General features: G+C 64.5%; 49 protein-coding genes and 1 tRNA gene (1 of these 50 running past the window's edge). 23 read left to right on the forward strand and 27 right to left on the reverse strand.

Translation table 11 applies throughout. The features are described 5' to 3' along the window. Positions 1–397: 397 nt before the first annotated feature. Complete coding sequence (locus C41B8_RS09570) at positions 398–2689, forward strand: mechanosensitive ion channel family protein (RefSeq protein WP_051883345.1); 2292 nt, start codon at positions 398–400, stop codon at positions 2687–2689. 671 nt (positions 2690–3360) lie between these two features. Here the strand turns inward: C41B8_RS09570 and C41B8_RS09575 are convergent. From C41B8_RS09575 to C41B8_RS09590, 4 genes are all read right to left on the reverse strand, one after another. Beyond that, positions 3361–3437, reverse strand: a tRNA-Arg gene (locus C41B8_RS09575). 121 nt (positions 3438–3558) lie between these two features. Continuing rightward, positions 3559–5571: a UvrD-helicase domain-containing protein gene (locus C41B8_RS09580; RefSeq protein ID WP_037337143.1), complete on the reverse strand. Its 2013-nt coding sequence runs from the start codon at positions 5569–5571 to the stop codon at positions 3559–3561. Between the two features lie 62 nt (positions 5572–5633). Continuing rightward, the gene (locus tag C41B8_RS09585; protein ID WP_037337145.1) at positions 5634–7139 is read right to left on the reverse strand and encodes a YifB family Mg chelatase-like AAA ATPase; all 1506 of its coding nucleotides are present in this window, start codon (positions 7137–7139) and stop codon (positions 5634–5636) included. 49 nt (positions 7140–7188) lie between these two features. Continuing rightward, a complete protein-coding gene (locus C41B8_RS09590) occupies positions 7189–7431 on the reverse strand; it encodes an accessory factor UbiK family protein (RefSeq protein WP_037337147.1) in 243 nt (80 codons plus the stop codon). Positions 7432–7635: 204 nt separating this feature from the next. On the opposite strand from C41B8_RS09590, the gene glnK reads away from it, so the two are divergent. The 4 genes from glnK to C41B8_RS09610 all read left to right on the forward strand — a co-directional run bounded on the left by glnK (position 7636) and on the right by C41B8_RS09610 (position 11479). Beyond that, positions 7636–7974 carry a P-II family nitrogen regulator gene (glnK, locus tag C41B8_RS09595; protein ID WP_037337149.1) on the forward strand — a complete coding sequence of 113 codons (339 nt, stop codon included), beginning with the start codon at positions 7636–7638 and terminating at the stop codon, positions 7972–7974. A 347-nt stretch (positions 7975–8321) separates the two neighbouring features. Further along, on the forward strand, positions 8322–9629 hold the full coding sequence (locus C41B8_RS09600) for an ammonium transporter (RefSeq protein WP_037337151.1): 1308 nt from the start codon (positions 8322–8324) through the stop codon (positions 9627–9629). Positions 9630–9745: 116 nt separating this feature from the next. After that, positions 9746–11080 carry an ammonium transporter gene (locus C41B8_RS09605; RefSeq protein WP_037337153.1) on the forward strand — a complete coding sequence of 445 codons (1335 nt, stop codon included), beginning with the start codon at positions 9746–9748 and terminating at the stop codon, positions 11078–11080. Between the two features lie 60 nt (positions 11081–11140). Continuing rightward, complete coding sequence (locus tag C41B8_RS09610; protein WP_037337156.1) at positions 11141–11479, forward strand: P-II family nitrogen regulator; 339 nt, start codon at positions 11141–11143, stop codon at positions 11477–11479. A gap of 23 nt (positions 11480–11502) precedes the next feature. On the opposite strand, the gene C41B8_RS09615 is transcribed toward C41B8_RS09610, so the two are convergent. From C41B8_RS09615 to ppk1, 5 genes are all read right to left on the reverse strand, one after another. Beyond that, positions 11503–12684 carry a phospholipase D-like domain-containing protein gene (locus tag C41B8_RS09615; protein ID WP_037337313.1) on the reverse strand — a complete coding sequence of 394 codons (1182 nt, stop codon included), beginning with the start codon at positions 12682–12684 and terminating at the stop codon, positions 11503–11505. A gap of 208 nt (positions 12685–12892) precedes the next feature. Then, positions 12893–13909, reverse strand: a complete 1017-nt coding sequence (locus tag C41B8_RS09620) for a hydrolase (RefSeq protein WP_051883346.1) — start codon at positions 13907–13909, stop codon at positions 12893–12895. Between the two features lie 123 nt (positions 13910–14032). Then, positions 14033–14740 carry a monofunctional biosynthetic peptidoglycan transglycosylase gene (gene mtgA / locus C41B8_RS09625; RefSeq protein WP_051883347.1) on the reverse strand — a complete coding sequence of 236 codons (708 nt, stop codon included), beginning with the start codon at positions 14738–14740 and terminating at the stop codon, positions 14033–14035. A 6-nt stretch (positions 14741–14746) separates the two neighbouring features. Continuing rightward, on the reverse strand, positions 14747–15742 hold the full coding sequence (locus C41B8_RS20665; protein ID WP_198025137.1) for a lipid-binding SYLF domain-containing protein: 996 nt from the start codon (positions 15740–15742) through the stop codon (positions 14747–14749). 143 nt (positions 15743–15885) lie between these two features. Continuing rightward, on the reverse strand, positions 15886–17985 hold the full coding sequence (gene ppk1 / locus C41B8_RS09635) for a polyphosphate kinase 1 (protein ID WP_051883349.1): 2100 nt from the start codon (positions 17983–17985) through the stop codon (positions 15886–15888). 67 nt (positions 17986–18052) lie between these two features. On the opposite strand from ppk1, the gene C41B8_RS09640 reads away from it, so the two are divergent. The 3 genes from C41B8_RS09640 (at position 18053) to C41B8_RS09650 (ending at position 20858) form a co-directional block, all read left to right on the forward strand. Further along, complete coding sequence (locus tag C41B8_RS09640) at positions 18053–18889, forward strand: PhzF family phenazine biosynthesis protein (RefSeq protein WP_037337160.1); 837 nt, start codon at positions 18053–18055, stop codon at positions 18887–18889. Further along, positions 18886–19263 (forward strand): DUF423 domain-containing protein, encoded by a 378-nt coding sequence (locus C41B8_RS09645; protein ID WP_037337163.1) that lies wholly within the window; start codon positions 18886–18888, stop codon positions 19261–19263. The genes C41B8_RS09640 and C41B8_RS09645 overlap by 4 nt, the downstream gene beginning before the upstream one ends. Positions 19264–19481: 218 nt before the next feature. Further along, positions 19482–20858 (forward strand): purine-cytosine permease family protein, encoded by a 1377-nt coding sequence (locus C41B8_RS09650; RefSeq protein ID WP_037337166.1) that lies wholly within the window; start codon positions 19482–19484, stop codon positions 20856–20858. 22 nt (positions 20859–20880) lie between these two features. Here the strand turns inward: C41B8_RS09650 and C41B8_RS09655 are convergent, their stop codons facing one another. Next, positions 20881–21447: a TetR/AcrR family transcriptional regulator gene (locus C41B8_RS09655; protein ID WP_232226037.1), complete on the reverse strand. Its 567-nt coding sequence runs from the start codon at positions 21445–21447 to the stop codon at positions 20881–20883. 275 nt (positions 21448–21722) lie between these two features. Here C41B8_RS09655 and C41B8_RS09660 point away from each other — a divergent pair, with 275 nt between their 5' ends. From C41B8_RS09660 to C41B8_RS09675, 4 genes are all read left to right on the forward strand, one after another. After that, positions 21723–22220 carry a (2Fe-2S)-binding protein gene (locus C41B8_RS09660; protein ID WP_037337172.1) on the forward strand — a complete coding sequence of 166 codons (498 nt, stop codon included), beginning with the start codon at positions 21723–21725 and terminating at the stop codon, positions 22218–22220. Beyond that, positions 22217–23278 (forward strand): FAD binding domain-containing protein, encoded by a 1062-nt coding sequence (locus tag C41B8_RS09665; RefSeq protein ID WP_037337174.1) that lies wholly within the window; start codon positions 22217–22219, stop codon positions 23276–23278. The genes C41B8_RS09660 and C41B8_RS09665 overlap by 4 nt, the downstream gene beginning before the upstream one ends. Next, positions 23271–25544, forward strand: a complete 2274-nt coding sequence (locus C41B8_RS09670; RefSeq protein WP_037337177.1) for a xanthine dehydrogenase family protein molybdopterin-binding subunit — start codon at positions 23271–23273, stop codon at positions 25542–25544. Before C41B8_RS09665 ends, C41B8_RS09670 begins: the two co-directional genes overlap by 8 nt. A 184-nt stretch (positions 25545–25728) precedes the next feature. Then, positions 25729–26907, forward strand: a complete 1179-nt coding sequence (locus C41B8_RS09675; RefSeq protein WP_037337179.1) for an acyl-CoA dehydrogenase — start codon at positions 25729–25731, stop codon at positions 26905–26907. 84 nt (positions 26908–26991) lie between these two features. Here the strand turns inward: C41B8_RS09675 and C41B8_RS09680 are convergent, their stop codons facing one another. Next, positions 26992–28884 (reverse strand): methyl-accepting chemotaxis protein, encoded by a 1893-nt coding sequence (locus tag C41B8_RS09680; RefSeq protein WP_051883350.1) that lies wholly within the window; start codon positions 28882–28884, stop codon positions 26992–26994. A 180-nt stretch (positions 28885–29064) separates the two neighbouring features. Between C41B8_RS09680 and C41B8_RS09685 the strand changes: the two genes are divergently transcribed. Continuing rightward, positions 29065–29895 carry a DUF72 domain-containing protein gene (locus C41B8_RS09685; RefSeq protein WP_037337182.1) on the forward strand — a complete coding sequence of 277 codons (831 nt, stop codon included), beginning with the start codon at positions 29065–29067 and terminating at the stop codon, positions 29893–29895. Between the two features lie 21 nt (positions 29896–29916). On the opposite strand, the gene C41B8_RS09690 is transcribed toward C41B8_RS09685, so the two are convergent. After that, a complete protein-coding gene (locus C41B8_RS09690) occupies positions 29917–30864 on the reverse strand; it encodes a DUF2235 domain-containing protein (RefSeq protein WP_198025138.1) in 948 nt (315 codons plus the stop codon). Between the two features lie 163 nt (positions 30865–31027). On the opposite strand from C41B8_RS09690, the gene C41B8_RS09695 reads away from it, so the two are divergent. Further along, a complete protein-coding gene (locus C41B8_RS09695) occupies positions 31028–31468 on the forward strand; it encodes an RlpA-like double-psi beta-barrel domain-containing protein (RefSeq protein WP_156962495.1) in 441 nt (146 codons plus the stop codon). Between the two features lie 18 nt (positions 31469–31486). Here the strand turns inward: C41B8_RS09695 and C41B8_RS09700 are convergent, their stop codons facing one another. From C41B8_RS09700 to C41B8_RS09730, 7 genes are all read right to left on the reverse strand, one after another. Beyond that, complete coding sequence (locus tag C41B8_RS09700; RefSeq protein ID WP_037337184.1) at positions 31487–32104, reverse strand: LysE family translocator; 618 nt, start codon at positions 32102–32104, stop codon at positions 31487–31489. Between the two features lie 76 nt (positions 32105–32180). Further along, a complete protein-coding gene (locus tag C41B8_RS09705; RefSeq protein WP_037337186.1) occupies positions 32181–33245 on the reverse strand; it encodes an aldo/keto reductase in 1065 nt (354 codons plus the stop codon). Between the two features lie 129 nt (positions 33246–33374). Next, positions 33375–34550 carry an N-acetylglucosamine-6-phosphate deacetylase gene (nagA, locus tag C41B8_RS09710; RefSeq protein ID WP_037337189.1) on the reverse strand — a complete coding sequence of 392 codons (1176 nt, stop codon included), beginning with the start codon at positions 34548–34550 and terminating at the stop codon, positions 33375–33377. Next, complete coding sequence (locus tag C41B8_RS09715; RefSeq protein ID WP_037337192.1) at positions 34550–35599, reverse strand: SIS domain-containing protein; 1050 nt, start codon at positions 35597–35599, stop codon at positions 34550–34552. Before C41B8_RS09715 ends, nagA begins: the two co-directional genes overlap by 1 nt. After that, entirely contained in the window at positions 35596–36489 is an 894-nt protein-coding gene (locus C41B8_RS09720) for a glucosamine kinase nucleotide-binding domain-containing protein (protein WP_037337194.1), read from the reverse strand. Before C41B8_RS09720 ends, C41B8_RS09715 begins: the two co-directional genes overlap by 4 nt. After that, entirely contained in the window at positions 36482–37864 is a 1383-nt protein-coding gene (locus tag C41B8_RS09725) for a sugar porter family MFS transporter (RefSeq protein ID WP_084188783.1), read from the reverse strand. Before C41B8_RS09725 ends, C41B8_RS09720 begins: the two co-directional genes overlap by 8 nt. Before the next feature lie 141 nt (positions 37865–38005). After that, entirely contained in the window at positions 38006–38746 is a 741-nt protein-coding gene (locus C41B8_RS09730) for a GntR family transcriptional regulator (RefSeq protein ID WP_037337201.1), read from the reverse strand. Between the two features lie 234 nt (positions 38747–38980). Here C41B8_RS09730 and C41B8_RS09735 point away from each other — a divergent pair, with 234 nt between their 5' ends. The 5 genes from C41B8_RS09735 to astB all read left to right on the forward strand — a co-directional run bounded on the left by C41B8_RS09735 (position 38981) and on the right by astB (position 45922). After that, positions 38981–40195, forward strand: coding sequence for an acetylornithine/succinyldiaminopimelate transaminase (locus C41B8_RS09735; RefSeq protein WP_037337203.1), 1215 nt, complete (start codon positions 38981–38983; stop codon positions 40193–40195). A 5-nt stretch (positions 40196–40200) separates the two neighbouring features. Next, positions 40201–41259 (forward strand): arginine N-succinyltransferase, encoded by a 1059-nt coding sequence (locus C41B8_RS09740; protein ID WP_037337206.1) that lies wholly within the window; start codon positions 40201–40203, stop codon positions 41257–41259. Beyond that, a complete protein-coding gene (locus C41B8_RS09745; protein WP_037337209.1) occupies positions 41253–42308 on the forward strand; it encodes an arginine N-succinyltransferase in 1056 nt (351 codons plus the stop codon). The genes C41B8_RS09740 and C41B8_RS09745 overlap by 7 nt, the downstream gene beginning before the upstream one ends. 741 nt (positions 42309–43049) lie before the next feature. Next, on the forward strand, positions 43050–44546 hold the full coding sequence (astD, locus tag C41B8_RS09750; RefSeq protein WP_037337211.1) for a succinylglutamate-semialdehyde dehydrogenase: 1497 nt from the start codon (positions 43050–43052) through the stop codon (positions 44544–44546). Beyond that, complete coding sequence (gene astB, locus C41B8_RS09755) at positions 44543–45922, forward strand: N-succinylarginine dihydrolase (protein WP_037337215.1); 1380 nt, start codon at positions 44543–44545, stop codon at positions 45920–45922. Before astD ends, astB begins: the two co-directional genes overlap by 4 nt. A gap of 67 nt (positions 45923–45989) precedes the next feature. On the opposite strand, the gene C41B8_RS09760 is transcribed toward astB, so the two are convergent. From C41B8_RS09760 to C41B8_RS20095, 4 genes are all read right to left on the reverse strand, one after another. Continuing rightward, entirely contained in the window at positions 45990–46868 is an 879-nt protein-coding gene (locus C41B8_RS09760) for an alpha/beta fold hydrolase (protein ID WP_037337218.1), read from the reverse strand. A 150-nt stretch (positions 46869–47018) separates the two neighbouring features. Further along, positions 47019–47963, reverse strand: coding sequence for a ketopantoate reductase family protein (locus C41B8_RS09765; RefSeq protein WP_037337220.1), 945 nt, complete (start codon positions 47961–47963; stop codon positions 47019–47021). 146 nt (positions 47964–48109) lie between these two features. Next, the gene (locus C41B8_RS09770) at positions 48110–49231 is read right to left on the reverse strand and encodes a mandelate racemase/muconate lactonizing enzyme family protein (RefSeq protein ID WP_037337222.1); all 1122 of its coding nucleotides are present in this window, start codon (positions 49229–49231) and stop codon (positions 48110–48112) included. A 54-nt stretch (positions 49232–49285) separates the two neighbouring features. Next, positions 49286–49606, reverse strand: coding sequence for an ArsR/SmtB family transcription factor (locus C41B8_RS20095; protein ID WP_084188784.1), 321 nt, complete (start codon positions 49604–49606; stop codon positions 49286–49288). Positions 49607–49924: 318 nt separating this feature from the next. On the opposite strand from C41B8_RS20095, the gene C41B8_RS09775 reads away from it, so the two are divergent. The 4 genes from C41B8_RS09775 to hglS all read left to right on the forward strand — a co-directional run bounded on the left by C41B8_RS09775 (position 49925) and on the right by hglS (position 54484). Continuing rightward, the gene (locus tag C41B8_RS09775) at positions 49925–51211 is read left to right on the forward strand and encodes an SLC13 family permease (protein ID WP_084188785.1); all 1287 of its coding nucleotides are present in this window, start codon (positions 49925–49927) and stop codon (positions 51209–51211) included. 127 nt (positions 51212–51338) lie between these two features. After that, entirely contained in the window at positions 51339–52571 is a 1233-nt protein-coding gene (locus C41B8_RS09780) for an AGE family epimerase/isomerase (protein ID WP_037337335.1), read from the forward strand. Between the two features lie 97 nt (positions 52572–52668). Next, positions 52669–53013: a hypothetical protein gene (locus C41B8_RS09785; protein ID WP_037337226.1), complete on the forward strand. Its 345-nt coding sequence runs from the start codon at positions 52669–52671 to the stop codon at positions 53011–53013. Between the two features lie 85 nt (positions 53014–53098). Beyond that, on the forward strand, positions 53099–54484 hold the full coding sequence (gene hglS, locus C41B8_RS09790) for a 2-oxoadipate dioxygenase/decarboxylase HglS (protein ID WP_037337229.1): 1386 nt from the start codon (positions 53099–53101) through the stop codon (positions 54482–54484). A gap of 352 nt (positions 54485–54836) precedes the next feature. Here the strand turns inward: hglS and C41B8_RS09795 are convergent, their stop codons facing one another. From C41B8_RS09795 to C41B8_RS09810, 4 genes are all read right to left on the reverse strand, one after another. Continuing rightward, entirely contained in the window at positions 54837–55637 is an 801-nt protein-coding gene (locus C41B8_RS09795; protein ID WP_037337231.1) for a transporter substrate-binding domain-containing protein, read from the reverse strand. A gap of 130 nt (positions 55638–55767) precedes the next feature. Further along, a complete protein-coding gene (locus C41B8_RS09800) occupies positions 55768–56493 on the reverse strand; it encodes an ABC transporter permease (RefSeq protein WP_037337235.1) in 726 nt (241 codons plus the stop codon). Next, the gene (locus C41B8_RS09805; protein WP_037337237.1) at positions 56493–57206 is read right to left on the reverse strand and encodes an ABC transporter permease; all 714 of its coding nucleotides are present in this window, start codon (positions 57204–57206) and stop codon (positions 56493–56495) included. The genes C41B8_RS09800 and C41B8_RS09805 overlap by 1 nt, the downstream gene beginning before the upstream one ends. A 10-nt stretch (positions 57207–57216) precedes the next feature. Further along, positions 57217–57671: the 3' portion of an ABC transporter ATP-binding protein gene (locus tag C41B8_RS09810; protein ID WP_037337241.1), read on the reverse strand. Its footprint extends 316 nt past the window's final position; 455 of the gene's 771 nt are visible here — the last part of the coding sequence; the start codon falls outside the window, past its right edge; it ends in the stop codon at positions 57217–57219.

The following is a 57671-nucleotide window of genomic DNA, read 5'->3' on the forward strand; positions in this document are numbered from 1 at the left end:
GCCGCACAATGTATTGGCTGCTGCGCGTGGACATGCGTATCAACACTCAACGATGACATAGCCCTCGGGAGCGAACTGGCTGTTCAGTCCGCGTTTAGGCGGTAAAAAATACATCCGCCCGCAGCCGCGGTCAATCTTCAACTAAAGTAGCATTCGCCGTCAGCAAAGGGGGTTCGAGTCCGCTACATCGAATACCGCAAACCTTTAGAAACATATGCTTTTCGCACTCAGGCGGGGTAAGCTGCCAAGCGTGGCCCGACGCGTCGTCGACACAAAATCGATCATTCGATCAAGATACGCTGCCCTTGGCCCACTCGGTTTCGTCCGCCTCGGCCCGCATCGTCGCGCCGGCATCGCCAGGCCGCGTCGGCTCGCCGTTTCCAGAAGAGTCTGCCTGATGTCGTTCGATGTGCTGCCCACCCGCTGCTTTGTGTCGCTGCTGCTGGTCGCACTCGTTTGCGTTGCCACGCCGGCGACGGCTCAAAGCCTGGGAGGTCTCGGACTGGGCCACGACCATCAGTCCAAGGCAGCCGATAAACCCGACCCGAAGCAGCTGAAATCCTCGCTCGACGACGTCATCGGCACGCTGGAGAACGACAAGAAGCGCGCCGCACTGCTCAAACAACTCAAACAGTTGCGCGCGTCTACCCAGGCCGAAGAAACCCACGAGAACCCGATCACCGGCGCGAACGGCGGATTGCTCGGCGCCCTGTCGGATTCGATCAGCAATCTCAGCAAACAAGCCAGGCAAGGCGAATCGCCCTGGGATATATGGCGACGCAATGCACGCAAGGCCGCAACGAACATGCGCCAGCTCTTCGTCGGCACGCAGCAACAGGCGTTGATCAGCAATGTCGCCGAAATCGCGTTCGGCCTCGCCATGCTGACCAGCGCACTGGTGGTCATGACCCTGGCCGGACGCAGCCTGTTCGCGCGGCGAGGCTGGCCGGTCAAACTACCGCCGGAACCTCGCCCGTGGATGCTCCTGGCCCATTTCTGTCGCCGCGTGACCCCCTGGGTCGTGACGTTCGCCGCGCTGCTGGCGGCGATTCACCTCATCCAGCCTGCCGCGCCGGCCAGCGCCACACTCCTGGTTCTGGTCTATGTAGGCCTGTGCGGACGACTGCTGTCGACCGTGTTCGATGTCGTGATCGCCCTGTTCACGCGCGGGCATCGTCGTGTCGCGGTTTCGATTCTGCATGACAAGGCCCTCGGGCCGCTGTTTTTCATCGGCGCGCTGGTTGCCTTCGGCGATGCGGTCAACAGCGCACGTCTGTCCGACCTGCTCGGCACCAACCTGGCGGACTGGTTGTCGGTGGTGGCCAACATGCTTGCCGGACTGGCGAGCGGCGCACTCATCCTGCGCATACGACGCCCCGTCGAGCACCTGATCCGCAACCGATCGCTGGCCAATCGCCGCGACCGGGGCGGTTTTCGTGAACTGGTGTCGATCAGCGCCCAGCTCTGGCATGTGCCGGCGCTACTGCTGGTCACCGCCTCGCTGGCCGCCATCTTCATTACCGGCGGCCAGGCACACGCCGCGTTCGCGCGCTCCATGATCTGCACGGTGCTGCTGGTTCTCACCTTCGTCATCACCGGCATCATCCGACGCCAGCACGAACGCGCCGCCCGCCGCCCGCGCAAGAGCCCGTACGCCGGACGATTCCGCAATCTCGGCTATACCCTCGCGCACGGCGTCGCCTGGCTGGCCTTCGCCGAGCTCTCGGTCCAGGTCTGGGGTTTTTCGTTGTTCGGCATCGGCGGCCGGGGCGCCGTCAGCGGCGAAATCGGGCGCGCGCTTCTGGGGGTCGGACTGACCATCGTACTGGCCTGGCTGGTCTGGATCGTGGTCGATACGGCCATTCACCGCGCGCTGCATGGGCGTGGTGCCCACGGCCGGCGACGCAACACCAACCGTGCCCAGACCATCACGCCGATGATCCGCAACATGGCGCTGTTCGTGATCATCGTCGTGGCCGGCATCGCGGGCCTGGCCAATCTCGGGGTGAACGTCACGCCGCTGCTGGCCGGCGCCGGCGTCATCGGCATCGCGCTGGGCTTCGGCGCCCAGAGCCTCGTGGCGGATCTGATCACCGGTATCTTCATTCTGATCGAGGACTCGCTGGCGGTCGGTGATTTCGTCGAGATCAACGGCTTCATGGGTACCGTCGAGGGGCTGAATCTGCGTGCTGTCCGCCTGCGCGATCTCGACGGCGTCGTGCATATCACGACGTTCTCGCATATCGACGCGATCCATAACATGTCGCGCCAGTTCGGGATTGCGCTGATCAAGATCCGCATTCCGCACGATCTGCGTATCGACGATGCCATCGAGCTGATGCGGCGCACCGCCTCGGATCTGCATCGCGATCCGTTCATGCGCGGCTTGATTCGCTCGCATCTGGAAATGCAGGGCATCCATGAATTCGATAACGGCTGCCCGATTCTGCGCATGCGCCTGCGCACCGCGCCCGAATACCAGTGGGACGTCTCCCGGGCCTTCAACCTCGCACTCAAGCGACGGATGGAAAGCGAATACATCAACCTCGGCGCGCCGCGTATGAGTGTTTCCATGGAAGCCGGCGGTGGTGCGCGCTACGACAAACGAGGCAAGACCAGCGAAGATAGCGACACAACGGCTACCGTCGACTGGCCGACCGACAACCAGCCCTCGCCCGATCCGGGCTGATATTGAATCGGCCCGGACACGCCAACGCGCAGCCGTCGAACCGGGATTGTCATCTGTCGCAGATTCGAATGGGCTTCGCTCAGGCCCAAAAAAACCCGCACGTATGGCGGGTTTTCAATATTTGGTGCGCCCGGCAGGATTATTCGCCGGCTACGCCGGCTCACCCTTCGGGCCCGTGCCGCTGCGCGGCCCGGTTCGGACTCGCGCCGCGAGTCCGTCGAACCTGGCTTGTTGTCTGTCGCAGGTGCGAATGGGCTTCGTTCAGGCCCCAAAAAAAACCGCACGTATGGCGGGTTTTCGATATTTGGTGCGCCCGGCAGGATTATTCGCCGGCTACGCCGGCTCACCCTTCGGGCCCGTGCCGCTGCGCGGCCCGGTTCGGACTCGCGCCGCGAGTCCGTCGAACCTGGCTTGTTGTCTGTCGCAGGTTCGAATGGGCTTCGTTCAGGCCCCAAAAAAAACCGCACGTATGGCGGGTTTTCGATATTTGGTGCGCCCGGCAGGATTATTCGCCGGCTACGCCGGCTCACCCTTCGGGCCCGTGCCGCTGCGCGGCCCGGTTCGGGCTCGCGCCGCGAGTCCGTCGAACCTGGCTTGTTGTCTGTCGCAGGTTCGAATGGGCTTCGTTCAGGCCCCAAAAAAAACCGCACGTATGGCGGGTTTTCGATATTTGGTGCGCCCGGCAGGATTCGAACCTGCGACCTTCGGCTTCGGAGGCCGACACTCTATCCAGCTGAGCTACGGGCGCTTGCGAGGTGCAAAGGATACGCGGTGCGGCGGCCATCGTCCATCGGCGCACGCAACGAATTCATGCCGGGCCGGATTGTCCGCGAAAAGACCACTCTTTCTCCGAACCCGACCGCCGAACATCAACTATCGGCCGAAGCCCCGAGCATGGCCCGGAGCGCAGCCACCTGATCGCGCCCCTGTTCCGCATTGGCCGCCTTGCTTCGCGTGCCGGTCGCACTCGGCCAGTCGAGCTCGTCGGCAGGCAGTTCCTCGAGGAAACGGCTCGGCACGCTGTCGCTTTCCTCGCCACCCCGGCGCCGTTTTCTGGCATAGGTCAGCGCCAGGGTCTTGCGCGCGCGCGTGATGCCGACGTAGAGCAGGCGCCGCTCTTCCTCGATCTTGTCGTCTTCCAGGCAGGCGTGGTGCGGCAGCATGCCTTCTTCCAGACCGGCCAGAAAGACGTGGTCGAATTCCAAGCCCTTGGCCGCATGCAGCGTGAGCAGATGCACCTGGTTCTCGACGTCTTTTTCCGACTGGTTGGCGAAATCCATCAACGACAGCCGGCGGACGACGTCTTCCAGCGTGACCGGCTTGCCGTCTTCGGCGTTGTCCAGCCGATCGAGCCAACCAATGAAATCGTCGAGGTTCTCGATACGCTTGCGTGCCGCCTTGGTGTTGGCCGAGGTATCGCGCAGCCAGTTGCGGTAGTCGATATCGACGATCAGCTGGCTGACGAGTTCACGCGGTGTCATGCCCTCGCTGTCCTGGGTCAGGTTGCGCAGCCAGTCGACGAAATCGGCCAGCCGCCGCCCGGAGCGCTCGCCCACACCGCCGGCGAGGCCGATGCCGCGCGCGGCATCGAACAGGCTGATATGGCGCGAGCCGGCATAACGGCCGAGTGCTTCCAGCGTGGCCGGCCCGATCTCGCGCCGCGGCAGATTGACGATACGCAGGAACGCCGCATCGTCGTCCGGATTGACCATCAGCTTGAGATAGGTCACCAGATCGCGGATCTCGCTGCGTTCGAAGAACGAGCGCCCGCCGGACACGCGATACGGGATATCCCGTTCACGCAAGGCTTTTTCGAAGGCGCGCGACTGGAAGTTGCCGCGATAAAGTATCGCGTAATCGCCATACGCCGTGCCCAGCCGCAGCTTGTGCGAGGAAATCTCGCTGGCAATACGCTCGGCCTCCCCTGCTTCGTCGGGCGCCGCGATCACGCGCACGCGATCGCCCGGGCCCATCGCGCTCCACAGGGTCTTTTCGTAGGCGCGCTGGTTCGAGGCGCCGATCAGCTGGTTGGCCGCCGACAACACGTTGCCGACGGAGCGATAGTTCTGCTCGAGCTTGATGACCTTGAGATGCGGAAAATCACGCGACAGATCGGCGATATTGCCGGGGCGCGCCCCGCGCCAGGCATAGATCGACTGGTCGTCGTCGCCGACCACGGTGAACGCCGCACGCGCGCCGGCCAGCAGCCGCATCATTTCATACTGGGCCGCGTTGGTGTCCTGGTATTCGTCGACCAGCAGATAGCGGAACCGGCTTTGCCAGCGCTCGCGGGCTTCGTGATCGGTGGACAGCAGATGCACCGGCAGCGCGAGCAGATCGTCGAAATCGACCGCGTTGTAAGCCTTGAGCCGGCGCTGATACTCGCCGTAGGCCCGCGCCAGCGGTATATCGCTGCCGGTGGCCTGGGCCGTTGCGGTCTCCGGATCGATCAGCGCCGATTTCCAGTTGCTGATGGCAGCCTTGGTGGCCTTGCGATGGTCGCCGTCGCGGCCGACGAGGTCGGCCAGGACCTTGTCGGCATCTTCCGAATCGAAGATAGAGAACCGCGGCTTGTAGCCGAGCGCTGCGTGCTCTTCGCGGATCATCTGCAGGCCGAGGCTATGGAACGTGCTGACCGTCAGCCCGCGCGCATCGTCGGCCGAGATGAGCTTGGACGCGCGCTGTTTCATCTCGCGCGCGGCCTTATTGGTGAAGGTCACCGCCACCACGCGGCGGGCATCGTAGCCGCGCGCGATCAGATGCGCGATCTTGCGGGTGATGACACCCGTCTTGCCCGAACCGGCGCCCGCCAGCACGAGCAACGGGCCGTCGAGATACCGCATCGCGGCATCCTGCTGAGGATTGAGCTTGGGTAGCGCCATGATGGCGCGATTCTACCAGTCGGGACCGGCCGATCGTACGCGATCGCACCGGCTCGATGGCGCTAACTGCGATCGAGCTGGCGATACCCGATGGCTTCGGCGATATCCGGCGCCTCGATGCGCTCGTGGCCAGCCAGATCGGCGATCGTGCGCGCCACGCGCAGAATACGATGATAACCACGCGCCGAGAGCCCCAGGCGATCGATGGCCTGATCGATCAATCGGGCGCCGTCCGCGGCCGGCGCGCAGTAATGATCGATTTGCGCGGGTGCGAGCGCGGCGTTCGGGCCGCCGTTACGCGCCTCGGCAGTGCGCCGCGCACCACAGACGCGCTTCTGCACCGTTTTGGAGCATTCTTCGTCCGATGCAGGCGCGGTCAGCACTTTTTTGGTGATCGGCGCTACATTCAGATGCATGTCGATGCGGTCCAGCAGCGGACCAGAGATACGCGCCCGATACCGCTCGATACGTTCGGGCGTGCAATGGCAACGTCCCGAGGCATCGCCTTGATAACCACAGGGACAGGGATTCATGGCGGCCACCAACTGGAACGCCGCCGGAAACTCGGACTGGCGCGCCGCACGCGAAATCACGATATGGCCGGATTCCAGCGGCTCGCGCAGAACTTCCAGCACCCGGCGATCGAATTCCGGCAATTCGTCCAGAAACAGAACGCCGCGATGCGCGAGCGTGATCTCGCCCGGCCGGGGCGTCGATCCGCCGCCCACGAGCGCCACGCCCGACGCCGTGTGATGCGGTGCACGAAATGGGCGACGTCCCCACAGCGACGGATCGAAACCGCCGCCCGAGATCGACGCAATCGCCGCCACTTCCAGCGCTTCGTCACGCGTCAGCGGCGGTAACAGGCCCACCAGACGTGACGCCAGCATGGTCTTGCCCGCCCCGGGCGGGCCGATCATGAGTAGCGAATGACCGCCGGCCGCGGCGATTTCCAGCGCGCGCTTGGCCTGCGCCTGGCCGCGGACCTCGGCCAGATCCGGCGCGGGCGTCTGTGTCGTGTCCGGGGTCTCGGCCACCGGCGTGGCCCAGTGGGTCTCGCCGCCGGCCAGCGTCGTGGCCACATCGGCCAGATGGGTCGCGGTCCGGGCCGCGTCCTCGCCGGCCAGTGCCGCCTCGCCGCCGTTGTCGGCCGGCAGGATCAAGCGCCGCTCGACGCTGGCAGCGGCCAGCGTGGCCGGCAGCGCCCCGCGGACACCGCGCAACGCGCCGGATAGCGACAGTTCGCCCAGAAATTCGTGCCCCAACAGCGCATTGACCGGGATCTGTCCGGACGCCGCCAATATCCCCAGCGCGATCGCCAGATCGAAGCGGCCGCCTTCTTTCGGCAGATCCGCCGGGGCGAGATTCACGGTGATACGCCGCGTCGGGAACTGGTAGCCGCTATTACTGATGGCCGCCCGTACCCGGTCCTTGCTTTCCTTGACCTCGGTTTCGGGTAGGCCAACGATCGCCAGCGCCGGCAGCCCGCCGGCCAGATCGACCTCCACGGCCACCGGCGGCGCATGCAATCCGGTCTGGGCCCGGCTATGGACCGTTGCCAGCGCCACGATTCAGCTTTCCGGCCGCGGCCGGCTGCTCGCCATCACCATGAGCGCGTCAGCTTTCGTTATCGCGCGATTCCAGCTCGGCGACCCGGTTCTCGAGTTCGCCCAGGCGCGCGCGTGCATGCGCGAGCATTTCCCGCGTGGCTTCGAATTCTTCGCGCGGCACCAGATCCAGCTCGGCGAGCTGGCTCTGCAGCACGGCCCGGAAATTGGCCTTCAATTCCTCGCGCAGCGGCGCGACCTGGGGCGGCAGCGCATTGGCAAGACGGGCGGCCATGTCTTCGATGGAGCGCATATCGGGTGTCGTTGGGGATGCGTGACGCAAGCATGCATTGATGCGTCGATACGCGCAAAGCGATCGCGATGATCGTCACGGGCACCGGCCTCCACCAGCGCTTGGCACGGTGAGTGCTAGACATATCCGGCAATCGTCCGCGGCGGCGCCGAAACAGCGCGCGCCGCCACCGGATTGCGTATTCATGCGTGACAGGAGCCAGTTATGAAATTGATCACCGCCATCATCAAGCCATTCAAGCTCGACGAGGTCCGTGAAGCGCTGTCCGAAGTGGGCGTACAGGGCATCACGGTCACCGAGGTCAAGGGCTTCGGCCGACAGAAAGGGCATACCGAGCTATATCGCGGCGCCGAGTACGTTGTCGACTTCCTGCCCAAGGTAAAGATCGAAGTCGCGATCGAGGAGCCCAGCCTGGATTCCGCCGTCGAGGCCATCTCCAAGGCCGCCCACACCGGCAAGATCGGCGACGGCAAGATTTTCGTTTCCGATCTGAATCAGGCGATTCGAATCCGGACCGGGGAAACCGGAAAGGACGCGCTCTAGGCGCTCATTTTCCAACGATATCCAAGGGGCGGCGGGCCCGGAAACGGTGCTGTGCAGCCCGGGCGTTGCAAACGAGGGGAACAAGGCATGAATCGCAGCCAAGGCAGCGGGCGTCTCGATCGCAACCATCAAATTTTTTCAAGAAAAACTTCCGGTTAAGGGATCTTTTCATACATCAAAACGCGCGGGCAGGCACGAATCGACACGCCAACTGGCACAAACCGTGCTTGAACCAAATTCGTGCAACGGTCATCGCCGGGCCGACGGCCACAGGGGACGCGATCGGATGACGAACCGTTTCGCGTCGTCGTTCATTGCCCATGCGCAGACGTCAAAAAGGTAGCCTCATGTCAAAACGTCGCATATTGAATTCTGCTGGTTTCGGTCTGGCCGCGCTCGCGGCACCGGGACTGGCTCTGGCCCAGGCCAGTACGCCCACGCTCAGCGCCGGCAATACGGCCTGGATGCTGACGGCCACGGCCCTGGTTCTGTTCATGACCATCCCGGGGCTGGCCCTGTTCTACGGCGGCATGGTACGCGCCAAGAACTCGCTGTCGGTGCTCATGCAGTGCTTCGCCATTTGCTGCCTGGTCACGCTGATCTGGGCGCTATGGGGTTATAGCGTGGCCTTCGGCGGCAGCGGCACGATCTGGGGCGGCCTGTCCAAGGCGTTCATGGCCGGCGTGGGCGTCGACAGCCTGTCGGGCACGATTCCCGAGACGGTGTTCTCCACCTTCCAGCTCACCTTCGCCATCATCACCCCGGCGCTGATCGTCGGCGCCTTCGTCGAGCGCATGAAGTTCTCGGCGATGCTCTGGTTCATCGGCCTGTGGGTGACCCTGGTCTACACCCCGATCGCACACTGGGTCTGGGGCGGCGGTTTCCTGGGCGGCCTCGGTGTTCAGGACTTCGCCGGCGGCACCGTGGTGCATATCAATGCGGGCGTAGCCGGTCTGGTCGCGGCCCTCATGCTGGGCAAGCGCAGCGGCTATCCGAAGACGATGATGCGCCCGCACAACCTCGGCTACACGCTAATGGGCGCGTCGATGCTATGGGTCGGCTGGTTCGGCTTCAACGCCGGTAGTGAGCTGGCCGCCGACGGCACCGCGGGCATGGCGATGTTCGTGACCCAGCTGGCCACCGCCGTCGCGGCGCTGACTTGGATGTTCCTGGAGTGGGGCAGCCACGGCAAGCCGAGCGTGCTGGGCATCTGCTCGGGCGCGGTGGCCGGTCTGGTCGCGATCACCCCCGCGTCCGGTTTCGTTGGCCCCATGGGCTCGATCGCGGTCGGCGTGGGCGGCGGTTTCTTCGCCTTCTATGCGGTCACCCTACTCAAGGGCAAGCTCGGCTACGACGATTCGCTCGATGCCTTCGGCGTACACGGTGTGGCCGGCATCGTCGGCGCGCTGCTGACCGGTATCTTCTCGGCCAAGAGCCTGGGCGGTGCCGGCCTGTCGGCCAACGCCGGCGGCAGCATCGTGACTCAGTTCGGCATCCAGGCCGCGGGCGTGGCGGTGACCATCGTCTATTGCGCCATCGTCACCGCGATCATCCTGGGCGTGCTCAAGGCAGTCCTGGGACTTCGCGTCGACGCCGAATCCGAGGAAGCCGGTCTCGACCTGTCGCTGCACGACGAACGAGCATACGACCTGTAATTCAAACCGTATCGGTCGAAAAGGGCGCCTTCGGGCGCCCTTTTTTATGGCGGCGATTGGAGACGGGCGGAAGCCGGCGGCTATACTTCGGTGCACCGCCTGCAACCGCACCGAAAATGAGCCTCATTTCGATACGTCGTCGTGCCTCGGCCCTGTTCTTGTGCATCGGCCTCGGGGTCAGCCCCACCGTTTGGGCCGCCCCGGCCACTGCCACGTTCGACAAGGCCGATACCGCCTGGATGATGATGGCCACGGCGCTGGTGCTGTTCATGACGCTGCCGGGCCTGGCCCTGTTCTATGGCGGGCTGGTGCGCGTACGCAACGTGCTGTCGGTGCTCATGCAGTGCTTTGCGATCTGTGCCCTGTCGTCGCTGCTGTGGTTTTTCATCGGCTACAGCCTGGCGTTTTCCGGCCACGGCTGGTTCATCGGCAATCTGGATCGGATCGGTCTGGCCGGTATCACCCCGAACGACGTGACCGGCACGATCCCGAGCTTTTTGTTCGTGCTCTACCAGATGACGTTCGCGGTGATCACCCCGGCGCTGATCATCGGCGGTTTCGCCGAGCGGTTGCGCTTTTCCGCCCTGCTCTGGTTCTCGGCGCTGTGGCTGCTGATCGTCTACATCCCGGTGGTGCACTGGATCTGGGGCGGCGGCTGGCTGGGCCAGCTCGGCATGCTCGACTTCGCCGGCGGTACCGTGGTGCATATCACCGCCGGCGTCGCAGCGCTGGTGGCCGCGATCGTGCTCGGGCCGCGCAACGGCTTCCAGAAGCGACCCATGGCGCCGCACAACCTGACCATGACGGTCTCCGGCGCCGGCATGCTCTGGGTCGGGTGGTTCGGCTTCAATGGCGGCAGCGCTCTGGCCGTGGACGGTCAGGCCGTGAGCGCGATGCTGGTCACCCATCTCGCGGCCGCGGCGGGCTGTATCGCCTGGATCTCGGCGGAATGGATCCGCTTCGGCAAGCCCAGTGTGCTCGGCATCGTGACCGGCATGGTGGCCGGCCTGGGCACGATCACGCCGGCCGCCGGCTACGTCGGTCCGGCGGCGGCTATTCTGATCGGGCTGGCCGGCGGTATCGTCTGCTTCGCCGCCACGATGTTCGTCGAACGCGTGCTGCATATCGACGATTCGCTGGACGTATTCCCGGTGCACGGTGTCGGCGGCATGCTGGGCACGCTCGCAGCCGGCATTTTCGCCGCGACCGGCCTCGGCCCGTTGTCGGGCTACGGGCTGGCGCCCGGCATGTCGGGTATCGGTGCCCAGTTCGGCGTTCAGCTGCTCGGGGTGGTGACGGTGCTGGTCTATACCGCCGTACTGACCTGGGGGCTGCTCAAGCTCGTCGACAAGCTGGTCGGCCTGCGTATCGGTCCGGACGATGAAGATATCGGCCTGGATATCACCGAACACGAAGAACGCGGCTATGATCTGCAAAGCACCGGCATGTAGACTCACCGAGCGCTATCCGAAGCTTTTATTGCAGGCATTCGCGCCAGAGGAGAACACGAGATGAAAATGGTCACCGCGGTCATCAAGCCGTTTCGCATGGACGACGTACGTGAAGCACTTGCGGAAGTGGGGGTTCACGGCACGACCATGAGCGAAGTACGCGGCTTCGGCCGACAGAAAGGCCATACCGAGCTGTATCGCGGCGCCGAGTACGCGGTCGATTTCCTGCCCAAGGTCAAACTCGAGGTTGCGGTCGACGAAGACCGGCTCGACGCGGTCGTCGACGCCATCATCGGCGCGGCCAAAACCGGCCAGATCGGCGACGGCAAGATCTTCGTACACGATCTGGAACAGGTGGTACGCATCCGTACCGGCGAGACCGACAGCGACGCGCTGTAAAACGAGGATCGTCGGGCGGGCGCTCAGGCCTGCGGGCTGAGTACCCGTCCGACGAGTTCGCGCAGCCGCTGCCACGGCCCGCGCCTGGACCAGGCCTGCGCGTCGACGCGTTCGGCCCGCGTCAGGTCGTGATCGTAGTTGTCCGACAGTTCATGGACCAGCGCATCGTCGACCACGGCCACCGCGATCTCGTCATCCTTGCCCATGGAACGATGATTGAAGTTGGCCGAGCCGACCACCACCAGTACATCGTCCAGCAGCACGATCTTGGTATGCAGCATCGTGGGTTGGAACCGATACAGCCGTACACCGGCCGCCAATAGCGTCGCGAACGTATCCTCGCCGGCCATGGTCGCCACGCGCGAATCCGTGTGCGGCCCCGGCATGAGCACTTCCACCACCACACCGCGCTCGGCCGCCGCGCACATCAGCGCGATGGTATCGGCATCCGGCACGAAATAGCCGGTAGCGATGCGTACGCGGGAACGGGCGATCGTCAGAACCAAGCGGAACAACGTGGCGATGTCGCTGTAGTTCACGGCGGCCGAAGTCCGGATGACCTGGGTCGCGGCATCGCCGGCTTCTGGCTGCGGCGCATAGGATCGGTGCTGCTCGAATCCCCGCTGACCGGCCTCGATCCAGTTCGAGAGGAACGCGCCACGCAGGCCGTCGAGCACAGGGCCGGTCATGCGGAAATGGGTTTCGCGCCATTCATTCGGATCACGCGCATCGCCGTCCCACTCCGAGGCAATGCCAACGCCGCCGGTGAAACCCACCCGATCGTCGACGATCAGGATCTTGCGGTGCGTGCGGTTATCGATCTGCCAGATACGCCAGCGTGCCTTCGGGCGAAACCAGGCGATCTCGGCACCCGATTGGGCCAATTGATCCAATACGGATTGCGGCATGCTGTGCGCCCCGAACGCATCGAGCAGCACGCGCACGGCAACCCCGGCGCGGGCCCGCGCGGCCAGCGCCGCGCCAAAGCGCTCGGCGATATCCCCCTGCCAGTAGATAAAGGTCAGGAAATCGATCGATGTCTCGGCCGCCTCGATGGCCTCGATCATCGCCGGGAAGATACGACAGCCGTTGACCAGCGACTGAATTCGATTGCCCTGGGTGAACGGCACGCCGAGCGCGGCCTCAAAGCAACGACGATAATCCTCGGCGGTATGCGGCGCGGGGGACGCCGGACGGTCGGTCATCGCGTTCAGTCGATCGTGGCAGATCGCGCCAGCATACGGCATGCGCTATCGTCCGGACGAGCGTATGGATACGGAGTTACAACGCAATCTGGCCCAATACGGGCCTATCCGAGCGGCCTATGCTCGATTCGGTCTCACCCCGATGCAGTCTCGTCGAGCGTGTATAGCCCGGCTGCGACGGCCGATACACACCTTGGCCGAAGCCTTGTCATCCGGCCTCGCCGACTGGGCTGTCCTCGGCAACCGGTTCGAAGCCGGGCAGCCGGCCCCGGAAGTAGCTCGGGATACGCTCCTCCAGCCAATAAACCGGCGCACCAAAACGGCCGGCGGACACGAAACCAACGTGGCCGCCGTGCTCCGACAGCTCGAAGCGGATCGTATCCGATAGTTCGTCGGCGCTCGGTACCACCTCGGGCGCCATGAACGGATCGTCGCGCGCATGCAGAACCAGCGTCGGCGTGCGAATGCGCTTGAGAAAAGACCGGCTACTCGAACGGGCGTAATAGTCCATGGCATTGGCGAAGCCATTGAGCGGCGCGGTGATTGCATTGTCGAAGCTCGGAAAATCGCGCAGGCCGCGCAAATCCGGCAACGGTCGCTCGATGATGCCGTCACGCACCTTGGCCTCGACGATCTCGCGCATCCCGTTGATCAGATGCGTCTGATACAGGCGAGAAAACCCTTTCTGCACTGCATATGCACAGGTCTCCAGGTCGTACGGCACGGACACGGCGACCGCACACGACAATGGCGAATCACTGCCCTGCTCGCCGAGATATTTCAGCAGGACATTACCGCCCAGCGAATAACCGGCGGCACCGATCGGCGCGCGCGGATAACGGGCGCGCAGGCGCTCCAACACGAGCCCGACGTCACCGGTCTCGCCCGAGTGATACGAACGGGACAAACGATTAGGACCCGCCGCGCCACGGAAATGCATCAGCACCCCGCGGGCGCCGTGGGCGGCGACCTGACGCAGCAGGCCACGGGCATACTTGGATTCCAGCGATCCATTGAGCCCGTGTAGTACCAGCACCAGCGGCGCGTCTTCAGCCAGATCGGCCTCCGGCAGCCAGGAGAGGTCGATGAAGTCGCCGTCGTCGAGTTCGAGCCGCTCGGGCTCGACCGCCAGCGGCGGCAAAGCCCGCACCTGAGACGCGAATAACGTCTGCGCGTGCGGGTTACGCAACCAGAACGCCGGTTTGAAATCGCTCGTTGTCAGCATGGGCAATGAGCCGGTCGGCGCCGGCCGGTATGGAAACGAAACTCGAAACCGCCCGGTTCCACGACCCGTGCGGCGATAGCCATCGCGGGACGGGCCCGAAGCGCTACCTGCATTCTACATCTATTAATTGTCCAGCGCGTCGTCGAGATAATGCGGCCCCAGATGCCGCATCTGACGCAGGATCCATGCCTGCCGGCCAGAGACATACCGACCGGGGTGCGCGGCATCATACTCGTCGGGGGCCGGGAGCACCGCCGCGAGCGCCGCGCATTCGCCGCGAGACAATTGGGATGCATTGCGGTGAAACAGTTGTTTGGCGGCGGCCTGAACGCCGAAGGCCGTATCGCTGAACTGGGCGATATTGAGATAGACCTCGATCACCCGACGCTTGGACCACAACAGATCCATCCACACCGTGATATAGGCCTCGATGCCCTTGCGGATATAGCTCTTAGCCGGGATCAGAAACAGGTTCTTGGCCGTCTGCTGGGTGATGGTGCTCGCCCCGTGGACGGCGCCCCCGTCGGCATTGTGTTTAAGGGCACGTTCGATTGAGGACCAGACGAATCCGTGATTGGACGGAAAGGTCTGATCCTCGCCGGCGACGGCAGCCAGCGGCATGCAGTCAGCAATCCGGTCGAGATCGACCCATTGATGAACAATCTCGCGCGCGGGATGCTGATTGTGAAGTTTGGCAGCCGTGAGCGTCATGAATGCGCTCGCCGGCGGGTTGATGACGCGGAAGATCAACAACACCGCCGCCGGCGCCAGGGCGACGACGACGGCGATGATCGCAATTTCGCGAAACGGACGTTTGATCAGGAACCGCAATAGACGCTACTGCCCCGTGCTGCCGTTCTGCTGGTTTTTATAGCTGCCGCTACCGTAATTGCCGCTGTAGTCCGAGGTCCCGTCGGCGTTGGTGCCGCCGTTACCGGTACTGCCGCCGTTCTGCTGTACGGTCACGCCGCTACCCGAGCCGCCGTTGTAGGGCCGGGTCTGGCCATATCCCTGCTGATTCGACGCGTTATCGGCATTGCTACCGGCGCCCGTATAACCGCTATCGTTGCTGGCGCCGTTACCGCTATTGCCGTTGGACCCCTGCGTGTTCGAATCGTAATGAAAGTGGTCGTTCGACGCCGGCATGTACTGGTTGAGCGTATATACGAATCGCTTGCCCGACGGCGGCAGGTCGTTGCTGTCACGCATGAGCAGCGTATGGGCGCTGATACCGGGCTTGTTGTAATACAACCAGTTCCAGTCTTTCTTGATGGCGATATGCGCACCGCTGAGCGACACGCCACCGAACAGGCCGCGCGAACGCGAGTAGGAATACACCTCGGCATCGAAGTCGCCGTTGGTCGAAGCACTCACCTTGCGACCGATCGGCCCGGCGGCTACAGACGCATCCGCGCCGAGGCTAAACTGGCCGTTGGCGATACGATCGATGCTGCGCTGCGTCTTGAATACCAGGATGATGTCGGTCGAGGACACGCCCGCCTGGAAGCCGATTGATCCGCCAGCGAGGCTGATGAAGGTCGGGTCCGACCACTTGCCGTCCGCGGTGCGCACCGACAGCACGCCGTCGCCATGCTCACCGGCGCCGATGAACCCGATTTTGAGTACGTTCGGAATGACGGCGATGCCGTAGGCCTGGCGCAGCAGCGCCGAGGGGATCTTGTTTTCCGGGATGTTGACGAACTGCTGGAGCACGCTGGTTGCGTCATCCAGCTTCTGTGCCTGATCACTGCCGGCGATCGCGGCGCTACTGGTGCCCAGGCCACCGGCGATGACGAGCATCATCCCGGCCAGTGCGGTCATCCATCGTTTCATGCTGGTCATTCCCTTCTTGAGAATCGAACCGCCGCGCGGTTCGTTGGATCGGGTGGCCGGCCGTGCCGAGCCACGAGTGTTAGGCCCTTATGCCTCAGACCACAAACGCCGATCTGGGTTCATAACCAGTCGTGATCGTGGTCCTATCCCGGTCCCTCCATGAGACGCTTCTGCACCGAAACAACGGGCTCATCCGCCGCTGGCAGTGCCCGTGTGTAACGTCCATCCTCGCCGAGCAGCCAAGCGCCGCTATTATCGGCCAGGTAGAGTCCCAGCTCGCGCTGGACACGATCATATACCGCCGGCGAGGTCACGGGAAAGCAGATCTCCACACGCCGGAAGAAGTTGCGGTCCATCCAGTCGGCACTGGACAGATACAGTTCGGGCTCGCCGCCGCCGGCAAAATGAAAGACCCGCGTGTGCTCGAGAAACCGCCCCACGATCGAACGCACGCGGATGTTGTCGGACACACCCGCGATGCCCGGGCGCAGACAACAGATCCCGCGCACGATCAGATCGATCTGTACGCCGGCCACCGACGCCGCATACAGCGCCCGGATCACGCCCGGCTCGACCAGCGAATTCATCTTGGCGACGATCCAGGCTGGCCGTCCCGCCGCTGCGGCGTCCGCTTCGCGCGCAATCTTGGCGATGATCGCATCGTGCAATCGGAACGGCGCATCGACGATGCGCTCCAGCCCGCTGACCTTGCCCAGGCTGGTGAGCTGCAGAAAGATTTCGTGCACATCGTTGCCGAGCGCCGGATCACAGGACATCAGCCCGTAGTCGGTGTACAGGCGCGCGGTCTTGGGATGATAGTTGCCGGTGCCGACATGCACGTAGTTATGCAGCCCGTCGGCCTCACGCCGCACGATGAGCGTCATCTTGGCGTGCGTCTTGTAGCCGACCACGCCGTAGACGACGTGGGCACCGGCAGCCTGCAGGCGGTTGGCGAGCTCGATGTTGTCGGCCTCGTCGAAACGCGCCCGCAGCTCGACCACCACGGTCACTTCCTTGCCCGCGCGCGCGGCCTCGACCAGGGCATCGACCACGGCCGATTTCGGCCCGGTGCGATACAGCGTCTGCTTGATCGCCAACACCTTGGGATCCGATCCCGCCCGGCGCACGAAATCGATCACCGGCAGGAAGGAATCGAACGGATGATGCAACAACACATCGCCGGCCCGGATTTCCGCGAACAAATCGCCCGATGGGGCCAACGCATTCGGCAGACGCGGGGTGAACGCCGGGTATTTCAGATCGGGCCGGTCCACCGTGCTCTGCAACGACATGAGCCGGTTGACGTTGACCGGCCCGTTGACCTGATACAAATCCTCACGGGTGAGCAGGAAGCGCGCGAGCAGATAGTCCGACAGCTCGACCGGGCAGTTGTGGGCCACCTCCAGGCGAACACAATCGCCATAGCGCCGACCTGGCAGTTCGCCTTCGACCGCCCGTAGCAGATCGTCGACTTCTTCCTCGTCCACGTACAGATCGGAATTGCGCGTCACACGGAACTGGTAGCAGCCCTGTGCCCGCATGCTGGGGAACAGATCTTCCACATGCGCGTGGATGATCGACGACAGAAACACGAAATCGTGCGACCCGCTGTCGGTTTCAGCCTGGGGCAACTGGATGATGCGCGGCAGGGCGCGCGGCGCCTGCACTACGGCATGCCGGATCTTGCGCCCAAACGCATCAGTCCCGTCGAGCGAGACGATGAAGTTCAGCGATTTGTTGAGAATGCGCGGAAACGGATGGGCCGGATCGAGCCCGATCGGGCTGATCACGGGCAGCAGTTCTTCCTCGAAATATTCGGCCAGCCAGGCGCGTTGTTTCGGGTTCCATTCGGCACGCCGCAGAAAACGAATGCCCTCGGCCTCCAGCGCCGGGATGATCTCGTTGTTGAGCGTGGCGTACTGGTTGTCCACCAGCGTATGCGCGCGTTCGCTGATCGCGCGCAGCACATCGCTGGGCGTGCGATTGTCCGCCTCCCCGGGCGTATCCAGCAGTTCGGCTTTCTGCTTCAGCCCGGCCACGCGGACTTCGAAGAACTCATCCAGATTGGTCGAGGAAATACATAGAAACTTCAACCGCTCGAGCAGCGGCACCGATTCATCCTGGGCCTGCGCCAGGACGCGATCGTTGAATTCGAGCAGCGACAACTCCCGGTTGATGAATAATTCCGGCGCGTCGAATTCATCCGGCGTGGGCACAGCCGGCACATCGGCGGTTTCGGTCATGAGAAACTCTCCTCGTGCGATTACGGTAGCCGCAGCCACCTGACAAACCACATTACATGACACCTTTATGACAATCGGACGACAGCCGCTGACGTTTCACCAGGTCGACGCCTTCACCGACCAGGTCTTCGCCGGCAATCCGGCCGCGGTCTACGTGCTCGATGCGTGGCCCGACGATCAAACGCTGGCGGCGATCGCGGCCGAGCACAATCTCTCGGAGACCGCGTTCGTCGTGCCGGGCGCGGGCGGCCGCCACGAGCTACGCTGGTTCACGCCCGCGGTAGAAGTGGAACTCTGTGGTCATGCCACGTTGGCCAGTGCACACGTGCTGCTCAACGAAATGGACCGCTACGAGGCCCCACTCACCTTCGTGACCCGCTTCGCTGGCGAGCTCGGCATGAGCGCAAGCGATGACCGGCTCTGGCTGGACCTGCCGGCCCGGGTAGCCCAGCCCGTTGATCACGATATCGCCGATGTGGCGGCCGCGCTCGGCGGCGAGGCCACAGCCTGGTATGCCGCCACGAACTATCTGGCGGTCTTCGACAGCGCCGCCGACGTCGCCGCACTCGAGCCCGACATGCGCGCCCTGGCGCGGTACTCGGCACAGACCAATCTCGGCTTCATCGCCACCGCGCCGGCCGATGATGGCCAACACGATTTCGTCTCGCGCTATTTCGCGCCCGGCCATGGTGTGGATGAGGACCCCGTTACCGGTTCGGCCCACTGCACGCTCGCCCCCTACTGGGCCGAGCGCCTGGGCAAGCGCGAACTCGCGGCCCGACAGATATCGGCGCGTGGCGGCGAGCTGCTCTGCCGCGTCGACGGCGATCGCGTGCATATCGGCGGGCAGGCTGTGACCTTTGCCACCGGCACGACATTTCTCGACCCGGGAACCCGAACATGATCCGGATCACGCTGATCTTTGCCGCGCTCTACGGCGGCCTTGCCGTCTGTCTCGGCGCGTTCGGGGCGCATGCCCTGTCCTCGCATCTATCGAAAAAAATGCAGGACGTTTGGCATACCGCCGAGCAGTATCAGTTCTATCACGCCCTGGCGTTGCTCGCGCTCGGGGTGTTGATGCGCACAGGCTTTACCGGCGCGGCCATGTCCACAGCCGCCTGGTGCTTCATTGCCGGCACCTTCATTTTTTCCGGCAGCCTCTATCTGCTGGCCGGCTCGGGGGTAAGGATTCTTGGCGCAATCACGCCGATCGGCGGTGTTCTGCTCATCGTCGGCTGGGTCGCGCTGTTGATTGGCGTCTGGCGGGCCAGCAGCTGAGTACGGCCCCGACCGGCCCAGATGAGGCGTCCTCACGCATGCCCCGAACCCCCGTTTTCGATGCCTGGCGACCGCGACCGCACCTCGGTATCCCCAGGCCGCGGACCGGCGTTCATGGCTCGGAATTTGCTTTTGTAGAGGCGCCGCCGGCGTGAACGCGGACCGCGATATAACCGTTTAATTCTTCAGCCAAGATCACAGCCCTGGGGAGACAGCGAGTGGCAAACACGGCACCGAGTAGCGACGAGCCGGTACGCCCCGGCCTCTATGGCGATCGCGTGGTCGCCGTGGAACCGGGCGGCATCGAGTTCATCCCGGCCAGCGAACGCCACGGTCGCCCGTCGCAAATGCTCTGGACGTGGATCGCACCGAATCTGGAGTTCGCTACCGTCTTCATCGGCGTGCTCGCCGTCGGCGTCTTCGGCCTGCCGTTCTGGCAAGCGGTCGTCGCGCTCACCATCGGCACCGCGCTCGGGGCCATCGCACACGGGCTGCTCTCAGCACGCGGCCCACGCTACGGCGTACCGCAGATGGTGCTGGGGCGCGCTGCTTTCGGTTACTGGGGCAATCTGTTGCCTTCCGGGCTCATGGCCATCACGGCGGGCATTGGCTGGTTCGCCGTCAACAGCGTCAGCGGCGCATTTGCCCTGAGCGCGTTGAGCGGGCTGCCCGCGCTGGCGAGCCTGGTGATCATTGTCGTCATCCAGATCGCGATCGCCTTTTTCGGTCACAACCTGGTGCACGCCTTCGAGCGCTACGCCCTGATTTTTCTAGGCGTCGTTTTTGCCATGTCGTCGTTCGTATTGCTCGGCAAAACACAGCCCGCCGCGGCAACCCATCCACTGCCCGGCAGTTTTCTGCTCACGGTCGGCACCGCGTTCGGCTATGCGGCCGGCTGGAACCCCTACGCCGCGGACTACACGCGTTATCTGCCCGAAAGCGCCAGCCCGCGCGCCGTCGGCGTGTCCGCCGGCTTCGGCCTGTTCATCGCCTGCATGGTGCTGGAAATCGCCGGCGCCGCCTCGGTGACCGCCGGCGGCACGAGCGCTACGAACCCGGTCAGCGCTTTCACCGGCCAGTTGCCAACCGTGCTCGCTCACCTGACGCTGCTGGCCGTGGCGCTGGGCGCTATCGCGGCCAACGTATTGAACACGTATTCCGGCGCCATGGCCTTTCTCACCATGGGCATCAAGCTGCCGCTGAAACTGCGCCGTGCCGTGGTGGCCCTGCTCTTCGGTGCGATCGGCTTCCTGCTCGCCTGGTCGGCGCTGGCCGACGCCGGTACCGAATACACGAATTTTCTTCTGATCATCGCCTACTGGATCGGGCCCTGGCTGGGTGTGTTCTTCGCCGACCAGCTCATGCGCCGCGGCCAGCGCGTGGACGCGCACCTCTACGACGCGCATTACCGCAACCGCGCAGGCCCCGTCGCCATGCTGATCGGGATGGTCGTTTCGATCCTGCTGTTTTCCAACCAGGAGCTATTCGTCGGCTTCATTGCCCGGCAGGTGCCTGAAATCGGCGATATCACGTTTTTGGTGGGGTTCGTCCTGGCGGCAGGCCTGTATGTGCTGCTGCGCAGAGGGCCCGACTAGATACCATCTAGAACGTGTTCCATTACGCCTTGGGCGCGCCCTGCCCGTCGACGCACAAGCCATCGACCAACAGATCGGTGAGCCGACGTACGCTGGCTTGCCAGCCGGGCTGATCCTGAAGCAGGCACATGCCGACCACCGCATGCAGCAATTCTTCCGCGCCGACATCGCTGCGAATCCGGCCGGCCGTCGCCGCGCGATCGAGCAAGCGTGCCAGGGCTTCGGTCAGCCGGACCGTCAGATGCGAGGAGATCGCCTTGGTCCGGTCCGCGGTGAGCGCTAACGCACCGGCCATGCCTTTCTTGGTTGCCACCAACGATACGAACGCCGCCAACCATTCGCGTAGGGCCGTAGTCGGCGCATCGCGTTGCGCGAGTGTGTCGGCCAGCTCCACGAGCTGCAGGACCGCGCGTTCGTAGACCGCTTCGTACAACGCCTCGCGGGTCGGGAAGTGTCGATACAGGGTACCGATGCCGACGCCGGCTTCCCGGGCCACGGCTTCGCGGCTGGCCGTGGCGCCGCCTTCGGCAAACACGGTCGCCGCGGCTTCGAGCAGCCGTTCACGATTGCGCCGCGCATCCGCTCGCATTCGACGTTGGTTTGTCGCCGGTGGCTTGTTCATTGCATGCCTGATCGAGCCTGTTGCAAAACGGAGGACGTCCTCCGTATATTCCAATAACCCACAACCAATCCACGCCGGAGCCGTGCATACTGCCTCTGCCGGCTGGATTCGGCTTTACCGGGCGTTGCTGAGGTTTCGTACGATCCTGCGCCAAGCCCGACGGGCTTAGGCTGCCAATCGCGACGCGGCCGCAAAACGCCCCGGAGGCCATTGTCCTCAATCTCACCGATCGGAGCCAATACATGAGCCTGCCCCTGACGCTGACGATCAACGGGCATCGCCGGGCCATCGAGCTCGACGACCCGCGCGTCACTCTGCTCGATTTGCTGCGCGAGCGGCTACAACTCACCGGCACCAAGAAAGGCTGCGATCGCGGCCAGTGCGGCGCCTGTACCGTCCTCGTGGACGGTCGGCGCGTCAATTCCTGTCTCACGCTTGCGGCGAGCCTTGACGGCGCCACGGTCGAAACCATCGAGGGCGTGGCCGACGGCGCCGATCTGCATCCGGTGCAGGCCGCCTTCATCGAACACGACGGCTTTCAGTGCGGCTACTGCACGCCGGGACAGATCATGAGCGCGATCGGCCTGATCCGCGAAGGCCGGGCCGGCACCGACCCCGAACGCGTACGCGAAAACATGAGCGGCAACCTGTGTCGCTGCGGTGCTTATGTCGGCATCACCCAGGCCGTGCTGGATGCCACCGCGCGCATGCCCGCGTCCGAGCCGGAGACCTCGTCATGAATCGATTCGAATACATCCGTCCGGCCTCCGTGGCCGAGGCCGCGGCCGAAGTGGTGCGGCCCGGCTCGGCGCTGCTCGCAGCCGGCACCAACCTGCTCGACCTGATGAAGGCCGACGTCATGCGGCCGACGCGCCTGATCGACATCACCCACCTGCCCGATCTCGACCAGATCGAGACCATGTCAGACGGCAGCGTGCGCATCGGCGCCATGGTCCGTAATGCGGATCTGGCGTTCGACGACGGCTTCGCCGCGACCTTCCCGGCCGTGGCCGAAGCGCTGTTATCCGGCGCCTCACCGCAGCTGCGCAATGCGGCGACCGTGGGCGGCAATCTGCTACAGCGTACGCGCTGTCGCTACTTCTACGACACCGCCAGCGCCTGCAACAAGCGCGAACCCGGCGCCGGCTGTGATGCCATCGGCGGCGAGAACCGTGGCCATGCGATCCTCGGCTGGAGCGAGCACTGCATCGCCACCCATCCCTCGGATTTCTGCGTCGCACTGGCTGCCTTCGGAGCCACGGTCGAGATCGAAAGCGCGAACGACTGGCGCTGTGTGCCGCTGACCGATTTCCATCGTCTGCCCGGCGACAACCCCGCCCGCGAGAGCGTGCTGGAACCCGGCGAGCTGATCGTGGCCGTGCGATTGCCGGCGGAGGCGGCGGCATTCGCCGGCCATGCCCGCTATCTCAAGGTCCGCGAACGCACCTCCTATGCCTTTGCTCTGGTTTCGGCCGCCGCCGGCCTGGATCTGGCCGACGATGGCACCATTCGGGCCGCTCGCATCGCACTCGGCGGCGTGGCGCCCAAGCCCTGGCGGGCCCAGGCCGCCGAGGCTGCGCTGGTCGGCGGGCGGCCGTCGCCCGAGCTGTTCGCCGAAGCCGGCGCCATCGCGCTGGCCGACGCCCGGCCGTCCGGCGATAACGCATTCAAGATAGAACTCGGCCGCCGGGTAGTCGCCCGGGTGCTCACCCATGCCGCCGCCGGCACGCCCGAGACGATGCCGGCCCTGCCCGCCTCGCCGTTCGCGCCCGTCACCGGAGGCCCTGCTCATGTCTGAGATCACGTCCATCCAGTCGCCCGCTCGACGGCAGACCCAGACCAGCATCGGCGAACCGATCACCCGCACCGACGGCGTGCTCAAGGTCACCGGCACGGCCACCTATGCCGCCGACAACCACCCGGCGAACCTGCTGCACGCCGTCATGGCGGTATCGACGATCGCCGCCGGCCGCGTGACGCATCTCGACGTCGACGCCACCAAGGCCCATCCGGGCGTGGTCGACGTGATGACGCCGGATCATCGCCCCGAGCTCGCCAAGGACCCGGACGAGCGAGACGATCCGTTCATGTTCCGGCTCGACCTGCTGCAGAACGACCGCGTGCGTTATCCCGGCCAGCCGATCGCCGTGGTGATCGCCGAGACGCTGGAAGCCGCCACCGAAGGCGCGGCGCTGCTGGCGCCGCAGTACGAGGCCGAAACACCGCGGATCGGGCTGAATGCCGGCGAAGCCTTCGTGCCGGATGGCGTCGGCCCCGGCGAGCCGGCCGAAGCCGGTGTCGGCGATATCGAAGCCGGCCTGGCACGCGCCACGCGCCGCATCGACGCCGTCTACGAAACCGCACCGCAGTACCACAACCCGATGGAGCCGCACGCCATCGTCGCGGCCTGGAACGGCGACCGGCTCACGCTGGACACGCCCAGCCAGGCCATGGCGATCGCGCGTGGCCGCGTGGCCGGCCTGTTCGGCATCGACGCTGAAAACGTGCATATCCGCAGCCCGTTTCTCGGCGGCGCCTTCGGCTGCAAGGGCATGATTCTCTCGCCGCAGGCGCTCGGCATCATGGCCGCGCGCATGACCGGCCGGCCGGTCAAGCTGGTGGTCCGGCGCGAGCAGATGTTCGGCCCGCTGGGCCATCGCGCGCCGACCCGCCAGACGCTCGCCCTCGGCCTGGACGACGAGGCGCACCTCACCGGCCTGTCGCATCACGTGCGCACCGCCTCCAGCGTGTTCGACGATTTCTTTGAGCCGGCCGCGGGCGTGTCGCATACGCTCTATGCCAGCCCGGCGATCCATACCGCGCATGACGCTGTCCGGCTGAACACCGGCACGCCGCTGTTCATGCGCGCCCCCGGCGAGGCCACCGGCTCGCTGGCACTGGAATCGGCGATCGACGAAGCGGCCGCAGCGTGCGACATGGACCCGCTCGCCTTCCGGCTGGCCAACTATGCCGAGGTCGAGCCGATCTCGGGCAAACACTTCTCGTCCAAGCGCCTGCGCGATTGCTACGCCCAGGCCGCCGAGCGCTTCGGCTGGGCAAAGCGCAGCCGGGCACCGCGCTCGATGCGTGACGACAACGGCCTGCTCGTCGGCTGGGGCGTGGGCACCGCCACCTTCCCGGTGGTGATGTTCCAGGGCCATGCGCGCGCCGTAATCCGGGCCGACGGCAGCGGCCTGGTCGAGACCGGCGCCCACGACATGGGCCAGGGCGCCTGGACGGCGCTCGCGCAGATCGGCGCCGACAGCCTCGGCCTAGAACTCGGCCACACCACATTCCGCGCCGGCTCATCGGACCTGCCGGATGCCGGCGTGGCCGGGGGCTCCGGGCATACCGCCACGGCTGGCAACGCCATCCACAACGCCGGTCGCGACGCGATCGACAAGCTGGCCGAGCTGGCAATCAACGATCAAGCCTCCCTGCTCTTCGGCGCGGAACGGCGCGACATCGTCGCCCGAGGCGGGCGCCTGGTCCTAAGCGACAGCGAGGCCCGCAGCGACAGCTATCGCGATATTCTCGGCCGCGCCGGACTGGCCGAAATCGAAGGCCGCGGCACGGGTTCGCCCGACCAGACCGCGCAGGAGCGGTTCGCCATGCATGCGCACGGCGCGGTGTTCGCCGAGGTTAAAGTGGATCCGGATCTCGGCCAGATCCGCGTCACCCGTCTGGTCGGCGCCTTCGCCGCCGGCCGGGTGATCAATCCGCGCATGGTCGAGAGCCAGTTCTTCGGCGGCATGATCTGGGGCATATCGTTCGCCCTGCATGAACAGGCCACGATCGACCGCCGCAGCGGCCGCGTGATGAATGCCGATCTGGCCGAATACCATATCCCGGTCAATGCCGACGTGCCCTCGATCGAGGCGATCTCCGTGCCCGAGCAGGACCGCCATATCAACGCGCTCGGCGTGAAAGGCGTGGGCGAGATCGGCATCACCGGCACCGGCGGTGCGATCGCCAACGCAATCTGGCACGCCACCGGTGTACGCCCTCGGCGTTTCCCGATCGGCATCGACGATATTCTGGCCGGCGAGGATGGCGGCGCCTGACGCCCTCGGCGTGATCGTCAATCAAGGCTGCGCCGAGATCGGCGCGGCCTTTTCGAGATCGCCGGCCCGACAGCGCAGCGGCGCGAAGATGACGGCATGACCCGCGGCCAGCCGAGCGGGCATTGGGTCGGGGTGGCATGACGTGTTAGCTCTATCGTTGTAAAAGACGATGAGGAGCCGCCGCATGACCGATTTTCGATGGGACGATCCGCTGGGCCTGGCGACACAGCTCACCGAAGCCGAAGGCGAGGTCCGCGATCGGGCCCGCGCGTATTGTCAGAGCCGGCTCCAGCCGCGTGTCTACGCGGCCTTCGAGCGCGGCCACTTCGACCGCGACATCATGACCGAGATGGGCGAGCACGGCCTGCTCGGCGCAACGGTCGCCTCTGAATACGGCGGCGGCGGGCTCGGCCATGTGGCCTATGGCCTGATCGCGCGCGAAGTCGAACGGGTGGATTCGGGCTATCGCTCGGCCATGAGCGTGCAGTCGTCGCTGGTCATGCACCCGATCGAGGCGTTCGGCAGCGAGACCCAGAAACAATATTATCTGCCGAAGCTCGCACGCGGCGAGTTCGTCGGCGGCTTTGGCCTGACCGAACCGGAGGCCGGCTCCAACCCGGGCGGCATGACGAGCCAAGCGGTCAAGGTCGACGGTGGGTATCGGCTGACCGGCGCCAAGAAATGGATCGGCAACAGCCCGATCGCCGACGTGGTGCTGATCTGGGCCAAGTCCGAGGCGCACGGCAACAAGATCAAGGGTTTTCTGGTCGACCTGCCGACCGCCGGCTTCACCGTGACCGAGATGGCCGGCAAGCTGTCGCTGCGGGCCTCGATCACCGGCGAAATCACGATGCATGAGGTGTTCGTGCCGGACGACGCGATGCTGCCCGGCGCCGAGGGCTTGTCCGGCCCGTTCGCCTGTCTCAACAAGGCCCGCTACGGCATTGCCTGGGGCACGATGGGCGCCGCCGAAGCCTGCTGGCATCGCAGCCGAACGTATGTCCTCGAACGCGAACAGTTCGGCCGCCCGCTGGCCGCGAACCAGCTGATCCAGAAGAAACTCGCCGACATGCAGACCGAGATCGCGCTCGGGCTACAGGCCGCGCTCCAGGTCGGCCGCCTGCTGGATCAAGGCGAGGCTGCGCCGGAGATGATCTCGTTGATCAAGCGCAACAACTGCGGCAAGGCCCTGGAGATCGCCCGCGCCGCCCGCGACATGCACGGCGGCAACGGCATTCTCATCGAATACGGCGTGATGCATCACCTGCTTAACCTGGAGAGCGTGAACACCTACGAAGGAACGCACGACATCCATGCGTTGATTCTCGGCCGCGCTCAGACCGGAATCCAGGCCTTCCAATAGCAATCGCTCCGCGCGGCCGCTGGAATGACGGCAAAGCCCCCGGGCCGGCGTCGTACGCCGGCCCGGACGTCCTGACGGCCGATACTATGAGACCGTCACGGCCGGCTCGGCCCAGTCCCCCATGGCGGTGCGCGTCGATGCCGTATCGCGGTCCGGCTGGGCCGATTCGCCGTCGGCCTCGCGCAAGCGGAAGGCCGCCACGCTGTCGGCGAGCTCGCGGGCCTGTTGATGCAGCGCTTCGCTGGCCGCGGCCGATTGTTCCACCAGCGCCGCGTTCTGCTGGGTCATGCCTTCGAGCTGTGACACCGACTGGCTGACCTGACCGATGCCGGTCGCCTGCTCGGCCGCGGCACTGGTCAGTTCGACCAGCATGCCGCTGACCTGTTCGATGCGCTGGACAATGCCCTGCATGGCCTCGTCCGCCGCTTCGACTTCGCCGACCCCGACATCGGTCTGCTGTCCGGCATCGGCGATCAATGTCTTGATCTCGCTGGCAGCCTCCGTGCTGCGATTGGCCAGCCCCCGGACTTCTTCGGCCACGACAGCAAAACCGCGACCGTGCTCGCCGGCACGCGCGGCTTCGACCGAGGCATTCAGGGCCAGCAGATTGGTCTGGAACGCGATCGAGTCGATCATCTCCAGAATGCCTTCGATCTTGCGGCTGGAATCCTGCATGCGCTGCATCGCCTGGCTCACCGCCTGCATGCGTTGACCGCCCTGTCGGGCCGTTTCCGCGGCCTCGCTGGCGACATCGCTGGCCTGGCGCGACGACGCCGCCGAATGCTCGACCGCGCCGGAGAGTTCCTCAACGGACGCTGCCGACTCTTCCAGCTGGGCGGCAGTTTCTTCGGTACGTTGCGATAAATCCTGGCTGCCCTGACTGATCTCGTCGGACGCCGTGCGCACCGATTCACTCGTGCTGCGCACATGCAGCAACACAGCATTGATGCGTTCGACGAAGGCATTGAACGCGCGGGCGATCCCGGCGATTTCATCGCGCCCGGTCACCGGGAGGCGGCGCGACAAGTCACCCTCGCCCGAAGCGATATCGTCGAGCGCATCGCGCACATTGGCCAGCCGCCGGAAACTCGGGGTCAAACAGGCCCACAGAATCGCCGCGGCGATCAGCGCCGTGATCAGCAACGCGATCAACATAGTCTGCGCCGCGCTGTACAGCCCGGCCAGCGCCTCGCGCTGGTTCATGGCGATCACCAGCGTCCAGTCCGTGTTCGGAATGGTCTCGGCCAGCACGCGTTCCTTCACGCCGTCGAGACTGACCCGGCGCACTTGGCCGCCGGCTGCGGCCTGGTGAATCCATTGCGGCGTGAGCGTCGAATCGATCTGAGTCGCGGGTTTCAGGGCCAGCTTGGTGTCGGGATGCGCAATCACCGTGCCTTTCCCATCGACCAGAAACGCGTAACTATGCGCGGTCGGCTTGATCGCATTCACGTTCGCGACCACACGGTCGAGCGGCATATCCGCGGCCACCACGGCGGCCAGTTGACCATTGTTCATCACCGGCGTAGCGAACGGCACCACCAGCTTGTGGGTCGCGGCATCCATGTAGGGCTCGGTGGCTACGGTATGGCCGGCCTTGGCCGCCTGCTTGTACCAGATGCGCTGCGTGGGCTTGAAGCCGGGCGGCGGCGTCCAGTTACTGCCGGAAACGAACCGCTCGTCGGGATAACCGGCATAGACCATCGAAAACTGGCTGGCCTTTTGGATCAAGGCCATAGCCGAGGCCGCGTCGGGCCCGAGCGCGCGTTGCCCGATCGAGGACACCAATCGTTTTTCGGTATCGCTCCAGGCGGCAATTGCCATGACATGGCCCATGGCGATGGACTTCAGATTATCGGCGATGCTTTGATTGTTGTACGCGCTCATCACGCGCCAGGTGGCCGCGCCAATCACCAGCAGTGACAACACGATGATTGCAATACAAATCGCCAGAATACGAGCGCGGAGGGATTGCCGCATCAAGGACCTCGAACAACGGATGGGGGAAAGCAATCCCGTTAACGGCAGCGCGCCCACGGTCTTGAGGGGCAACTGGAACCGATCCCAGGCGTTCCGACACGCGGGTTTTGCCAGGCGACTCCTGATGCTCGCGTCGCCGCGGGCTCGCGCTGCATGGGCGCTTCACACTCCGAGATCCCGATGTCGAACAACGATCCCGATAAGCCCGGCCGCATTCGCTGCGGCATCGGCGGCTGGACCTACAAACCCTGGCGCGGCACGTTCTATCCGAACGATCTACCGCAGAAGCAGGAGCTCGCCCATGCGGCGAGGCGGCTGCGAACGATCGAAGTCAACGGCACGTTCTATCGCACTCAGAAGCCGGCGACATTTGCTCGCTGGGCCGCGGAGACGCCGGCCGATTTCGTCTTCTCGCTGAAGGCGCCACGTTATGTCGTCGGCCGGCGCGATCTGGCCGCGGCCGGCGACGGCATGACGCGGTTTCTGGAATCGGGTATTACCGAACTCGGTGACCGGTTGGGCCCGATCCTGTGGCAACTGCCTGCCGGCAAGACCTTTGAACCCGATGAATGGGGGGCGTTCCTGGAACAGCTACCCGCCGCCCAGGACGGGCTCGCGCTGCGCCATGCGGTGGAGCTACGGCACGCGAGCTTCGTCTGTGACGAAGCGGTTCGGCTCTGTCGCGCGGCCGGCGTTGCCATCGTGTATGCCGACAGCGACGATTATCCGGCGATCGCCGACCCCACCGCCGATTTCGTCTATGCCCGGCTGCAACGCGGCGATACGTCGATCGAGACGGGCTACAGCGCAGCCGCGCTCGATGCCTGGAGCCAACGCGCCACGACGTGGGCACAGGGCGGCCTGCCCGACGATCTACCCTGTGTCGACCGGGAGTTCAGCCACGACACCACGCCGCGCGACGTCTTCGTTTACTTCATCCGCGAGGGCAAGCCACGCGCCCCGCAGGCTGCACTCGCGCTCCAGCAGCGCGTAGAGCGAATCGAGGGCTGAAAACGGCGCGTTCCGAGTCGCCTACCGGCCGGGCAGATTACCGGGCGCATAGGCCGGGCACGCCTGCATCCGCGTTCGAACGCTCGCATGGATCGACGCATTCGGCGGCACGCGACGCCGATGCCGGCCAAGCCATCGCCAGCAGCCGACATAGGAATCATGCCGACGGCCGAGCGCGTCGCCCGGCCGGTCTGGATCCGCGTGGGGTGCAAGATGCAGACCACAGCGCCGGGCCTGGCCCAGCATCCAGTAGAGCGTGATGTCGGCCAGCCCGCGATCGCGATAGCCGCCGCCGATGTCGCTGTGCACCCCCGCGAACCAGACCTGATGTATCGACTGGTCGGCCTCGGGTTCGGCCCATAACGTCGGTTCAAACGCTGCGCGTTGTTCGTCGATCGCCAGGGCCTGTGCCGCATGCGCGACCCCCGGACTCAGGCAGCGATCATCGAATCGATGCCAGCGCAGCAAAACGCCGAGCGCGGCTACGGTATCCCAGACGCCGACGAAATGCGGCCGGCATACGCGCGCGTTGTCATATCGCGACAATGCATCCGCGCCGTCGACCAGATAGGTCTCGACAATACGCTCGAGCTGTCGCGAATCGCCGGGCTCCGGCAGGCCGCCGGCATCCAGCAGCCGCGCCAGCGAGCGCGCGGTGAAGGCACCACGACTGAAGCCGAAGATGAAGACGCGATCGCCGGGCTCGTGCGTCTCGACCACGTAGCGATAGGCTCGCGTCAGGTTCTGCGCCAGGCCGTAGCCGAATGCAGCCCCGAGCAGCTTGCCGAGAAACGTACCGATATTCACGGAAAACAGGTTGGCGCCGAACGTCCCCACACCGGGCTCGTAGAAGGTGCGCTGCCGATCGCTGTCCCGCTCGCTCAGACGCAGCAGGTGCACCACATTGGTGGTAACCGAGCCGAACTGGTCGTTGGTGCCGTCGCAGAAAATCGCGATGTTCTTACTCACGACAACCCCGAACCGGAAGACGGCTCTCAGCATGGCCGCGTACGCCGTCCCCGCCCATTCGCAATGACAGCCAGACAGGAAAGGGAATACCCGGAGCCAACTCGCCGGCGTCGGCCCGCGCCGGTGTATTCTCAAAATCCGGCTCACGGCGGACATAACCGCAATGCCTCGATCTTCACGCACGCTCTACCGCCCGACCGCGTCGCCACCACCCTCGCGCCGTTCCTCTTGGCTGGGCGTGGCAGCGGTCCTCCTCGGAGCGTTCACTGCCTCGCCGGCCCTGGCCGGCGATCATTCGACCGTGGTCACGGTCACGGCCTATAACGACGTGCCAAGCGAAACCGACGACCATCCGCATACGGGCGCCTGGGACAATCACCTCGGCCCGCATACCGTGGCCGTCTCACCCGATCTGGTGGCCCGCGGTCTCCACGACGGTACCCAGATCGCCATCGCGGGCTATCATCACGATTTCGTGGTCCGCGACAAAACCGCCGACGACGTGCACAACACGGTCGATATCTACATGGGCCGTGATGTCGACAAGGCCCGGGAATTCGGCGAGAAGCGATTGCGGATCTGGTGGTATACGCCCGACAAGTGACACCGCCTCGCGGGCCGTTCAGCGAATCAGCGCGAGTCGCAGCCCCAACATCGTCAGCAGCGTGCCCATGACCGTATCGATGCCGCGCCGCGCCCGGGCATAGACCCGTTGCACCCGGCCGAGCGAAAACGCCAGCGCCACCACGACAAACCAGCCCAGAGCGGTGCCGGCCGCCAGCGCGATCGTGGCACCGTAGACCCAGTCCGGCGCATGCGCAGGCAGGATCGTCGCAAACAGGCTGCTGAAGAACACCGCCGATTTCGGATTGGTGATGCCGATCAGGAAACCGCGCTTGAACGAGCCCGGCCTGGGCGCGGCGCGCATCGGTGCCACCGTGGAGGGACGGCGTCGCCAGGTCGTCACCAGCATGCGAATGCCGAGATAAATGAGAAACGCGGCGCCCGCCAGTCGTACCAGTTCATAGAGCACGGCAATACGAGACAGGACGAAGGCCAGGCCGGCCACGCTCAGCGCGGCCCAGAGCGTGATCGCGGTGGCGATCCCGCAGGCAATCCGCAGCCCCGAACCTCGATCGGTGAGCGCATGTGACGTTACGGCGACGAAATCCGGCCCCGGGCTGATACACCCGAGTAGCAGCACGGTAGCCAGTGTTGCGAGTTCCGGAGCGAAGGTCATGAGCGGCCTGGCCCGTTGTTTGCTCGAACGTTAGCCGGGCCGCCCATGGCAGGTAAGGCCCGGCTCGCAAGACGGGTCAACCTCGCTTGGATTCGGCCAACTGCTCGCGGCGATAACCGCCCTGGCGCTCCAGCATCCAGCCCGGATATTCGGCCGGCAGTGCGCTGACTTCATTCAGACGCGCGAGTTCGTCGTCGGACAGCTGGACTTCGGTAGCCGCGATGTTATCGGCGAGCTGATCGGGCCGCTTGGCGCCGATGATCACGCTGCTCACCACCGGCTGGTGCAACAGCCAGGCCAGCGCAATACGGGCCACCGAGACGCCCTTGGTGTCGGCGATCTGGCGCATCACGTCGATGCAGTCGAAGCCGCGCTCGCGATCGACCGGCGGGAAATCGAAGGTCGTACGCCGGCTGCCGGCCTCGCCCTCGGTTTCGCGATCGTACTTGCCGCTGAGCAGGCCGCCGGCGAGCGGGCTCCAGACCATCAGCCCCAGGTTTTCGCTTTCCAGCATCGGCGCGAGTTCGCGCTCCAGATCGCGCCCGGCCAGGGTGTAATACGCCTGCAGGGATTCGAAGCGGTTCCAGCCATGGCGTTCGGCAATGCCGAGCGCCTTGACGATCTGCCAGGCGGCCCAGTTGGAGACGCCCACATAGCGCACATGCCCCTGCTCGACCAGGTTATGCAACGCACGCACGGTCTCCTCGATCGGCGTGGCCGGATCGAAGCCGTGGATCTGGTAGAGATCGAGATGATCGAGCTGCAGCCGCTTCAGGCTGGCCTTCACGCCTTCCATGATGTGATAGCGCGACGCACCGCGCGTATTCACGCCGGTCGCGGCCGGGCCACTGCTCTGGGTCGGCCCGAACACCTTGGTGGCCACCACGACCTCGTCGCGCGCCACGCCCAGATTCTTCAACGCCTGTCCGGTGATGATCTCCGACTGACCTTCGGAATACACATCGGCGGTATCGATGAAGTTGATGCCGGCATCCAATGCCTGGCCAACCAGCTTTTCGGCATCGGCCTGCTGCAGATCGCCGATCTGGCTCCAGACCTCGCCCTGGCCGCCGAAGGTCATGGTGCCGAGGCACAGCTCCGAGACGAACAGGCCGGTGTTGCCCAATTTGTTGTAACGCATCGCAAACCTCGATTCGGGAAATGACACAGCGATCGTTTCAGTATGCAGCTAACACGCGTTCGATGGCCGCTCGATTCGATCGCATCCATGCCCGATCGTCCAAGATTGCGATGACGAGCCGCGAACGTCTCAAGTGATGGCGCGCTGCTCCGGATCGTGCGCGACCCGGCCCCGGCAGACTGTCAGCCGAACCCGAAGCTCGGCATCCAGCACCAGCAGATCGGCGTCGAACCCTTTGGCCAGCGCGCCCTTGCGATCGGCCACGCCGAGATCGGCCGCGGCGTTGGTGCTCGTCATCGCGATGGCATCGGCCAGTTCACAGCCGGTGAAATCCAGCAGGTTGCGGAAGGCGTCGTCGAAGGTCAGCACGCTGCCGGCCAGGGTGCCGTCGGCCAGCCGCGCCTCGCCGTTTTTCACCGTGACCGGCTGGCCGCCCAGTTCGTAGTCGCCGTCGCCCAGGCCCTTGGCCCGCATGGCATCGGTGATCGCCATCAGACGATCGCGGCCGGCCGCGGCATACGCCAGCTTCACCATCGCCGGCGTCACATGCAGGCCGTCGGCGATGATTTCACTGCGCGCGGCCGGATTCGTCAGCAGCGCGCAGGCCGCGCCCGGCTCGCGATGGTGCAGGCCGTTCATGGCATTGAACAGATGCGTACCGCGATTCGCGCCGGCCGCGATCACCGCTTCGGCCTGGGCGGCGCTGCAGCTGGAATGCCCGATCGAGGCCCGGACGCCGTGTCGGACCAGATGCGCGACCAGCGCGTCGCCGCCCGGCTGCTCCGGCGCCAGCGTCACCACACGAATGCCGCCAGCGGCGGCCGCCTGCCAGCGATCGAACCGGTCGATATCCGGCGCGATCATGTGCTCGGCCGGCTGGGCGCCCGCCTTGTCGCGATCCACAAACGGGCCTTCCAGATGCACGCCGAGCATTTCGGCCGCCCCGGGCGCGGATTCGAAATCCGCCGTTACCCGCAGCGCGGCTTCGATCGCAGCCGCCGGTCCGGTCATCGTGGTGGCCAGAAACGACGTCGTTCCCTCGGCCGGCAGATAACGCGCGATACGGGCGAGCCCGTCGGCATCGGCGTCCATCACGTCGGCGCCGCGCGCACCGTGGATGTGGGCATCGATGAAACCGGGGACCACATGCCAATCGGCCGGCAAATCGATCGCCGGCGCATCCGCATCGGGAACGTCGATGCGCGTGCCGGCGATGGTGATCGCCCGCGCATCCGCTGCGCCGCCATGAACCCGCGCGCCGCGCAGCTGCCAGCGGCGCGGCGTGTCGTTGGTCGACGTATGCATCAATAAGTACTCGTGACCTTGCGCACGTTGGGCGGCTGATCGGGATCGTAACCAAGCGCCACCGCGCGTGCTTCCAGCGCGCCGTAGCAATCGAAGGCCATCGCGATGGCATCGGTGAACACATTGCCGGTCGCCGGCCGGCTGATCACCGACAGATGCGCGGCTGGCTCGACGTCGTCGAGATCCGGGCCGAGCAGCGTTACGTTGGCCTCAAGCTCCGCCAGCCGATGCGCCGTGTCGATCAGGCCGGGGCGCGTGGCGTCGTCCAGACAAATCATGAGCACCGGCGTGCCCGGCCCGACCAGCGTGAGCGGGCCATGGATGAACTCGGCCGCCGAAAAGGACTCGGCCGGCGTGACGCAGACTTCCTTGAACTTGAGGGCGACCTCGCGCGCGATGCCGAGGCTGACTCCGCGGCCGAGCACGAAGCCCGGCTTATCGAAGGCCGCGAGCGCGGACGCCTCCAGCGGGGGCTGGTGGTCGCGCCGATCGGCCAGCGTGGCCGGCAAGCGCTCGAGCGCGGCTTCCAGTTCCTGGTCATTGGCCACGGTCGCGACCAGCCGGGCCGCGGCCGCCAGCGTGCCGAGATAAGTTTTGGTCGCGGCCACGGCTTTTTCCGGCCCCATGGCCAGATCGATGGTATGCGCCGCGGTCGCCGCCAGTTGCGATGCCGGGTCATTGGTCAGGCCGAGCGTGAGGGCACCGGTCGCGTTGGCGGCTTCCACCACCGCATTGATATCCGAGCCAGCGCCGGACTGTGAGATCGCCATCACCACCGCGCCGGCCAGCCGCGGTTTCTGGCCATAGACGGTGAACAGGCTGGGCGTGATCTCGCCGACCACGCGCCCGGCACCCAGCCCGGCGGCGGCGGCGAAGAACGCCCCGGCATGCGATGAACTGCCGCGGGCCGTTACCCACCAGGGCGCGTCCGGGCGGGCGGTCAGGTCGGCGGCGATGGCGGCAATGGCATCGCGGTTGGCCGTCCATTGGTCGGCCAAGCGCTCGGGGGTTTCGAGCATTTCCTGCCGCATGAGAGTGGTCGAGCTCATGAACCGGTCTCCGGTGAAGTCATAAAAGATTGGCGCGCCATCAACGCCGCGCCGTGAGCGCCGTCGTGGACCGCCGGTATGGATCGGGCCTGTAGGTCGGCATCGAGGCGCGGCGCAATGGTCTCGGCGAGGCCGCCGGTCAACGCCAGCGCCAGATCGGCGTGATCGCCGATGAGCGCACGAGCGACGGCCGAGACATGCTGCCCCGCGGTATCCAGCAACGCATTCGCGCTGGCCTCGCCGTGGCCAGCCAGTTCGACCACCGCGCGGGCATAGCCGGCAAAATCTCCGGCGTGCGCGCTACAGGCCCAACCGGCGAGCGCGCCGGGATCATTATTGAAATCGGCCAGCAGACGCTCGGCCAGCGCGTCCCGCATGCGGCGCCCGTCGGCGGCCGCCAGCGCGTGGCCGACCGCCTCCATGCCGAGCCAGGCGCCGGAACCGCGATCGTCGTGGGGGAAGCCCCAGCCGCCGGCGCGCGCGGTTGTCTCGCCGTCGCGACAGAAGCCGACCACGCCCGTGCCGACCGATACGATCGCACCATTGCCGCCGTCGTGGGCCCCGGCACAGGCGATATGCGCATCCGAGACCACCTTGAGCGCGCCGCAGGCCGGCGCCGCTGCCAGGAAGGCGCGATAGGCCGGCGCGATCTCGGTGCCGGCGATGCCGACCACCACGCTGGCGTCGGCCAGATCGAGCCCGGCCAGCGTCTCGATGGCGCGGATCGTTTCAAGGATCGTCGCCCAGCTGGTATCGGCCCGGCCATTGAGCGTAGCGGCCGCGCCGTTGGCCGTGCCCAGCAGCTGTCCGGCGGCGTCGAGCGCGACGACGCGCGTCTTGCTCGCGCCGCCGTCGACGCCGATGAACACGCGCGGCTCGCGATCAGCCATGCGCTTCTCCCAGAAAATGCGTCTCGATCTCTTCCAGTTTGCGGCCCTTGGTCTCCGGCAAGGGGAAGATCGCGACCAGCATGTAGATGAACACCGCGACCGCCAGCAAGCCGAACGCCCCCGCATAACCGGCCACCGACACGATATCCATGAACACGGCCGCCAGAATCGCCGACATCAGCGAGTTGGCGAACAGCGCCACGGCCATGCCCTTGGCCCGGATCGCCAGTGGCAGCACTTCCGAAATCGCCAGCCAGACCACGATACCCGGCCCGATGGCAAAGAAAATGACGAAGCCGATCAGCCCGGCCAGCGTGGCATAGCCCTGGAACAGCGACGGCACGGTGAACAGATGAATCAGCGCCATGAACGCGAGCGCCACGGTCGCCCCGGCGGTACCCAACACCAGCAGCGGCCGCCGGCCGACGCGATCGATAAGCACCAGGCCGATGATGGTGACCACGAAGTTGGTCAGGCCCACCGTCACACTTCCGAGCACCGCCGTCGCGCCGCCGGACAGGCCGGACTGGTCGAGGATGACGGTATTGAACTGCAGCAAGGTGTTGATGCCGGTGAGCTGGTTGAGCAGGCCGATACCCAGGGCCAGAAAGAAGGCACGCCGATAGCCGGGTGCGAGCAAAAGCGACCAGCGGGCCGACACGCCGTCATCGTCGGTCTGAGCGGCCAGCTCGTTGAAGGTGGATTCGGTTTCCTCCGCGCTGTGGGTGCGGGCGAGCGCGGCGCGGGCTTCGTCCGGGCGGCCTTTCTTGATCAGCCAGCGCGGCGATTTCGGCAGTACGAGCCCGAGCAGCACGAAGGCCACAGCCGGCACCAGCGCGGTGATGAACATCGCCCGCCAGTCGCCAGTGCCGTTGAAGAAATAGCCGACCAGATAGCCCGCCAGAATGCCGAAAGTCAGGAACAGCTGGAAAAGCGTCACGCTGCGCCCGCGGATCGCCGGCGGCATGACCTCGACCAGATACAGCGGCACCACGATGGTGACCAGCCCGACGCCGATGCCCTGAATCAAGCGGCCACCGAGCGCGCCGACGTAACCGGCCGCCATGGCGGTCACGATCACGCCAATGGCGAATACGACGCCGGAAATCAACAGCGTCGCCTTGCGCCCGATGGCATCGGCGATCGGCCCACCGATGAGCGTGGCCAGCGACCCGCCGCCCAGCACCGCCGCCACGATCAGCGACATTTCCGAACCCGAGAGCGACAACGCGCTCTTCATGAACACGAGCGCTCCGGCGATGATGCCGATGTCGTAGCCGTAAAGCATGCCGCCGAGCGCGGCGATGGCAATCGCCAGCCAGGCCATGGCCGGCAGGCGAGCCGGCGAAAACGAGTCTTGTGTTGTTCCTGTCATGTCTCTCCTCCGAGTACGACGCGTCGTCGTTTCAGTTCGTGTACACAATCCAAAGTGCCGTCATCCGGCACGCCGGCTTGGTGGCAGCGCTGCGCCAGCCGCCAAGCGCGCCAGTCGATTCAGGCTTGCTGGCCACCACGCTTAGCGACGCCGATGCAGTTCGACCATGAAGTCGTAGTAGTGCGTGCGGCAGTAACTGACGCTCAGTTCGGCCGGCGAGCCGTCGGCCAGATAGCCCAATCGGGTGACCTCGAGTAGCGCCTGGCCCGTGGGCACGGAAACCAGAGCCGCGGTTTCGGCATCGGCGTTGACCGCCGAGATGTGCTGCAGCGCCCGCATGATCGGCCGGCCGAGGTCCTCAAGCGCCTGGTAGAGCGACGACCCGATAGTTTCCGGCGCCGGCAATACCGATACCGGCAGGCAGGTTTCCTCGACCGCCATGACCACGTCGTCGGCCAGGCGCAGGCGTTTCAACCGCGCGATCTGCATATCGCTACGCAGGCCCAGACGGAATGCCTCTTCGCTGGTCGGCCACTCGATTTGCCGCGACAACCAGCGCGAGTTCGGCGTGAAGCCACGCTGGGCCAGCAGTTCGGTGAAACTGGCCAGCCGGGTCAGCGGTTCGTTGAAACGAGGCGCGATGAACGTGCCCGACCCATGCGTACGCCGGATCAGACCTTGCTGCGCCAGCTGCTCCAGCGCCTTGCGGGCCGTGATTCGCGAAATGCTCAGCGTCTCGGCCAACGCACGCTCGGACGGCAAGGCCTCGCCCGCCTGCCAATGCCCGGTCTCGATGGCACCGCCCAGCTGTTGCGCCAACTGGTGATACAGCGGGGTCGCAATACCGGTGTCGAGCGAGATACGAGCGAGCCGAGGGTCCATGGGCATGAATACCGCAATGATTTGCGAGCCACTATAGAGCCTCTAGAATACCAGTAAAATACCAATTGGTCTTATGCTGGTTCTATCCGACATCAGAACAGGGGCTGGCTCGGCGGACGCGAGCCGCGCTAAGTTGCCGGAACGGCCGGAGATTGGACAGGTAGCGTGACCCGACGCACGCAAAGCGCGACAATACGGCGCTTACGAACTGGCCCGAACACCGGACATCAAGCCATGGACTGGACGCCCTCCCGCGAAGACTTCAACCACTACATGCTGCCCAACTACAACCCGCAGGCCGTCGTGCCGGTCCGCGGCGAAGGCAGTCGCCTGTGGGATCAGGACGGCGAGGAATACATCGACTTCGCCGGCGGCATCGCGGTCAATGCGCTCGGCCATTGCCACCCGGCTCTGGTCGAGGCGCTGACCACGCAGGGCCAACAGCTCTGGCATCTGTCAAACGTCTATACCAACGAGCCGGCTCTGCGCCTAGCCCGGACCCTGGTCGAGTCGACCTTTGCCGACAAGGTCTTCTTTTCCAATTCCGGCGGCGAGGCCAACGAGGCCGCGCTGAAGCTGGCGCGCCGTTATGCCCACGACAAGTTCGGCGCACACAAGGACCGGATCGTGTCCTTCCGGCGTTCCTTCCACGGCCGGACCTGGTTCACCGTCTCGGTCGGCGGGCAGGAGAAATACACCCAGGGCTTCGGCCCGGTGCCCGGCGGCATCGTCCACGGCGAATACAACAACCTGGAATCGGCGCGCGAACTGGTTGATGCCAACACTTGCGCCATCATGGTCGAGCCGGTCCAGGGCGAAGGCGGGGTCACCCCGGGCGATCCGGCGTTCCTGGCCGGGCTGCGTCAGCTGGCCGACGAATACGATGCGTTGCTGATCTTCGACGAAGTGCAGTGTGGCGTCGGCCGCACCGGCGAGCTGTATGCCTATATGGGTTATGGCGTCACGCCCGACATCCTCACCAGCGCCAAGGCGCTCGGCGGCGGCTTCCCGATCGGCGCCATGCTGACCACCGACAAGGTGGCCGAGGTGTTCGTGGTCGGCACGCACGGCTCCACCTACGGCGGTAATCCGCTCGCCTGTGCGGTAGCGCTGGCAGCCGTCGAGACCATCGGCCGGCCGGACGTGCTGGCCGGCGTCGCGCAACGCGCCGAGATCTTTCGCGAGGAACTCGAGCGGATCAATGCCAAGTACGATTGCTTCGCCGACATCCGCGGCAAGGGCCTGTTGATCGGCGCCGAATTCAACGAGCGTTACCACGAACAGGGCCGCGCGACGCTGGCCGCCGCCATCAAGCAGGGTCTGATGCTGCTGGCGGCCGGGCCGAACGTGCTGCGCTTCGCGCCGTCGCTGATCATTCCCGAGGACGATATCCGCGAAGGCATGGCCAAGCTGGACGCGGCCATCGGCACGCTCGACCTCACGTCCTAGCCCTCATGCTCATCGTCCGCCCCGGCCACCCGGATGATCTCGAGGCGTTGATGGCGCTGGCCACCAACGCCGTGCCCGCGCTGACCAATTTTCCGGCCCACCGCGAGCGTCTCGGCGAGCGGCTCGAGGCCTCGCGCCATGCGCTATCCGAGTCGATCGCGTCGCCCGGCAGCGAGGTCTATACCTTCGTGCTGGAAGACCATGCCGGCGAGGCGCCGCGCGTGGTCGGCACGGCCAGTATTCGGGCTCGGGCCGGCGCGCGCGAGGCTTACTACACCTGGCGCCGCGAGATGCTGATCCATGCCTCGCAGCAGCTCGATGTGCGCCGCGAGGTCTCGATCCTGTCGCTGTCGCACGAGCTGTCGGAATCGTCTCTGCTGTGCGCGTTCTCGCTCGACCCCGCCTATCGTGGCGGCCCGGGCGAGCGCCTGCTGCGCCGGGCGCGCCTGCTGTTCGTGGCCCAGCATCCCGAACGTTTCATGGCCAACCTGGCCGTGGCCATGCCCGGCCATCTGGACGAGGCCGGGTTGTCGCCGTTCTGGGAATCGGTCGGCCGGCATTTCTTCGTCCGGGATTTCGGCGAGATCAACGAAATCGCCGGTATTCACTCCAAGAGCTTCATCGCCGAAGTCATGCCGCCGTTTCCGCTCTACGAGCCGCTGCTGACCGAGACCGGCCGCGCCGCGATCGGCTCGATCCACATCGCCCACCGCCGTGCCGCGGCCGACCTCACCGACGAAGGCTTTGCCCCCTCGCGGCATGTCGATCTGTTTGACGGCGGCCTGTTGTTCGAGGCGCCCTTCGAACGGCTGCATTCGGTCCGCAATAACCGCTGGCATCCGATACTGGTCGACAACCGCGTTCACAACGCCGAGCACGGCGGCGCCCTGCTCGCGAATCAGGAAACCTCGGCCTTCCGCTGCATCGCGGCGCCACACGCACTCACCGCAACCGGCCAGCTGCGCCTCGCCCCGGCCGGCGCGGACCAGCTCAATCTGGATACCGGACGCGCCGTACTCGCCGTTGCCCTGCCGGAACTCGACGCGGAGGCCGCCGTATGCTGATTCGCCCGATCGAGACCGGCGATCTCGATGCCCTGCATGCCATCGCCATCGAAACCGGCGCCGGCTTTACGTCGCTGCCCGACAACCGCGATTTTCTGGCCCAGCACATCGCCGAAACCCGCGCGGCCTTCGACAAACCGGCCGACGACCCGAGCCTGGCGACCGACCCGGATCTGTATTTCTTCGTGCTCGAAGACGACAGCCTGGGCGATGCGCCGGTGGCCGAGCGCATCGCCGGTTGCTGCGCGATCGAGGCCCGCGTTGGCCTGGACGCCCCGTTCTATAACTATCGCGTCGGCCGACTCGCCCAGGCCTCCAAGCAGCTCGATCTCAACCGGGTGATCGATACGCTGTTTCTGTCGTCCGACCACACCGGCGATGCCGAGGTCTGTTCGCTGTATCTGCGCCCGGCCTGGCGCACCCAGGGCCATCGCAACGGCACCTTGTTGTCGCGCGTGCGCTGGCTGTTCATGGCCGCCTATCGCGCGCGCTTCCCCGAGCGGGTGCTCGCCGAGATGCGCGGTCGATTCGACGATGCCGACGTCAATCCGTTCTGGCAGGCGCTGGGCCAGCACTTCTTCCCGATCGACTTCCGCGACGCCGACCGGCTCACCGGCCTCGGTCAGAAATCGTTCATCGGCGAACTGATGCCGCGCTACCCCATCTGCACCGCGATGCTGCCGCAAGCCGCCCGCGACTGCATCGGCGCGGTTCACAAGCAGACCAAGCCGGCGCTGGCCATGCTCAACGCCCAAGGCCTGCGCTTCGAGGGTTATATCGATATCTTCGATGCCGGGCCGACGGTCGAGGCTTATCTCGACGACGTCCGCGCCGTGCGTCATTCGCACGAAGTCGAGGTGAAGATCGATAGCCAGGCCCCAACGCCGTCGGCGCCCGTCACCCTCGCGGCTACCACCGGGCGCTGCGCGGATTTCCGCGCCGGCTGGGTCGGGCGGGCGCCCGATGAGAATCGCATCGTGCTGCATCCCGATGAGGCCGCGCGGCTGGGCGTCGACGATGGGGCGCGATTGCGTGTGCTGGACGATTGATTGCAGCGGCTGATATGCGCGCTCCGCTCACGGCCAACGCAACCTATAACAGGCCACTGAGCCTTCGATCGCTCTGGGGTTTCGCGCTAATGCGCGAGCCACTTTTATTTGCTTGCCCAAATAAAAGTAGCCAAAACAAAAGGCACCCGCATCGGCGCCGGCTTTGCCGGTCCACTCCGATGCTCGTGGCGACGGGATGCGGCCAGAACTCACGTCGCTTTGGCGACGCTCAGACAGGCTGGCCGCACCGGCGCAGTGCGCCGGACACCCGCCGCCGCTGCGCGTCTCCGTCGCCTCAGACGGGAGGTAATACAAACCCATCTTCCACGCATAGCGGGTACACCGACGTATGGCGGGCCCCCGCTGTATTGGGTTCCCTTGCGGAGCGCCGAGCAGCGGAGTCGAGACGGGATGAAGCAGCCGGCTGTCTGAGCGTAGCGAGTTCCGGCTGCGCCCGGCTCGGCGAGCAGCACAGGGCATCGATGCGTAGCATCGACGCGCAGATAGGGTGTCTTTTTCTTTGGTTACTTTCGTTTGGACAAGCAAACGAAAGTGACTCGCACAGCAGTGCGAAACCCCAAGCCAAATCCATCGCACAAGTATTGCCAGGCGCCATCACGCGAAAGCATCGGAGCGTTGCCTGGCAAATAGCGAGATCAAGCCACGCCCTCACCGGCTGCAAACCACTGCACGCCGGGCGCATTCATAATCCAATGACCGCCTGACCCAACCGGAGCCACCATGCCACTCCAAGCCAAACAACAACTCTTCATCGACGGCACCTGGCAAGCCGGTAACGGCGTGGCCATGGAAAAGCACGATCCGATCGCCGGTCAGACGCTTTGGCAGGCCCAGGCCGCCGACGCCGATCAAGTCGACACCGCCATCGCCGCGGCGCGTGCGGCCTTCCCGGACTGGGCCCGCCGGCCCTTCGAGCAACGCGCGGCGATCGTCGAAGCTTTCGGCAAGCAGCTCGAGGCGCACAAGGAAGAACTGGCCGTCTCGATCGCCCGCGAAACCGGCAAGCCGCTGTGGGAAGCCCGTACCGAAGTCGGCGCAATGATCGGCAAGATCGCGATCTCCCAGACCGCCTATCACGAACGCACCGGCGAACGCGCCAAGGACATCCCCGGCGGACGCGCCGTGCTGCGCCATCGCCCGCATGGCGTGCTGGCCGTATTCGGGCCCTATAACTTCCCCGGCCATCTGCCAAATGGCCATATCGTGCCGGCCCTGCTGGCCGGCAACACGGTGGTGTTCAAGCCCAGCGAACTCACGCCGGCCACCGCCGACCTGACGCTACAGTGCTGGCAAGCCGCGGGCCTGCCGGCCGGCGTGATCAATCTGGTGCAGGGCGAAAAAACGGTCGGCCAGGCCCTGGCCGGCAGCGACGGAATCGACGGCCTGCTGTTCACCGGCTCGGCGGCCACCGGCAAGTCGCTGCACAAGCAGTTCGGCGGCCGGGTCGACAAAATCCTGGCGCTGGAGCTGGGCGGCAACAACCCGCTGGTCGTCGCTGACGACGGCTACGACATCCCCGCAGCCGTGCTGACCATCATCCAGTCGGCCTTCATTTCCGGCGGCCAGCGCTGTACTTGCGCCCGCCGCCTGCTCGTGCCCGAGGGCGCGGCCGGCGATGCGCTGATCGACGCGTTGGTCACCGCGCTCGGCGATCTACACGTCGGCGACCCGATGGACGAAAGCAACCCGCCCTTCTACGGCGGCTTGGCCACGCCCGCCGCCGCCGAAACAATCGTCGCCGCACAGAACGAACTCGAAGCTCGCGGCGCGACCGTGCGCGTTCGCAGCGCTATCCTGCAGGATGGCACCAGTCTGCTGTCGCCCGGACTGATCGATGTCACCGGTATCGAAACCGCCGATGTGGAACACTTCGGCCCGCTACTGACGATCCGTCGCACGACCAACTGGGACGATGCCGTCGCAGAAGCGAACAACACCGCCTACGGCCTGTCAGCCGGCCTGATCGGCGGCGACGCCGCGCTCTGGGAGGACTTCCGCCTGCGCATCCGCGCCGGCATCGTCAACTGGAACCGCCAGACCACGGGCGCGGCCTCGGATGCTCCCTTTGGCGGCATCGGCGACTCGGGCAACCATCGCCCCAGCGCCTACTACGCGGCCGACTACTGCGCTTGGCCAATGGCGTCGATGGAGTCTGAGACCGTCGCGCTGCCGGAGAATCTGCCGCACGGCGTGAACCTGACGGGCATCCAGCCATGATCCATTTCGAGCCCGATGCCACCCGCGAGATCAATTTCGACGGTCTGGTCGGCCCGACCCACAACTACAGCGGCCTGGCGCACGGCAATATCGCCTCGGCCAGCCATCGCGGCCTGGTATCCAATCCGCGCGAGGCTGCCCTGCAAGGGCTGGCCAAGATGAAGGCGCTGCACGACGCTGGTTTCGCCCAGGGCGTGCTGCCACCCCAACCGCGCCCGGCGATCGAGATGCTCGACCGGCTCGGTTTCACCGGCACGCCGAGCCAGAAACTGGCCGCGGCATGGGCCGCGGATCCGGCGATCGTCCGTGCGATCTCGTCGGCAGCCGCGATGTGGACCGCCAATGCGGCCACTATCACCCCGTCGCCGGACGCGGCCGACGGGCGCGTACACTTCACGGCCGCCAATCTACAGTCGAGTTTTCATCGCGCGATCGAGGCCCCGACCACGGCCGCCGCGCTCGGCGCGATCTTCGCGGACGAATCCTGCTTCGTACACCACCAGGCGCTGCCGGCCACGCCCGCATTCTCCGATGAAGGCGCAGCCAACCATACCCGCCTGTGTTCGACCTACGATGCGCCCGGTGTGCATCTGTTCGTCTACGGGCGCGAGGGACTGGATCGCGGCCATGCCAAGCCGACTGGATCGAAGCGCTTCACTGCCCGCCAGACGCTGGAAGCCAGCCAGGCCGTGGCACGCCAGCACGGGCTTAAGGCCGTACAATGCGTGTTCGCCCGCCAGAGCGCGACGGCGATCGATGCCGGCGTATTCCACAACGATGTGATTGCAGTCGGCAACGGGCCGGTCCTGCTCTACCACGAGACCGCTTTTGCCGATGAAGACACGGTACTGGCCGAACTTCGCGAGAAGATGGGCGCGCGCGGTGCTCGGCTGATTCCGGTGCGCGTGGCAAGCGAGGCTGTCTCGCTCGCCGACGCGGTCGCGACCTATCTGTTCAACTCCCAGCTGCTAACCCGTGCCGACGGCTCGATGGTCGTGATCGTGCCCGCGGAATGCGAGCGCAACCCGGCGGTCGCCGCCGAGCTGGGCCGGATCGTGGCCGATCCGGCCAACCCGATCGCCGAATACCGCGCCTACGACGTCAAACAGAGCATGGACAACGGCGGCGGCCCGGCCTGCCTGCGCCTGCGCGTGGTGCTCACGGCCGCCGAACGCGCCGCCATGAACCCGGGCGTGCTGTTCGACGATGCCCTGCACGACAAACTCGGGGCCTGGGTCGAGCGCCATTATCGCGATCGGCTGGCTGTAGATGATTTAGCCGATCCAGCACTCATCGATGAAACGCAGACGGCGCTTGACGAACTGACCCGCCTGCTCAAGCTCGGTTCGATTTATGCATTTCAAAGCGCGGGCTGACATGAACACATTCGAACTCATGGGAAATTTCCCTCATTCTCGTGCACACAGCGAACAAGAAAACGGATCAATCAACCAAGAAATCGAGCGCCTCGGCAAGTAGCGTTTCCGGGGCTTCTTCCGCGAGATAATGACCGCAATCGATTGCGTGACCGTCTACTTGGTGGGCGCATGATCGCCATAAAGTCAGTGGATCGAACAATGATTCGATGACGCCGTGTTTGCCCCAGAGAATACGCAAAGGACATTTCACTTTTCTGCCCTGCTGACGATCGTCTCGGTCGTGTACCAGATCAATGCTATACGCGGCTCTATAGTCTTCGCACATTCCATGCGCCGTACCCGGGCAGGCCAATGCCTGTCGATAGGCGGCCAGCGCCTCATCTGCAAAAGGCGCCAGACCGGCATGGCGATTGCCCATGACGCCATCGATATACGCCGTTGGATTAGCCTCAATCAATTGTTCGGGAAACGGAAATGGCTGGATGAGAAAAAACCAGTGGAAGTAGGCCGCCGCAAATTGCCGATCGGTCTGCTCATACATATCAAGCGTCGGCGCAATATCGAGAAACATGGCCCGCTCGACCGCGGACGCGTGATCCACGCACATACGGTGACCAACCCGCGCGCCTCGATCGTGTGCCAACAATTTGAATTGAGGAAAGCCGAGCGACGCCATCGCCGCGACCTGATCCGCCGCCATGGTGCGCTTGCTGTAATTGCTGTGGTTCGGTGTCCCACGGGGTTTGCTCGAGCTGCCATAACCGCGCAGATCGGTCGCGACGACGGTAAAATGCGCCGCCAGCCGGTCGGCAATGCGATGCCAGATCACGTGCGTTTGCGGATGACCATGAAGTAAAAGCAACCCGGGGCCATGGCCGCCGATCCGCCCGTGAATCCGGACGTCTCCAACATCGACATCGAATGTTTCAAAAAGCTCAAACATCGGAACGGTCTTCTATGTGACGAAGTATTTCCGAATCAGGGCCGAAATGATTGAACGTTCCAGATCTAACCATTCGCCCCAACTATTTCGTGACTCGAAGATGCTTCGACCATTGCGACAAAATCAGCCATTGTCAGATGCGAAGGGCCGTTACCCGCCTGATTCGGCCCGCTGCGACGGGGCGCCATCGGTGTACAGCGCCAGGATATCGGCGACGGCTTGGTTGCGAGGCGTGGCGATTCCGAGTTTGTGGCCATAATCTGCGACTGCGCCCGACAACCAGGGCAGCTCCAAGCGGTTGCCATTGGCGAGGTCGTACGCCATTGAGGCGCGCATGTCGCCAGGCAGGCCATCGCAGAAAGCCAGCCGGTCCGTTGCGAAATCCTCGGGCAAGTCGATATCGCGGGCCCGCCCTACGGCAACGACTTCATTCATGAGGTCGTAAAGAAACGAGCGCGTCTGCCTGTTTTCGCGGATCGGCCCTATCGGCTGACGCATGACGGCCGTCGCGCCTGAAAGGCCGGTCAGAAACACGAATTTCTGCCAAAGTTCCGATTCGATGTCGGCACAGATTTCCGCCTCGATACCGGCCTCGTCGCAGGCCGCCTTCAGGGCTTTGACACGTTCCGATTCACGCCCGTCGAATTCGCCGAATTTCAGACTCTGCAACGCGTTATGGTGACGAATAACCCCCGGCGCCTCGATCGTCGCGGAAATAAAGGCGATCCCGCCGAGAAGAGACGCTTCGGGCAGTTCCCGCCGCAAGACATCGTATTGCGTTACCCCGTTCTGAAACGACGCGATGGCCGTCCCCTGATTCGCACGCGCTCGAAGCGCCCGCACGGCCTCTTCGGTGGACCAGAGCTTGACCGCGATCATCACCAAATCGAGATCCGGCGCATCGTCTATATCTTCGACGGCGGTGAACGTGTCGATCTCAAGATCGCCGCGCGGACTATGTAGGACCAGGCCGTCTTTTTGCAACGCAGCCAAATGGGCGCCACGCGCCACGAACGTGACGTCATGGCCGGCGGCGGCCCATCGCGCGCCAAAATAGCCTCCCACGCCGCCCGCGCCGAAAATTCCGATTCGCATGTTTGGAGTTCTCCTGGCAGATGTATCAAATTCAAGACCTACGAACGCTCAATGTTTCCCACTGATCCGCACCGGTGTTTGCGAACTATGCTCATGTATCTCACCCATTGATAAAAGCGTAGGACGCACCGCCATAATTCGTATGTTCACACGCTGGTTTCATGCAAACGCACCGTGAATCGCTCGATTTTTTCCTGGTCCCATCGCAAACCGTGGCCTGGGTACTCTGGGGGCATCGCCCAGCCGTTGTCGATTTGGAGTGTTTCGGACAGCAAGTCATCGAGCAACGGGAAATGTTCGAGCCAAGTCGCCGCACGACCAGCGGCCACCAGATGCACGTGAAGTTCGGGCAGGAAGTGCGGCGTGATCACCGCACCATGTGCTTCGGCAAGGGAATCGATCCTTCTAAATTCGGAAACACCGCCGGTCAATGGAACATCTGGCATCCAGATTGATGCTGTCCCCGCGAAATTCGAAAACGCACTGAGCCCGAGAACATGTTCACCAACGGCCAGCGGAGGTGTGCGCCCTCGGCTGAGAGCGCGATAACCTTCGATGTGCCGAGAATCGAGCGGCTCCTCAAACCACTGCACACCGAGATCGACGAGTTGCGATGCGAACCATTGCGCCGTCGGCAAATCCAACCGTTCATTGGCATCGATCATGATACCGATACCCTCTCCCAACGCTGCACGCACAGCAGCAACACGCGCAAGATCCTCTTCCGGTCGCCGTGCGCCAATTCTGAGCTTGACCGCCGTATAACCTTCCTCGACGTACGAAATCGAGCCCTCGATAAGTTGCTCGGTGGTCATCGCGTGTGTAGCACGGCCGCTGCCGTAGACGGGCACTCGGTCACGCTGCGCTCCCAAGAGGCGGTACAACGGCAGTTCGGCCCGCATCGCACGTAAATCCCATATCGCGATATCCACCGCCGAGGTGGCGAGCAGAGGTACGCCGTTACCCAGTCGATGGGTAGTATCGCGTAGCCGATACCACTCTTGATCCCATCGCTCCGTTGCCAATCCAACGATTGCCGGCAAATGCAGTTCTTCGAGCAGCGCCGCCGTCGCGACCATCCCGGGCCCCAGAGTGTAGGTATAGCCGGTGCCAATGGCACCGTCTTCATCGGTTACCCTGACGATCGCCAACTGCAACTGTGTCGCCCCGGATCCGCCACGCGCGGATTCCAACGGCATATCGACCAATCGCACCTGGGCCTGCTCGATCTTGCTGGATGGGTTCTTCAATACCGGCCCTGTGGTCATTGGGGTTCACTCCTCACACTGGCTCAAATGATTCGAACAATCGAATACCGCGCGTTAGGCGCCGTTCATGTCCGCCTGCCGGATCGATTGCAGCAAGCCAGGAAAACGCGCCTCGAATTCGTCCTTTCGCAGTCGAACGAAGCTTCCGTTTCCAACCTCTCGCTGCGTGACTAGGCCCGCCTCACGTAGCACCCGCCAATGGTGAGTCCGCGTGGATTTAGCCTTAGGCAGATCGAAAGAAGAGCAGGGATGCTCCTCAGGCGAACGGCTCATCAAATCGAGAATGACAGCTCGGCGACCGTTATCGGCCAACGCTTTGAGGGCTTCGCTGAGCGTGACCTCATTGAGACCGGGAACCGGAAGTTCTTGATTCATTGCAAACCTCTCACAGAGGTACGGTAAACATCGTACCACGAAGGTACTATATTAATAGTACCACCTCTCCATGATAATCCGCACCACCGTTCCACGGGATAGCGCAATGGATCGGCGGCCGTCGCCGACCTAGCCGCAAGAATGGCGCAAGAGAGATGAGCGGTGAACGTTTGGCTGCCGAAAACCGTTCGGCGATCGAGATGCCAGGAAATAAAGCGGGAACACGTTTGGACGCTCTCCAAGAGTGACCGACGATGCGTGTTCCGAAATCGCCAAACGCTATGCGGCTGCGATTCGCATCAACGACCGGAGTAAAGCATGACCCCAATACAGCTCGGATCAATTGCGTTACTTGCAATGGCGGTTGGTATATCGATATGGCGCTCGGTCAATCTGGGCATAATCGCCTTCGCCGCGGTATTCCTTCTCGGTGCAGCCGCCGGCATCGCGCCCCAAAATTACCTCACACATTTCCCAGCTGACCTATGCCTGTTGATCATTGGAGTCACCATGTTGTTCGCACACGCCGAACGTAGTGGCGCGATCGAATGGCTATTGAGCAAAGTATTAAGCTTGGTAGGCAAGAAGAGTCGAATCCTAATTTGGGTGCCCTTCGCGCTGGGCGCAGTACTTTCCGCAGCGGGTGGCTTTCCGGGCGCGGTGGTCGCCATTGTCACTCCCGTTGCGGCCAAGCTCTCGCGCGCCAGCGGCATCGATTACATGACCGTCGCGATTCTCGGCGTATGGGGCGCCACCTCGGGTGCATTCTCACCGATCAGCCCGTATGGCGCGGCATTACAGACCGCTGCAGAGCGGGCAAATCTCGCGTACAACCCCTGGGTGCTTTTTGGTGCAGTTCTGGCCGTGCAGCTGATATTGGCCGTGCTAACCAGCATTATCTTGCCGCGTGTGAACAGGCAACTCGATCCCAAACAGGCGCATTTGAACACTTCCGTACAGAACCACGATCTCGACGCCGCCGAGACACAACCGTCGACCACGGCGAGAAGGGCGAAAGCCTATTGCTATTGCTCGTTGGCGGCGATCCTGATCTTCGTCGGGCTGGTCGCGGCTTTTCCTCTCGACATCGGCCTGGTGGCCTTAGCTCTGTCACTTGCGCTTCAGCTCGTCTTTCACCCTGATGAGAAAGCGATCATCAGAGCCGTGCCCTGGGCCGTCATTCTGTTGCTCTCCGGGCTGCTGGTCTATATTGGTGTTCTCGGGCAATTGGGAACGATCAACGCGCTCGAATCCATACTTGAAGGCGCGCTGGCGCCGGTTGTCAGCGTGTTACTCGTCATCTACCTCACCGCCGTCATCGGCAATATAGACTCATCAACACTCGCCGTACTGACCATCGCCGCGCCTCTGGCCTTAACCGCCACTGGCCACATACCGGCTGCCGGGCTGGCCATTCTCACTGCGATCGGCGTTGTTGGTTCAACGACCACGATCAGCCCGGTTCATGTCGGGGGCGCGATGATCATGGGCAACGCCACGGCAATCGACGATCGAATATTACTTCGCAGGTTATTCGGTGTTGTCGGATTCTTTACCGTAGTATTGCCGGCTCTGGTGGCAATCCTCCCTATTTTCATCATGTAATTTGATTCAACCCGATACGCCCCCAGAAAAAGTGCCCGCTCAAAATAAGAGGTTACCGCGGCACTGTCGTCAACGGTCGGGCGAGCAGTCATACTAGCCGGCCTGAACCGCGGACGGGGAGTGCATGATGGCCAAGAACGATATCGACAGCCGCCGCTGGATCGACCGCGAGACCCACCGCCACTGGCTGGCCGCCGAAGGGCTCGACCTGCTCGAATTCTATCGCGCGTCCTGCCTACCCGGCGGCGGCTTCGGGCCGCTGGACGGCAACCGCGAACTCGCCTCCCAGACCGCCGATACGCTGATTACGGCGCGCATGACGCATTGCTATGCGCTGGCCACGATCCAGGGCGTGCCGGGCGCGGCGACACTTGCGCATCACGGCGTGGTCGCGCTCGCCGGGCTGCTGCGTGACGACCAACACGACGGCTGGTTCGCGACCGCCCCGCACGACGGCTTCGACGAGGCCAAGCAGTGTTATATCCACGTCTTCGTCGCACTGGGTGCGGCCAGTGCGGTGCGTGCCCAGATCGAAGGTGCCCGCGCACTGCTCGACGACGTACTCGCCGTGCTGGAGCGCTATTTCTGGTCGGAGGCCGAACAAGCCTACGTGGAATCCTGGTCGCGCGACTGGTCCGAGCTGGCCGACTATCGCGGCGCCAACGCCAACATGCATGCCACCGAAATGTGCCTGGAACTGGCCGATGTACTGGACGACCGCGTCTGGCACAAGCGCGCGCTGGCGATCACGCACCGACTCATTCATCGCGTCGCCGCCGACCACGACTGGCGCGTGGTCGAGCACTTCGACGCCAACTGGCGGATTCTACCCGACTACAACGCCGACCAACCCGACGATGGCTTCAAGCCGTTTGGCGTCACGCCGGGCCACGGCTGCGAATGGGCACGCCTGTTGCTGCATCTGGAAGCCGGGCTCGGGCTCGAAGCGCCCGACTGGCTGGCCGACGACGCCAGACAACTGTTCGACAAGGCGATGAACGAAAGCTGGGAGGCCGATGGCCAACCCGGCATGGTCTACACCGTGGACTGGCGCGGCACACCGAGTTCGACCCGCCGCCGCCACTGGACCCATGCCGAAGCCGCCGCGGCCGCCGCGGCGCTGGCCGACCGTACCAGCGAGGCCCGCTTCGAGATCTGGTATCGGCGCCTCTGGGATTTCATGCGCGATGTCTATATCGACGACGAACGCGGCAGCTGGCTGCAGGAGTTGAACGCCGAACTCGGCCCCGATCCGCACGAAGGCCACCTCAAGCCCGACTTGTATCATGCCTATCAAGCAACACTACTGCCACGCTTGCCGCTGACACCGACGCTGGCGCTCGCGGTGGAGCGCCTGTAAGGACGCGGCGCGCTGCATCCAGCGCCGTTGCTGTGCATAATGAGCCAATGGGCTGGGTCAACGCCCGGCCGTTTCCCAATCGTTTCCGGATCACGCCATGCCGCAACAAGGTCCCAACGGTTCTCACAATCACGGCGGCCAACGCCTGCCGCGCTGGGCAGGCTATGTGCTGATCGCGGCCGACGTCGTGCGCATGCCGCTGTTTCTGGTCTGCTGGCTGGCCACGGTCGCGGCCTTGAGCATGACCCTGCCCAGCCACTCCATCTGGATACAGATCGCGGTCGCCGTACTCGCCTCGATCGCCACTCTGGCCGCCGTCACGCGGGCCGCGGCACTACAGGCCAGCCAGCATGGCGCACTCGGCGCCTATGTTGCCCGATTGGCAACGACCACCTCGCTGGGCCGCTGCCTGACGGATTTTCTGAGCGGCCGGTCAAAATAGCGTAAGCGCGGGCGGCGATGTCAGACTAGCGGGGTCAGTCATCCTGCCGCATCGCGTTTTCGTGTGACGGCGATCCGGAGCCCCCATGTCCGCCGATTCATTCGTCTCCGCCGCCTCGATCCGCGATCGCTTCGCCTCGGCGATGTCGCGGATGTATCAGGACGAAGTCCCACAGTACGGCACGCTGCTGGCATTGGTCGCCGACATCAACGCACGCACACTGGCCGACGATCCGGCGCTCGCCAAACGCATGGCGGCAGCCAACGAGCTCGACCGCCTATCGGTCGAACGCCACGGCGCGATCCGGGTCGGCACGCCCGCCGAGCTGTCCGTGCTGACGCGGCTGTTCGCGGTGATGGGCATGGCGCCGGTCGGTTACTACGATCTGGCGGCGGCCGGCGTACCGGTGCACTCGACCGCGTTCCGGCCGGTCAATACCGAGGCGTTATCGATCAATCCATTCCGGCTGTTCACTTCGCTGTTGCGGCTGGACCTGATCGGAGACGCCGATCTACGCGAGCGCGCGGCCGATATTCTCGCCCAGCGCGATATCTTCACGCCGCGCGTACGTGAGCTGATCGCGCGCTTCGAGATCGACGGCGGCCTGGCCGAAGCCGAGGCCGACGAATTCGTCACCGAAGCGATCGAAACCTTCCGCTGGCACGAGAACGCCACGGTCGATTATGCCACCTACGAAGCGCTCGCCGCCGAGCACCGGCTGATCGCCGACGTCGTCTGCTTCCGTGGCCCGCATATCAATCACCTGACGCCACGTACGCTGGATATCGACGCCGCCCAGGCGGCCATGCCGGAATACGGCATCACCCCCAAAGCCATCATCGAAGGCCCGCCGCAGCGGGCCGTGCCGATCCTGCTGCGCCAGACCAGCTTCAAGGCACTGGAGGAATCGATTCGGTTTGCCGGCGACACCGAAGGCCGCCACACGGCCCGCTTCGGCGAGATCGAACAACGCGGCGTGGCGCTCACGCCCGATGGTCGCGCGCTCTACGATCGTCTCCTGGCCGCCGCCCAGACCTACAAAAGCAGTTCCAACGCAGATTATCAGGCCGCGCTCGCCGGCATTTTCGAGGAATTTCCGGACGATCTGGAAACCCTGCGTCGGCGCGAACTGGCGTATTTCCGCTACGAGGCGGTCGGCGAGGCCACAAGCGATACGGCCGCGCCGACCGACGATCACAGCGCGCTGGAAGCGCTGCTCGCGGCCGGCCGAATCAAGGCGCATCCGATCGTATACGAGGATTTTTTGCCCGTGAGCGCGGCGGGTATTTTCCAGTCCAACCTCGGCAACGGCGAAGCCGGCAACGGCGCGGCGGCCGCGAGTCAGGCCGCACTCGAAGAGGCCCTCGGCCGACCGGTGATCGACCCGTTCGCGCTTTATGCCGAAATCGAGGCCGAATCCAAGCGTATCGCGCTCGATACGCTGCTCGGTCCGCGTGCCACGGCAGTCTGATGTCCCGCGACTGAGTTATGCCACGGCGCTCTGGCAATCGGCGGGCTTTCGCGGCGAGCGCAGCAGGTCCCGAGACGGTGCTTCGATTCCGTTCGCCCACCGCCCCCAAAAGGGTGCAGACCAACCTTTATTCCGCCTATAAATAGTAAAAACAATGCCTTAGCATCAGATCGAATTAGCGCATAACGCGTAATCCGGCGCTCACCCCACGGGTTTCGAGGCCCGGCTGTCGGATTACGGTGCAAGCACCTAATCCGACCTACGCAACACGATCTGATATTGCGGCTATCACCGGCCGTTATTTTAAAAAAAAGGCGCCCGAAGGCGCCTTTAAAACGGCCGATGCCGTGGATCAGGAGTCGTCTTTAGCCGGCGGCGCCTTGTGGAAATACTTCTTGTAGATCTTCGCGTAGGTGCCGTTGTCCTTCAGGGTCTTCAGAGCCTTGTTGAACTTGGCCGCGAGATCCTGCTCGTTCTTGCGGAACGCGATACCGAACCCATCGCCGAAGTACTTCTTCGGTCCGGTGAGATCCGGGCCGGCCTGGCGATATTTCTTCGGATGCGGGTTGATCAGCGTGCTCTGACCGGTGATCTGGTCGAAGAACGCGGCATCCAGACGGCCAGCCGACATGTCCACGGCCACGTCGTCGGCGTTCTGGTAACGCTTGATGACGGCGTCGTCGCCGTACTTATCGGTGACGTAGTCGTCCTGGACCGTGCCGCGTTGCACGCCGATCTTCTTACCCTTGAGCGTCGCCGTATCAATCTTGTGCAGCGGGCTGTCGGTCGGCACGAAGAACGCCGACGGCACGACGATGTAAGGATTAGAGAACAACACGGCCTTCTTGCGCTTGTCGTTGATGGTCATCGACGACATGATCGCATCGTACTTACGCGCCATCAGGCCGGGGATGATGCCGTTCCAGTCCTGCTGGACCCAGCTGCAATGCAGGCCAGCCTGCTTGCACAGTGCGTCGCCCAGGTCGATATCGAATCCGGTCAGCGTGCCATCCGGCTTGGTGTATTCCATCGGCTCGTAGGGCACGTTGGTGGCGATGCGCACGTTGTCGCCCGCAGCGCTTGCGGTGGTCGCCACGCCAGCGCCCGCAACCACGCTCGCGGCAAGCATTGATACGGTCAGCAGTTTTTTCATGATCGATTCGGTCCTCGTGAATGAGTTCGGCCGCAACGCAATCCCCACGTCCGGCAGACAGCTGGATTGAACCACGGATATCGCGTCGTGAACATGCACAAAACGTGCAATATCGAGCCAGCGAATCGCCTCAGGCGGGCTTCAGATGACGCAGCAGACGTTTTTCGGCGAGCCGGAACACGCCCTGGATGCCGAAACTGAGCGCCATGTACAAACACGCCACGAATATGAACGGCGGAAACGGCGAATAGAACTCGGCATAGACGTTATAGGCCACGCCGGTCATATCGGTGATGGTCACCGCACTGGCGATCGCGCTGGCATGCAGCATGAAGATCACCTCGTTGCCGTAGGCCGGCAATGCCCGTCGCAGCGCCGAAGGCAGCACGATGCGCCGATAAGCGGTAAAGCTCGACATCCCATAGGCGCGTGCGGCTTCCAGTTCGCCGCGCGGCGTGGCCCGGATGGCGCCGTAGAAGATTTCGGTCGTATACGCCCCTGTATTGAGCACGAAGGACAGCAGGGCCGGATACAACGCATTGTTGATGAAGAACGCGAACCAGCTCTGCTGCACGCCGGGTATGAAGGCGAAGCCGTAATAAGCGATATACAGCTGGATCAGTAGCGGCGTGCCGCGGAACACATAGGTGTAGAACCAGATCGGCCCGGAAATCCACACCCGGTGCGACGCCCGCCCTATGGCCAGCGGGATCGCCAGCACGATACCGATCACCAGCGAAATGAAGACGAGCTGGACGGTGGTGACCATCCCGCCCCAGTACGCCGCCAGCGTGGCCGGCGTGAAAATCGTGTTGTGCGACAGGAATGGCGCAACCTGGGCGAGCCAGTGTTCCATCACGCCCCCCGCTTGGCGGTATGGAAGCCGGCATCGTAACGCTGGCGCAGCCAGCGTACGGCCAGTTCGGACACACTCGTGATCGCCAGATAACCCAGCCCCACCGGCACCATGAACAGGAACGGCTGATGGGTGGCCTTCGTTGCCTGGTCGGCAATATGCACCATGTCGGACAGGCCGATGATGGACACGAGCGCCGTCGACTTCAGCAGCACCATCCAGTTGTTGTTAATGCCCGGCAACGCATGGCGCATCATCAACGGAAAACGCACCCGTCGAAACGCCAGCCAGCCGCTCATGCCGTAGGCGCGCGCGGCTTCCATCTGGCCGGCATCCACGGCCAGAAACGCACCTCGGAAGGTTTCGGACATATACGCGCCGTAGATTACGGCGAGCGTAATGACGCCAGCCATGAACGCGTTGACGTTGATGAAGACGTTCGTCCCGAGCCAGCTGTTGAACTGGTCGACCACCATGTTCACGCCAATCTGGCCGCCGTAGAACAGCAGCATCATCATTACCAGATCCGGCACGCCGCGGATAATCGTGGTGTAAAGCAGCGCGAATCCGCGTAGCACAGAGGAGCGCGACAACTTGATGCTGGCCACTACCAGCCCGATCATCAACGCCAGCACCAGTGAAAGCACGGCGAGCTCGGCGGTGAGCAACGCGCCACCGAGCAGCCGCCAGCCGTATCCATGAAAATCAATCATCGGGCGCGAATCAGAATCGGGGGCCCAGGAACTGCTTGAGCCGCTCCGAGCTGGGATTGCCAAACACGTCCTCGGGCTTGCCGGCTTCTTCCACCCGCCCTTGGTGCAGATAGATCACCTGCGACGATACATCGCGCGCGAAATCCATCTCATGGGTCACCACGACCATAGTCCGGCCTTCGTCGGCCAGTTCGCGCATGACCTTGAGCACGTCACCGACCAGTTCCGGATCCAGCGCCGACGTCGGCTCGTCGAACAACATCACTTCCGGGTCCATGGCCAGCGCGCGAGCGATCGCGCCGCGCTGCTGCTGGCCGCCGGACAGCTGGGCCGGGAAATAATCGGCGCGATCGGCCAGTCCCACACGCTCGAGCAGCGCCATGGCGTGTTCGCGCGCTTCTTTCTTCGACTTGCCGAGCACATGCACCGGCGCTTCGATGACGTTGCCGATCAGCGTCATGTGGG

This window comes from Salinisphaera hydrothermalis C41B8 (assembly GCF_000732535.1).
Lineage (GTDB): Bacteria > Pseudomonadota > Gammaproteobacteria > Nevskiales > Salinisphaeraceae > Salinisphaera > Salinisphaera hydrothermalis.

Coding starts and splice junctions, on each gene's coding strand:
- C41B8_RS09570 (WP_051883345.1), top strand. CDS start 398: ATGTCGTTCGATGTGCTGCCCACCCGCTGCTTTGTGTCGCTGCTGCTG.
- C41B8_RS09580 (WP_037337143.1), bottom strand. CDS start 5,571: ATGGCGCTACCCAAGCTCAATCCTCAGCAGGATGCCGCGATGCGGTAT.
- C41B8_RS09590 (WP_037337147.1), bottom strand. CDS start 7,431: ATGCGCTCCATCGAAGACATGGCCGCCCGTCTTGCCAATGCGCTGCCG.
- glnK (WP_037337149.1), top strand. CDS start 7,636: ATGAAATTGATCACCGCCATCATCAAGCCATTCAAGCTCGACGAGGTC.
- C41B8_RS09600 (WP_037337151.1), top strand. CDS start 8,322: ATGTCAAAACGTCGCATATTGAATTCTGCTGGTTTCGGTCTGGCCGCG.
- C41B8_RS09605 (WP_037337153.1), top strand. CDS start 9,746: ATGAGCCTCATTTCGATACGTCGTCGTGCCTCGGCCCTGTTCTTGTGC.
- C41B8_RS09610 (WP_037337156.1), top strand. CDS start 11,141: ATGAAAATGGTCACCGCGGTCATCAAGCCGTTTCGCATGGACGACGTA.
- C41B8_RS09615 (WP_037337313.1), bottom strand. CDS start 12,684: ATGACCGACCGTCCGGCGTCCCCCGCGCCGCATACCGCCGAGGATTAT.
- C41B8_RS09620 (WP_051883346.1), bottom strand. CDS start 13,909: ATGCTGACAACGAGCGATTTCAAACCGGCGTTCTGGTTGCGTAACCCG.
- C41B8_RS20665 (WP_198025137.1), bottom strand. CDS start 15,742: ATGAAACGATGGATGACCGCACTGGCCGGGATGATGCTCGTCATCGCC.
- ppk1 (WP_051883349.1), bottom strand. CDS start 17,985: ATGACCGAAACCGCCGATGTGCCGGCTGTGCCCACGCCGGATGAATTC.
- C41B8_RS09640 (WP_037337160.1), top strand. CDS start 18,053: ATGACAATCGGACGACAGCCGCTGACGTTTCACCAGGTCGACGCCTTC.
- C41B8_RS09645 (WP_037337163.1), top strand. CDS start 18,886: ATGATCCGGATCACGCTGATCTTTGCCGCGCTCTACGGCGGCCTTGCC.
- C41B8_RS09655 (WP_232226037.1), bottom strand. CDS start 21,447: ATGCGAGCGGATGCGCGGCGCAATCGTGAACGGCTGCTCGAAGCCGCG.
- C41B8_RS09660 (WP_037337172.1), top strand. CDS start 21,723: ATGAGCCTGCCCCTGACGCTGACGATCAACGGGCATCGCCGGGCCATC.
- C41B8_RS09665 (WP_037337174.1), top strand. CDS start 22,217: ATGAATCGATTCGAATACATCCGTCCGGCCTCCGTGGCCGAGGCCGCG.
- C41B8_RS09670 (WP_037337177.1), top strand. CDS start 23,271: ATGTCTGAGATCACGTCCATCCAGTCGCCCGCTCGACGGCAGACCCAG.
- C41B8_RS09675 (WP_037337179.1), top strand. CDS start 25,729: ATGACCGATTTTCGATGGGACGATCCGCTGGGCCTGGCGACACAGCTC.
- C41B8_RS09680 (WP_051883350.1), bottom strand. CDS start 28,884: ATGCGGCAATCCCTCCGCGCTCGTATTCTGGCGATTTGTATTGCAATC.
- C41B8_RS09685 (WP_037337182.1), top strand. CDS start 29,065: ATGTCGAACAACGATCCCGATAAGCCCGGCCGCATTCGCTGCGGCATC.
- C41B8_RS09695 (WP_156962495.1), top strand. CDS start 31,028: ATGCCTCGATCTTCACGCACGCTCTACCGCCCGACCGCGTCGCCACCA.
- C41B8_RS09700 (WP_037337184.1), bottom strand. CDS start 32,104: ATGACCTTCGCTCCGGAACTCGCAACACTGGCTACCGTGCTGCTACTC.
- C41B8_RS09705 (WP_037337186.1), bottom strand. CDS start 33,245: ATGCGTTACAACAAATTGGGCAACACCGGCCTGTTCGTCTCGGAGCTG.
- nagA (WP_037337189.1), bottom strand. CDS start 34,550: ATGCATACGTCGACCAACGACACGCCGCGCCGCTGGCAGCTGCGCGGC.
- C41B8_RS09715 (WP_037337192.1), bottom strand. CDS start 35,599: ATGAGCTCGACCACTCTCATGCGGCAGGAAATGCTCGAAACCCCCGAG.
- C41B8_RS09720 (WP_037337194.1), bottom strand. CDS start 36,489: ATGGCTGATCGCGAGCCGCGCGTGTTCATCGGCGTCGACGGCGGCGCG.
- C41B8_RS09725 (WP_084188783.1), bottom strand. CDS start 37,864: ATGACAGGAACAACACAAGACTCGTTTTCGCCGGCTCGCCTGCCGGCC.
- C41B8_RS09730 (WP_037337201.1), bottom strand. CDS start 38,746: ATGGACCCTCGGCTCGCTCGTATCTCGCTCGACACCGGTATTGCGACC.
- C41B8_RS09735 (WP_037337203.1), top strand. CDS start 38,981: ATGGACTGGACGCCCTCCCGCGAAGACTTCAACCACTACATGCTGCCC.
- C41B8_RS09740 (WP_037337206.1), top strand. CDS start 40,201: ATGCTCATCGTCCGCCCCGGCCACCCGGATGATCTCGAGGCGTTGATG.
- C41B8_RS09745 (WP_037337209.1), top strand. CDS start 41,253: ATGCTGATTCGCCCGATCGAGACCGGCGATCTCGATGCCCTGCATGCC.
- astD (WP_037337211.1), top strand. CDS start 43,050: ATGCCACTCCAAGCCAAACAACAACTCTTCATCGACGGCACCTGGCAA.
- astB (WP_037337215.1), top strand. CDS start 44,543: ATGATCCATTTCGAGCCCGATGCCACCCGCGAGATCAATTTCGACGGT.
- C41B8_RS09760 (WP_037337218.1), bottom strand. CDS start 46,868: ATGTTTGAGCTTTTTGAAACATTCGATGTCGATGTTGGAGACGTCCGG.
- C41B8_RS09765 (WP_037337220.1), bottom strand. CDS start 47,963: ATGCGAATCGGAATTTTCGGCGCGGGCGGCGTGGGAGGCTATTTTGGC.
- C41B8_RS09770 (WP_037337222.1), bottom strand. CDS start 49,231: ATGACCACAGGGCCGGTATTGAAGAACCCATCCAGCAAGATCGAGCAG.
- C41B8_RS20095 (WP_084188784.1), bottom strand. CDS start 49,606: ATGAATCAAGAACTTCCGGTTCCCGGTCTCAATGAGGTCACGCTCAGC.
- C41B8_RS09775 (WP_084188785.1), top strand. CDS start 49,925: ATGACCCCAATACAGCTCGGATCAATTGCGTTACTTGCAATGGCGGTT.
- C41B8_RS09780 (WP_037337335.1), top strand. CDS start 51,339: ATGGCCAAGAACGATATCGACAGCCGCCGCTGGATCGACCGCGAGACC.
- C41B8_RS09785 (WP_037337226.1), top strand. CDS start 52,669: ATGCCGCAACAAGGTCCCAACGGTTCTCACAATCACGGCGGCCAACGC.
- hglS (WP_037337229.1), top strand. CDS start 53,099: ATGTCCGCCGATTCATTCGTCTCCGCCGCCTCGATCCGCGATCGCTTC.
- C41B8_RS09795 (WP_037337231.1), bottom strand. CDS start 55,637: ATGAAAAAACTGCTGACCGTATCAATGCTTGCCGCGAGCGTGGTTGCG.
- C41B8_RS09800 (WP_037337235.1), bottom strand. CDS start 56,493: ATGGAACACTGGCTCGCCCAGGTTGCGCCATTCCTGTCGCACAACACG.
- C41B8_RS09805 (WP_037337237.1), bottom strand. CDS start 57,206: ATGATTGATTTTCATGGATACGGCTGGCGGCTGCTCGGTGGCGCGTTG.